At 44.2% G+C, this 56,815-nt stretch carries 58 protein-coding genes, 1 tRNA gene, 1 pseudogene and 1 other annotated feature (1 of these 61 cut by a window edge); of the genes and pseudogenes, 37 read left to right on the forward strand and 23 right to left on the reverse strand.

Annotated elements, in window-relative coordinates:
- The coding region (locus AC1DM9_RS31225) for an IS3 family transposase (RefSeq protein ID WP_441878013.1) at positions 1-104 on the forward strand (104 nt) is incomplete at its 5' end.
- A gap of 79 nt (positions 105-183) precedes the next feature.
- On the opposite strand, the gene AC1DM9_RS31230 is transcribed toward AC1DM9_RS31225, so the two are convergent.
- Positions 184-1,146: an S-layer homology domain-containing protein gene (locus AC1DM9_RS31230; protein ID WP_477510096.1), complete on the reverse strand. Its 963-nt coding sequence runs from the start codon at positions 1,144-1,146 to the stop codon at positions 184-186.
- Between the two features lie 200 nt (positions 1,147-1,346).
- Between AC1DM9_RS31230 and AC1DM9_RS31235 the strand changes: the two genes are divergently transcribed.
- The 6 genes from AC1DM9_RS31235 (at position 1,347) to AC1DM9_RS31260 (ending at position 4,995) form a co-directional block, all read left to right on the forward strand.
- A tRNA-Val gene (locus AC1DM9_RS31235) sits at positions 1,347-1,422 on the forward strand.
- A 299-nt stretch (positions 1,423-1,721) separates the two neighbouring features.
- Positions 1,722-2,264 carry an NAD(P)H-dependent oxidoreductase gene (locus tag AC1DM9_RS31240; protein ID WP_477583925.1) on the forward strand — a complete coding sequence of 181 codons (543 nt, stop codon included), beginning with the start codon at positions 1,722-1,724 and terminating at the stop codon, positions 2,262-2,264.
- Between the two features lie 286 nt (positions 2,265-2,550).
- Positions 2,551-3,018 (forward strand): hypothetical protein, encoded by a 468-nt coding sequence (locus tag AC1DM9_RS31245; RefSeq protein ID WP_477583927.1) that lies wholly within the window; start codon positions 2,551-2,553, stop codon positions 3,016-3,018.
- Between the two features lie 42 nt (positions 3,019-3,060).
- Positions 3,061-3,321: a sugar phosphate isomerase/epimerase family protein gene (locus AC1DM9_RS31250; RefSeq protein ID WP_477583929.1), complete on the forward strand. Its 261-nt coding sequence runs from the start codon at positions 3,061-3,063 to the stop codon at positions 3,319-3,321.
- 150 nt (positions 3,322-3,471) lie between these two features.
- The gene (locus AC1DM9_RS31255; RefSeq protein WP_477583931.1) at positions 3,472-4,527 is read left to right on the forward strand and encodes an ROK family protein; all 1,056 of its coding nucleotides are present in this window, start codon (positions 3,472-3,474) and stop codon (positions 4,525-4,527) included.
- 90 nt (positions 4,528-4,617) lie between these two features.
- On the forward strand, positions 4,618-4,995 hold the full coding sequence (locus AC1DM9_RS31260; protein WP_477583933.1) for a response regulator: 378 nt from the start codon (positions 4,618-4,620) through the stop codon (positions 4,993-4,995).
- Between the two features lie 236 nt (positions 4,996-5,231).
- Here the strand turns inward: AC1DM9_RS31260 and AC1DM9_RS31265 are convergent, their stop codons facing one another.
- Genes AC1DM9_RS31265 through AC1DM9_RS31275 form a run of 3 tightly spaced genes read right to left on the reverse strand, consistent with a single transcriptional unit; the run spans position 5,232 to position 7,602 of the window.
- Positions 5,232-5,954 carry a sugar phosphate isomerase/epimerase family protein gene (locus tag AC1DM9_RS31265; RefSeq protein ID WP_477583935.1) on the reverse strand — a complete coding sequence of 241 codons (723 nt, stop codon included), beginning with the start codon at positions 5,952-5,954 and terminating at the stop codon, positions 5,232-5,234.
- Between the two features lie 7 nt (positions 5,955-5,961).
- Positions 5,962-6,342, reverse strand: a complete 381-nt coding sequence (locus AC1DM9_RS31270) for a VOC family protein (protein ID WP_441883083.1) — start codon at positions 6,340-6,342, stop codon at positions 5,962-5,964.
- Between the two features lie 57 nt (positions 6,343-6,399).
- Positions 6,400-7,602, reverse strand: coding sequence for an MFS transporter (locus AC1DM9_RS31275; protein ID WP_477583937.1), 1,203 nt, complete (start codon positions 7,600-7,602; stop codon positions 6,400-6,402).
- 236 nt (positions 7,603-7,838) lie between these two features.
- Between AC1DM9_RS31275 and AC1DM9_RS31280 the strand changes: the two are divergent.
- Positions 7,839-8,022 (forward strand): annotated as a pseudogene (locus AC1DM9_RS31280) (IS256 family transposase); the annotation flags it as partial.
- Between the two features lie 95 nt (positions 8,023-8,117).
- On the opposite strand, the gene AC1DM9_RS31285 reads toward AC1DM9_RS31280, so the two are convergent.
- Positions 8,118-8,492 carry a winged helix-turn-helix transcriptional regulator gene (locus AC1DM9_RS31285; RefSeq protein WP_430060871.1) on the reverse strand — a complete coding sequence of 125 codons (375 nt, stop codon included), beginning with the start codon at positions 8,490-8,492 and terminating at the stop codon, positions 8,118-8,120.
- A gap of 375 nt (positions 8,493-8,867) precedes the next feature.
- On the opposite strand from AC1DM9_RS31285, the gene AC1DM9_RS31290 reads away from it, so the two are divergent.
- Complete coding sequence (locus AC1DM9_RS31290; protein WP_339208764.1) at positions 8,868-9,467, forward strand: DUF4352 domain-containing protein; 600 nt, start codon at positions 8,868-8,870, stop codon at positions 9,465-9,467.
- 361 nt (positions 9,468-9,828) lie between these two features.
- Here the strand turns inward: AC1DM9_RS31290 and AC1DM9_RS31295 are convergent, their stop codons facing one another.
- Positions 9,829-9,999 carry an aspartyl-phosphate phosphatase Spo0E family protein gene (locus AC1DM9_RS31295; protein ID WP_441883062.1) on the reverse strand — a complete coding sequence of 57 codons (171 nt, stop codon included), beginning with the start codon at positions 9,997-9,999 and terminating at the stop codon, positions 9,829-9,831.
- A 208-nt stretch (positions 10,000-10,207) separates the two neighbouring features.
- Entirely contained in the window at positions 10,208-10,381 is a 174-nt protein-coding gene (locus AC1DM9_RS31300) for a YjfB family protein (RefSeq protein ID WP_076268202.1), read from the reverse strand.
- A gap of 190 nt (positions 10,382-10,571) precedes the next feature.
- On the opposite strand from AC1DM9_RS31300, the gene AC1DM9_RS31305 reads away from it, so the two are divergent.
- Both AC1DM9_RS31305 and AC1DM9_RS31310 read left to right on the forward strand, forming a co-directional pair.
- Complete coding sequence (locus AC1DM9_RS31305; protein ID WP_441883064.1) at positions 10,572-10,739, forward strand: hypothetical protein; 168 nt, start codon at positions 10,572-10,574, stop codon at positions 10,737-10,739.
- A gap of 136 nt (positions 10,740-10,875) precedes the next feature.
- Complete coding sequence (locus tag AC1DM9_RS31310) at positions 10,876-11,127, forward strand: DUF3892 domain-containing protein (protein WP_441885984.1); 252 nt, start codon at positions 10,876-10,878, stop codon at positions 11,125-11,127.
- Positions 11,128-11,191: 64 nt separating this feature from the next.
- On the opposite strand, the gene AC1DM9_RS31315 is transcribed toward AC1DM9_RS31310, so the two are convergent.
- Positions 11,192-11,920, reverse strand: coding sequence for an MBL fold metallo-hydrolase (locus tag AC1DM9_RS31315; RefSeq protein WP_475448860.1), 729 nt, complete (start codon positions 11,918-11,920; stop codon positions 11,192-11,194).
- A 132-nt stretch (positions 11,921-12,052) separates the two neighbouring features.
- Here AC1DM9_RS31315 and AC1DM9_RS31320 point away from each other — a divergent pair, with 132 nt between their 5' ends.
- The 3 genes from AC1DM9_RS31320 to AC1DM9_RS31330 all read left to right on the forward strand — a co-directional run bounded on the left by AC1DM9_RS31320 (position 12,053) and on the right by AC1DM9_RS31330 (position 13,418).
- Positions 12,053-12,256, forward strand: coding sequence for a hypothetical protein (locus AC1DM9_RS31320; RefSeq protein WP_477550232.1), 204 nt, complete (start codon positions 12,053-12,055; stop codon positions 12,254-12,256).
- Positions 12,257-12,425: 169 nt separating this feature from the next.
- On the forward strand, positions 12,426-12,989 hold the full coding sequence (locus tag AC1DM9_RS31325) for a stalk domain-containing protein (protein WP_076268206.1): 564 nt from the start codon (positions 12,426-12,428) through the stop codon (positions 12,987-12,989).
- Between the two features lie 120 nt (positions 12,990-13,109).
- Entirely contained in the window at positions 13,110-13,418 is a 309-nt protein-coding gene (locus tag AC1DM9_RS31330; RefSeq protein ID WP_076268207.1) for a DUF1292 domain-containing protein, read from the forward strand.
- Positions 13,419-13,495: 77 nt separating this feature from the next.
- Here AC1DM9_RS31330 and AC1DM9_RS31335 read toward each other — a convergent pair whose 3' ends face one another.
- Both AC1DM9_RS31335 and AC1DM9_RS31340 read right to left on the reverse strand, forming a co-directional pair.
- Complete coding sequence (locus tag AC1DM9_RS31335; RefSeq protein WP_477583941.1) at positions 13,496-13,912, reverse strand: DUF1885 family protein; 417 nt, start codon at positions 13,910-13,912, stop codon at positions 13,496-13,498.
- Between the two features lie 132 nt (positions 13,913-14,044).
- On the reverse strand, positions 14,045-15,514 hold the full coding sequence (locus AC1DM9_RS31340) for an aminotransferase class I/II-fold pyridoxal phosphate-dependent enzyme (RefSeq protein ID WP_477550234.1): 1,470 nt from the start codon (positions 15,512-15,514) through the stop codon (positions 14,045-14,047).
- A gap of 175 nt (positions 15,515-15,689) precedes the next feature.
- Between AC1DM9_RS31340 and AC1DM9_RS31345 the strand changes: the two genes are divergently transcribed.
- On the forward strand, positions 15,690-16,883 hold the full coding sequence (locus AC1DM9_RS31345; protein WP_477583943.1) for an MFS transporter: 1,194 nt from the start codon (positions 15,690-15,692) through the stop codon (positions 16,881-16,883).
- 60 nt (positions 16,884-16,943) lie between these two features.
- Here AC1DM9_RS31345 and AC1DM9_RS31350 read toward each other — a convergent pair whose 3' ends face one another.
- Genes AC1DM9_RS31350 through AC1DM9_RS31360 form a run of 3 tightly spaced genes read right to left on the reverse strand, consistent with a single transcriptional unit; the run spans position 16,944 to position 19,443 of the window.
- Positions 16,944-17,606, reverse strand: a complete 663-nt coding sequence (locus AC1DM9_RS31350; protein ID WP_477550236.1) for a TetR/AcrR family transcriptional regulator — start codon at positions 17,604-17,606, stop codon at positions 16,944-16,946.
- Between the two features lie 56 nt (positions 17,607-17,662).
- The gene (locus AC1DM9_RS31355) at positions 17,663-18,682 is read right to left on the reverse strand and encodes an ABC transporter permease (RefSeq protein WP_477583945.1); all 1,020 of its coding nucleotides are present in this window, start codon (positions 18,680-18,682) and stop codon (positions 17,663-17,665) included.
- Positions 18,679-19,443 (reverse strand): ABC transporter ATP-binding protein, encoded by a 765-nt coding sequence (locus AC1DM9_RS31360; protein WP_477583948.1) that lies wholly within the window; start codon positions 19,441-19,443, stop codon positions 18,679-18,681. Before AC1DM9_RS31360 ends, AC1DM9_RS31355 begins: the two co-directional genes overlap by 4 nt.
- Before the next feature lie 254 nt (positions 19,444-19,697).
- Here AC1DM9_RS31360 and AC1DM9_RS31365 point away from each other — a divergent pair, with 254 nt between their 5' ends.
- Positions 19,698-22,727: an efflux RND transporter permease subunit gene (locus AC1DM9_RS31365; RefSeq protein WP_477583950.1), complete on the forward strand. Its 3,030-nt coding sequence runs from the start codon at positions 19,698-19,700 to the stop codon at positions 22,725-22,727.
- A gap of 82 nt (positions 22,728-22,809) precedes the next feature.
- Here the strand turns inward: AC1DM9_RS31365 and AC1DM9_RS31370 are convergent, their stop codons facing one another.
- Genes AC1DM9_RS31370 through AC1DM9_RS31385 form a run of 4 tightly spaced genes read right to left on the reverse strand, consistent with a single transcriptional unit; the run spans position 22,810 to position 25,471 of the window.
- Positions 22,810-23,457 (reverse strand): DUF1054 domain-containing protein, encoded by a 648-nt coding sequence (locus tag AC1DM9_RS31370; RefSeq protein WP_477510128.1) that lies wholly within the window; start codon positions 23,455-23,457, stop codon positions 22,810-22,812.
- Positions 23,458-23,483: 26 nt separating this feature from the next.
- Positions 23,484-24,125 (reverse strand): response regulator transcription factor, encoded by a 642-nt coding sequence (locus AC1DM9_RS31375; RefSeq protein ID WP_477583984.1) that lies wholly within the window; start codon positions 24,123-24,125, stop codon positions 23,484-23,486.
- Positions 24,126-24,166: 41 nt separating this feature from the next.
- The gene (locus tag AC1DM9_RS31380) at positions 24,167-25,297 is read right to left on the reverse strand and encodes a sensor histidine kinase (RefSeq protein WP_477583952.1); all 1,131 of its coding nucleotides are present in this window, start codon (positions 25,295-25,297) and stop codon (positions 24,167-24,169) included.
- A 33-nt stretch (positions 25,298-25,330) separates the two neighbouring features.
- Positions 25,331-25,471 carry a hypothetical protein gene (locus AC1DM9_RS31385; protein ID WP_477583954.1) on the reverse strand — a complete coding sequence of 47 codons (141 nt, stop codon included), beginning with the start codon at positions 25,469-25,471 and terminating at the stop codon, positions 25,331-25,333.
- Positions 25,472-25,517: 46 nt separating this feature from the next.
- On the opposite strand from AC1DM9_RS31385, the gene AC1DM9_RS31390 reads away from it, so the two are divergent.
- The 6 genes from AC1DM9_RS31390 to gndA all read left to right on the forward strand — a co-directional run bounded on the left by AC1DM9_RS31390 (position 25,518) and on the right by gndA (position 33,392).
- Positions 25,518-26,462 carry an ABC transporter ATP-binding protein gene (locus AC1DM9_RS31390; protein WP_477528533.1) on the forward strand — a complete coding sequence of 315 codons (945 nt, stop codon included), beginning with the start codon at positions 25,518-25,520 and terminating at the stop codon, positions 26,460-26,462.
- Between the two features lie 12 nt (positions 26,463-26,474).
- The gene (locus AC1DM9_RS31395; RefSeq protein WP_477583957.1) at positions 26,475-27,638 is read left to right on the forward strand and encodes an ABC transporter permease; all 1,164 of its coding nucleotides are present in this window, start codon (positions 26,475-26,477) and stop codon (positions 27,636-27,638) included.
- Positions 27,631-28,785 (forward strand): ABC transporter permease, encoded by a 1,155-nt coding sequence (locus tag AC1DM9_RS31400; RefSeq protein WP_477583959.1) that lies wholly within the window; start codon positions 27,631-27,633, stop codon positions 28,783-28,785. Before AC1DM9_RS31395 ends, AC1DM9_RS31400 begins: the two co-directional genes overlap by 8 nt.
- A gap of 365 nt (positions 28,786-29,150) precedes the next feature.
- A complete protein-coding gene (locus tag AC1DM9_RS31405) occupies positions 29,151-30,854 on the forward strand; it encodes a proline--tRNA ligase (RefSeq protein ID WP_441886022.1) in 1,704 nt (567 codons plus the stop codon).
- A 244-nt stretch (positions 30,855-31,098) separates the two neighbouring features.
- Positions 31,099-31,695 (forward strand): hypothetical protein, encoded by a 597-nt coding sequence (locus AC1DM9_RS31410; protein ID WP_477583961.1) that lies wholly within the window; start codon positions 31,099-31,101, stop codon positions 31,693-31,695.
- Positions 31,696-31,979: 284 nt separating this feature from the next.
- On the forward strand, positions 31,980-33,392 hold the full coding sequence (gndA, locus tag AC1DM9_RS31415; protein WP_430060898.1) for an NADP-dependent phosphogluconate dehydrogenase: 1,413 nt from the start codon (positions 31,980-31,982) through the stop codon (positions 33,390-33,392).
- Positions 33,393-33,404: 12 nt separating this feature from the next.
- On the opposite strand, the gene AC1DM9_RS31420 is transcribed toward gndA, so the two are convergent.
- The gene (locus AC1DM9_RS31420) at positions 33,405-33,728 is read right to left on the reverse strand and encodes a hypothetical protein (protein WP_076268224.1); all 324 of its coding nucleotides are present in this window, start codon (positions 33,726-33,728) and stop codon (positions 33,405-33,407) included.
- A 160-nt stretch (positions 33,729-33,888) separates the two neighbouring features.
- Here AC1DM9_RS31420 and AC1DM9_RS31425 point away from each other — a divergent pair, with 160 nt between their 5' ends.
- The 6 genes from AC1DM9_RS31425 to ptsP all read left to right on the forward strand — a co-directional run bounded on the left by AC1DM9_RS31425 (position 33,889) and on the right by ptsP (position 40,949).
- Positions 33,889-34,398: a shikimate kinase gene (locus AC1DM9_RS31425; RefSeq protein WP_477583963.1), complete on the forward strand. Its 510-nt coding sequence runs from the start codon at positions 33,889-33,891 to the stop codon at positions 34,396-34,398.
- A 77-nt stretch (positions 34,399-34,475) separates the two neighbouring features.
- On the forward strand, positions 34,476-35,771 hold the full coding sequence (gene aroA, locus AC1DM9_RS31430; RefSeq protein ID WP_339208794.1) for a 3-phosphoshikimate 1-carboxyvinyltransferase: 1,296 nt from the start codon (positions 34,476-34,478) through the stop codon (positions 35,769-35,771).
- A gap of 54 nt (positions 35,772-35,825) precedes the next feature.
- Positions 35,826-36,260 (forward strand): CoA-binding protein, encoded by a 435-nt coding sequence (locus AC1DM9_RS31435; RefSeq protein ID WP_076268227.1) that lies wholly within the window; start codon positions 35,826-35,828, stop codon positions 36,258-36,260.
- 137 nt (positions 36,261-36,397) lie between these two features.
- Positions 36,398-37,039, forward strand: coding sequence for a hypothetical protein (locus AC1DM9_RS31440; protein ID WP_477583966.1), 642 nt, complete (start codon positions 36,398-36,400; stop codon positions 37,037-37,039).
- A 284-nt stretch (positions 37,040-37,323) separates the two neighbouring features.
- Positions 37,324-39,210: a glucose PTS transporter subunit IIA gene (locus tag AC1DM9_RS31445; RefSeq protein WP_477583968.1), complete on the forward strand. Its 1,887-nt coding sequence runs from the start codon at positions 37,324-37,326 to the stop codon at positions 39,208-39,210.
- Positions 39,207-40,949 (forward strand): phosphoenolpyruvate--protein phosphotransferase, encoded by a 1,743-nt coding sequence (gene ptsP, locus AC1DM9_RS31450; RefSeq protein WP_076268230.1) that lies wholly within the window; start codon positions 39,207-39,209, stop codon positions 40,947-40,949. The genes AC1DM9_RS31445 and ptsP overlap by 4 nt, the downstream gene beginning before the upstream one ends.
- Here ptsP and AC1DM9_RS31455 read toward each other — a convergent pair.
- A complete protein-coding gene (locus tag AC1DM9_RS31455) occupies positions 40,946-41,476 on the reverse strand; it encodes a type 1 glutamine amidotransferase domain-containing protein (protein WP_477583970.1) in 531 nt (176 codons plus the stop codon). The two genes, ptsP and AC1DM9_RS31455, sit on opposite strands and share 4 nt — an antisense overlap.
- Positions 41,477-41,528: 52 nt before the next feature.
- Here AC1DM9_RS31455 and AC1DM9_RS31460 point away from each other — a divergent pair, with 52 nt between their 5' ends.
- The 4 genes from AC1DM9_RS31460 (at position 41,529) to AC1DM9_RS31475 (ending at position 44,387) form a co-directional block, all read left to right on the forward strand.
- Entirely contained in the window at positions 41,529-41,966 is a 438-nt protein-coding gene (locus AC1DM9_RS31460; protein WP_339208802.1) for a VanZ family protein, read from the forward strand.
- Between the two features lie 188 nt (positions 41,967-42,154).
- The gene (locus AC1DM9_RS31465) at positions 42,155-42,538 is read left to right on the forward strand and encodes a hypothetical protein (protein ID WP_305953885.1); all 384 of its coding nucleotides are present in this window, start codon (positions 42,155-42,157) and stop codon (positions 42,536-42,538) included.
- Positions 42,539-42,678: 140 nt separating this feature from the next.
- Positions 42,679-43,683, forward strand: a complete 1,005-nt coding sequence (ccpA, locus tag AC1DM9_RS31470) for a catabolite control protein A (protein WP_076268234.1) — start codon at positions 42,679-42,681, stop codon at positions 43,681-43,683.
- Positions 43,684-43,688: 5 nt separating this feature from the next.
- The gene (locus AC1DM9_RS31475; protein ID WP_076268235.1) at positions 43,689-44,387 is read left to right on the forward strand and encodes a 5'-methylthioadenosine/adenosylhomocysteine nucleosidase; all 699 of its coding nucleotides are present in this window, start codon (positions 43,689-43,691) and stop codon (positions 44,385-44,387) included.
- A gap of 79 nt (positions 44,388-44,466) precedes the next feature.
- On the opposite strand, the gene AC1DM9_RS31480 is transcribed toward AC1DM9_RS31475, so the two are convergent.
- Positions 44,467-45,642, reverse strand: a complete 1,176-nt coding sequence (locus AC1DM9_RS31480) for an acetoin utilization protein AcuC (protein ID WP_441886033.1) — start codon at positions 45,640-45,642, stop codon at positions 44,467-44,469.
- Between the two features lie 87 nt (positions 45,643-45,729).
- Positions 45,730-46,365, reverse strand: coding sequence for a GNAT family N-acetyltransferase (locus AC1DM9_RS31485; protein WP_339208805.1), 636 nt, complete (start codon positions 46,363-46,365; stop codon positions 45,730-45,732).
- A gap of 242 nt (positions 46,366-46,607) precedes the next feature.
- On the opposite strand from AC1DM9_RS31485, the gene acsA reads away from it, so the two are divergent.
- Positions 46,608-48,332, forward strand: coding sequence for an acetate--CoA ligase (gene acsA / locus AC1DM9_RS31490; protein WP_076268238.1), 1,725 nt, complete (start codon positions 46,608-46,610; stop codon positions 48,330-48,332).
- Positions 48,333-48,408: 76 nt separating this feature from the next.
- Here the strand turns inward: acsA and AC1DM9_RS31495 are convergent, their stop codons facing one another.
- The gene (locus AC1DM9_RS31495) at positions 48,409-48,792 is read right to left on the reverse strand and encodes a VOC family protein (RefSeq protein WP_477512360.1); all 384 of its coding nucleotides are present in this window, start codon (positions 48,790-48,792) and stop codon (positions 48,409-48,411) included.
- A 224-nt stretch (positions 48,793-49,016) separates the two neighbouring features.
- Between AC1DM9_RS31495 and AC1DM9_RS31500 the strand changes: the two genes are divergently transcribed.
- Positions 49,017-49,976: an aldo/keto reductase gene (locus AC1DM9_RS31500; protein WP_477512359.1), complete on the forward strand. Its 960-nt coding sequence runs from the start codon at positions 49,017-49,019 to the stop codon at positions 49,974-49,976.
- A gap of 100 nt (positions 49,977-50,076) precedes the next feature.
- On the opposite strand, the gene AC1DM9_RS31505 is transcribed toward AC1DM9_RS31500, so the two are convergent.
- On the reverse strand, positions 50,077-53,151 hold the full coding sequence (locus tag AC1DM9_RS31505; RefSeq protein ID WP_477583975.1) for a transglycosylase domain-containing protein: 3,075 nt from the start codon (positions 53,149-53,151) through the stop codon (positions 50,077-50,079).
- A 121-nt stretch (positions 53,152-53,272) separates the two neighbouring features.
- Positions 53,273-53,576: a binding site (T-box leader), on the forward strand.
- Positions 53,577-53,633: 57 nt separating this feature from the next.
- Here AC1DM9_RS31505 and tyrS point away from each other — a divergent pair.
- The 3 genes from tyrS to AC1DM9_RS31520 all read left to right on the forward strand — a co-directional run.
- Complete coding sequence (gene tyrS, locus AC1DM9_RS31510; RefSeq protein ID WP_477550387.1) at positions 53,634-54,887, forward strand: tyrosine--tRNA ligase; 1,254 nt, start codon at positions 53,634-53,636, stop codon at positions 54,885-54,887.
- Positions 54,888-55,018: 131 nt separating this feature from the next.
- A complete protein-coding gene (locus AC1DM9_RS31515; protein WP_477512358.1) occupies positions 55,019-55,549 on the forward strand; it encodes an NfeD family membrane protein in 531 nt (176 codons plus the stop codon).
- 26 nt (positions 55,550-55,575) lie between these two features.
- On the forward strand, positions 55,576-56,815 hold the 5' portion of the coding sequence (locus AC1DM9_RS31520; protein ID WP_477512357.1) for a flotillin family protein. 281 nt of this gene lie beyond the right edge of the window; the window shows 1,240 of its 1,521 coding nt (coding positions 1-1,240); it begins with the start codon at positions 55,576-55,578; its stop codon lies beyond the right edge, outside the window.

Below are 56,815 nucleotides of genomic sequence, written 5' to 3' on the forward strand. Positions count from 1 at the left end.
GAGAACAGACCGTTCGAGACTACATCACTTACTATAACGCAATTCGTATTCAAACGAAACTAAAGAACCAGTCGCCGATTGATTACAGGCGACTGGCCGTTTAAACTTGAAGGTGTTTTGATCCCTGTCTCACAAATGGGGGTCAGTCCCGTTAATAAGACAGGTAGAGAAGTCTTTTTTGTGTTAATTGATGATGATCGCTTTGCCTGTTGACGATTCACTTGATCCCGTAGATTGCGAGGATTGGGTGAGTACTGGCTTTAGCTTAGCATCAATATAAGTGGAGGCGGATACATCTGTAATAACTTGAGGATACATTTTATCAGGATCAGGCATGACCAATTCTACATTGATGAAAGCTTGATCTCCTTCGAAAGCAATAGAGGTAATACGGAAACCATAACCGGGATGTCCTACTTGAGTGCTTACGGTTACTTTATTGATTTGCGGGTTTACCGCCTCAATCGAAAGCTTCAGGTCGAGGCTCGGTTGCTCAGGCTTAGTTGGAATCGGAGCCGTCTCCTTTACAAATGTAATGGCGTCATATAGCCAGCCTGCTGCTTCACCGCGCAAAATAGCTTTTTTAGGATAAAACTTGTTCGCACTATCCAATGTGACGATTTTGCTTATGAGAAGCTTTTGAATGCTGTCCATGTAGGTTTTGTTCACATCAGCCGCATCTTCCAACTGCATGAAAATTTCAATAAAGGCGTAATCGCCTTTCGTCATCATAGCTTTAAACAAATGATGAGCAAATTGCTCGCGGGTCATGATGTCGTTAGCTTTGACCGTTTTTGGAATTTCTAGACCATTAATACTCGCGATGATAAAAGCTTGCGAATACCAAGCGTTATCTTTTATGTTTGTAAAATAGTCGCTTGCTTTAGGTTCTTTAATGAAGCGGATATGGTTGATATTAATATCTAGCCCTTTAACGATCAAAGAAACGCCTTCGGCATAAGTGAGCTTGCCTTTAGGATTAAACTTGTCATGTTTATCTCCGCTTATTATGCCCATCTTCTTAAGCTCGTTAATTTTATGCTCGTTTACGTCATTTTTAACGTCCTTGAAAGCCCATACGGATTGTCCAAGAGTGAAGAGCATCATTGCAACCAGTGTCATTGTCAGTATCAATCGTCTTTTCATACGGTCACCTCTTCTTTTTTTTGCTGCAGCACTTACTTGACGTCGTTAAAAGACAAATTGTTGCAATTATTATACAATCATTATGACCGATTCCACTTTTGTGGAGACATCGTGATGAGAGTGGAGAGTCAGAAAAATCTGTAAAGAAATATGTTGACTTGGCGCCTTGCACCTGATATATTATTAATTGTCGCTAACATGATCTGGTAGCTCAGCTGGGAGAGCACTATCTTGACAGGGTAGGGGTCACAGGTTCGAACCCTGTTCAGATCACCATAACTTAAACTTCGGAAGCCTTGATAATCAAGGCTTTTTTTGTTTTTATACTCAAAACTGCGAGATCTTAACCCTCAGATTCTCCTCAACATTCTCTCCTTGACTACATTAAGCATTCCATTTCCCATTCAAATCAGTATAGATTTTTTAAAAGATTTGATTAACATTTTGGGACTAACTGTTCGGTACAGTACTTACCTTATGGTAAGTAGGTGAACTAAAAGTGCATACTTCCGCAATACGGCGATGCGATCTATACTCAAGTTCAGAAACAAATACCGCTCAAGGAGGGCAATACATTGAAAACACTTGTTATCATTACACATCCAAACATGGAAGCATCCATCGTCAATAAACGCTGGGCGGAAGAGCTTCGTAAATATCCCGACAAATATACGGTTCACGATTTGCACAGAGCCTATCCCGATGGAAAAATCGACGTGGAAAAGGAACAACAGTTGATTGAAGCGCATAGCAATTTAGTTTTGCAGTTCCCTGTTTACTGGTTCAGTTCTCCACCGCTGCTTAAACAATGGCTTGACGAGGTGCTAACTTACGGGTGGGCATACGGGTCAAAGGGCGATAAATTAAGAAATCGAAAAACCGCTCTAGCTGTAACCGCCGGTGGAAGGGAAAAAGACTTTACCGAAGAAGGGAAACTACGTTACGGACTTGACCAACTCCTATCTCCCTTTGACACGACATTTTTGTATTGCGGCGCCGATTATCGTTCCTTCTATGCCTTCTATGGCGCAGAATACGAGACGGAAGGAAATCCAGATTACTTAAGGAAATTAGATATTAGCGCGCAGGGTTATGTTGATTTTATTGATAGTCTTTAATTAGTGAAGAACTAAAAAGAGGTAGTCCCATAAGTTGAAATTTAGGATCCTCGGGATACATCGGATATTCATTGAAGATGAATGTCTAAATGAGAAAAGGAGTTAAGCAGCTTGTCTGTGCTTAACTCCTTTTCTTTTTGCATCTATTGCTGCTTTTTTCAACAAGTTATGGGCTAGTGAGGAGTTAATACATTAGACATTGACTCCTTATGAAGACAGGGGTATAGTTAAATCATATTTATTAAATTCATTTTAATAACCAATTAATAAACTTGGAGGGAGAATTATGACATCACTTGGCTTTCAAGCTTCCAGTCTTAGACCTTATCTTACGTCAGAAAATGAAGTACAACATACATTCCGTAAACTGCAAAATATGGGGTATTGCGATGTACAGCTGCAATGGATCGATCCTGCCGTATCTCTGGCATTCACAGCAAAAGCTTTGCGAGAAACTGGGCTGAATTGTATCGCAACGCAAGAAGATTTTACAGTGGTGCAAAATAATCTGGATTACTATATCACGATGAATAGGCTGTGGGAAAGTAAGTCTTTATGTGTCAGTACCATCCCGCACGAGTTAATGACACCGGAAGGCATCGTGGAATTTTGCGACGCGATGGACCAAATGGCTAGGATGCTGGGTGAACATAGTATCGCACTCAACTTCCATCCGCTCTGGTTCAACTATGAGTACATAAATGGCATTCGTGCCATAGATATCGTTATGGAACAGCTGCCTGAAGTGGGCTAAACCTTATGTGTGTATCACGCTGTTCGGGCAGGTGAGGACCCTGTGGCTTTAATGGAACGGTATCAAGGGCGAGTAGACATATGCCATTTTAAAGATTCTGCACTCTCAACCGAAGGGAAAGAATATTTGGTTCCACTTGGCCAAGGTCGGATTGATTGGTTGCCCATATTTGAGGCTTGTCATCGAACCGGTGTGAAATGGGGACTGGTCGAGCAAGAAAACTGGCAGAAGGATGCCTTTGATTGTGTAAAAGAGAGCTTGGATTATCTAACGAAATCGGGTATTACATCAGCTAATGTTTAGAAAAACAACAGGTGCAGGAAATGTTATACTAAAAGATATTCTACCTGACTCGGTTCCCGCAGGAGATTTCTGCATAGTGATTCAGAAAAATACAGAAACAGATAGCATGATTCAAAGTCAGGAATTTATGGCGGATTGCAACATTATAAAATGAAAATCAGAGTTAATAAGCCGGGGGTTTTTATGGGAATAAATATGCTGGATATGAAAGAGAGCAATTCACAAACAGTTCTTTGGAGCCTTTGTTCATCCAAAACTTCCACCATTAAACAATTGGCTCAAACGACAGGCTTAAGCTTTGTTACCGTTGGGAACATACTGAATGGATTTGTAGAAAGCGGAGAAGTCAAACTCGGTAAAATGTATTCAGCGACGGGAGGAAGGCCGTCTCAAGCGTATAGCTTTAATGCAGAATTTGCGCATGTGCTGGGGCTATCGGCGCGGGTACGCAACGGGAAAAATATTATCAGTGCTTGTATCGGGAATCTTTACGGGGAACGCGTATGGGACGCAGAGGAGCCGTTTGATACCATTCATCTTTCTAGTTTTGATCAGATGATCGATGAGGCCCTGAGAAACTATTCGACTATAAGTCTTGTTGCTTTTTCTCTGCCGGGTGTGGAGCGTAATGGTATTATTTTGGAAAACGACTTTACATCTTTAAAAGGGACTTCCTTTACAGAATATTTTCAGAATAAGTATAAGATACCGGTCATTGTTGAGAATGATGTCAATGCAGCAGCTTTTGGCTTTAGCCAACATACAGAAAAAGTATCCTCTATTGTCGGCATTTATTTCCCTCGTACGTTTGGTCCAGGTGCAGGCGTTGTAATTGATGGCAGCATTCATAAAGGGGTCGTTGGTTATGCTGGTGAAGTCAATCTGCTTCCGATCGATGTTGACTGGATAACGATTAACTATGATGACCCCAAAGAGCTAGGTGCTGCCATTTCTAAATTAATCAGTATTTTTTGTGGGACAATCAAYCCCGCATATGTTGTTCTTTACGGTGATTTTTTTTCCGAAGCTTTAAAAGAAGCGATTGAGCAAGCGATACCATCAGAGGGTTTGAGAAAAATATTCCCTGTTGTTAATTATGAAAGTGATTTAGATTCCGACATCCTTCATGGTTTGATTGCTCAGGCGATAGCAGCATATCAGTCTGGTCTGCTCGGAAATTATCGACAAGACAACGAATATATCTAAGATAAATTTATTAAAGTAGACTTCTATGGTGAAAAGGTTCTGATGAACCCGCGTTTACTTGAATCTTTTCAACGATAGGGGAGTAAGGTCATGAATATTCTGATTATTGATGATGATTTCATAATAAAAGGTGATGTTAAACGCACCCTAATGAAGAGTTTTCCAGATTTCAACGTATATGAAGCTTCTTCTACCAAAGAGGCTCTTGTAATTATGGAAGAGGATCATATGGATATCATACTCACAGATATTATCATGCCGGGGATGGATGGAATGACGTTTATTGAGAGCTATCGTAATAGATTTTTAGATACTCAATGGATTGTAATGACGGGGCTCAGCGGACACATTTACTTTCGCAAAGCAATGCAACTAGGAGTTAAAGATTATTTATTAAAACCATTCTCGAAATCAGAGCTATCTGAAACGATAAACAAACTTATTAATTCAAGTGAGTCGTCCAGTTAGAATTAATAATTGATAATTTGGGTGAAGTAGATAGTGCGTAGCGATTCCTGGCCCAACCAAGTAACAGGAAACGTCTTCGCTGTGTAGTGTTTTTCCATCTAATCAAAAAAAGACAACGACGAGAGTCGTTGTCTTTCAATTGAAATAAGGTAGATTAAAATCGCAAAGCTTTTTAAGACAAAGGAGCTGCTCTTGGCTTAGCTGTTTGTCCCATACTCATTGAAATAAAACCTCATTTAGGTAAGATAGTTTCTTTTTAACCATGCATAGCTTTTTTCAATGCTTTGCAGCGGAGGGCTCTGACAAAAATCCTGTTCCACAATCAGCCACTCGACTCCGGCTTGCTCAGCTGCTTGTATTACGGCTGGCAGATCTACTACGCCCTCGCCAAGCTCTAATGTAACCATCTGTCTTTGGTCGTCTAAGCTATAATCTTTTAGATGAAGCAAGGGGAGACGGCCGGCATATTTGTCGATGTACTGAAGAGGATCTTTGCCTGCAAATTGCACCCAGCATACGTCCATCTCCACCTGAACAGCTTGCGGAGTTGTCTCTGCAAACATGGCTTCAAAAGGATTGTTATCGCCTACTACGCCCTCGAACTCAAATTCATGGTTGTGATAACCAAAAATGAGTCCCTGTTTTTGAACTTCCTTCCCGATTTGTTCAAGCTCTACAAATAAGGTACGCCATTCGTCTGCATTTTTCGGTCGGTCTTCAGGGAATAGATAAGGACAGACCATGTATTGAGCGCCGATAGCTTTCAAGTAATCAATCTCTTTTTGCAGATCAGCACGAAGCGCGTGCAGAGAAAGATGGCTGCTAAATCCTTTCAAGCCGAGTTCATCCAATAGCGCCTTCAGATCATCGGCAGGAAGACCGCCATATCCTGCAATTTCAACCCCCTCATAACCCAACTCGGCCACTTTCTTCAGCATTACTTTGAAATCGGTCGCCATCTCTCGTTTAAATCGTGATTTCTAACCGATTCATTTCTGGATCAAGCACAACACTTTCGTAATACCCATCACCGGTTGTTCGCGGTCCATCCAAAACCTGAAAGCCCTCCTTCTTTAAGCGATCCGTCAATTCATTCACCTTTTCCTCAGAACCGACTGAAAAAGCAAAATGGGTTATGCCGTAATAATCGGCAGTTTCCAACTCCGCAAGCTCGGGTTTTTGCATCAATTCCAAACGCGCACCTGATTCAAAGGTCAAAAAATACGAGTGGAATTGTTTTTTTTCATTCACATATTTTTTATTTACGATGCCGTTGAAAAATTTCTCATAGAACGATTTCATCATATCAAGGTCCTTGGTCCAGATTGCGACATGTTCAATTCGCATCATTCATCCGCCTTTCTACATTTAAAGCTGGAGCATTCGGCCTGCTACTTCAAACACTTAGGTCTCCAAAGAAGTGTTTTTGTGAACGCCAGCTTTCCTTTTATAAGCCCGCGTTAGCATTTCCCTACAAATCAGCAATCCTACGCCGCAGGTGAGGAGCACATAAGGCATTAAGGAGAAGGAGACGTACGCAAAAAGTTGTCCAAGCAATGGTGCAACCAACGTAGTACCGGTATAGGCAAATGCCATTTGCATGCCCATAGCCGCCTGTGCGTTATGCTGCCCAAAATAAATGGGCGTTTGATGCAGCATGGATGGATAGATCGGCGCAAGCCCTGTCCCAACAATAATGAATGAGATTAATGTGAAAATCGTCGGAAGCGGCAACAGCATGATAAAAAATCCGAAAATCATAAGAATGGTTCCAAGGCGAATCAGCGCCTCATTGCTCAACTTAATAGAGATAAAGCCGCTTAACATCCGTCCGGCCGTGATTCCCAAGAAAAATAAGGATACCCAACCTGCAGCGCTTTCAGGCGAAATGCTTTCGTTTTTCACCAAATAACTTGATCCCCATAGCATCATGGAAGCTTCCGTTGAAGAAACCAGGAAGAACGATAACATCCCAAAGATAGCACCTTTTGTTTTCAGCGAAGCGAGCAGTCCTGGCTTCTCTTTGGATTGCAGATCTTCGTTAGCCGGCTTCGTTGACGGGCCTTCAAATTTCCTCCACATTGGAAGAGAAAACAGCAGTAACATAACTAATGAAAACTGTACCATCGATATAGTAAAATAACCGCTTCTCCACGTATTTCCCCACAATACGAGCGTAGACAACAAAATAGGGCCTAGCATAGCTCCAACACCCCAAAAACCGTGCAGCCAGTTCATATGCTTGGCTTCATAATGCTCGGCCACAAACCTATTCAGTCCGGCATCAACGGCTCCGCCCCCAAGACCAAGCGGAATCGCACAAGCCAATAACCAAATGAAGGAAGGCGAAAGCGAAAAACCAAGTAGTGCAGCGGCAGTCATGGCGACACTGATAATCGTTACCTTGCCTGTGCCAATGACCCGAATCAACTTGTATGAGAGCAAGCTTGAAATAATGGTGCCTATGGAAATAATACTGGATGCAATTCCCGCATTTCCGATGGGAACACCCAAATCCGTATTCATGATGGGCCAGGATGAACCAAGCAGGGAGTCGGGCAATCCAAGGCTGATAAAGGCCAAATAAATTAAAATAAGAAAAACCATGTCCATTCTCCGTTGTGTTAAATTATTTTGTGGTCCTGCGAATATATTTTCATAATTCTCCTTTATTATTTTTTGAATAATTATTTTAATGATTTTAATAAGTTACGAAATAAATATATCTCATGTTTGTATGAGAGTCAATACTTGAATATTGGACACGGGATGAATACTTTACCGATTCAAATTGTTTTTTGGCAAGCTCCTAATGGTGCCAAGACATCCTTCTTGTCTGCGTGGCGGAACTGGATCGATTTGTGGAAGAATGGGGAACGTAAAGCCTGTTGCTAGTGAAGTCGTGGGGACAGAAATGGGGAGGAGCTCTCGACCATCTTTGTCTATCTGCTGGAGCTGCGCAAGCTCGTCTACACGAACAAATTGATCGAGGGATACCAGCGGGAGCTGTTAAAAGTCGCTAAAGGTTATATTTATTAGTTGACAGTCTCTTGAAAATTGAAAAGAGGTGTCACAGAGCCATTTTCATAGCTTTTGGGACAACCTCTTTTCTTCGTGCGCATTTATATCGAAAGCGGAATTGTCGCCGCCTGCGCGGCAGGTATGCCGTTTTTTTCTCCCCATTGGCACATGATATCCAGTACCGGAATAATCGTTTGCCCCAACTCGGTCAAGGAATACTCAACTTTGGGAGGGATTTGTGGGAATTCCTCGCGGCTGACAATGCCGTCTGTCTCCAACTCTTTTAACATCACGCTTAATGTTTTAAAGGATATAGTGCCGATTCTCCGTTGCAGCTCATTGAACCGCATGACCTTGTTTTCGGAGAGCCAGTACAGTATGGTCATTTTATATTTGCCGCCAATAACAGACAATGTATAGCCGAAGCCAGTGTCTTTGGGTTGAATGCCAGACGGTACACAGTTTTCAACCTGCATGGGCTGTTATCCTCCTTTTGAGATATTTGACGAAAAAGGCAGGTGCTGCCGCGTCTCTATGCTAAGAATTCGCTTTCTCTGTAATTGACAATTCGCTGAAAAGTCAACCTGGGAGCAATAAACTTACTATACCATTTCGAAACGATTAGTTCAAAACACTCTGGCAGTAAAAAGGTGCTTGATATAGCAAATGAGAAACTTCAACAACTACCATTTTATGGATATTAAATGGAGCAATTATTAAAAGTATTTTTTAGCAATCTTTTATAGGTATCAATTACTTGAAAAAGAATTGACGAAGTATGACAAATATTTCTAAGACAAGCCTTGGAATTTGTGGTAATATGTAGAAAATTGTTGAAGGGGGAGAGTTTGATGAAAAAAGTTCAAATCTTTACATTACTCGCACTCATATTGCTTGTTTTATCAGCATGCGGGGGATCACAAACAAATAATGCAGCCAAATCTTCGAATAACAATCAAGCAAGTACGGTGGATAGCAAGGAGACTGAGGCTACTGAAACACCCAAAGAAACGGAAACTCCGCCTACGGAGGAACCGAAAGAAGCATCCTTCAAGCCAGGTGATAAATTCAAATTAGGCACTTGGGAAATTACCCTTGAATCATTTGAGTTTAATCAAAAAGTGAGTAGTGATATGTTTTCCTCAAGCGCTGATGAAGGCAATAAATTTATTGTATTAAATTATAATGTTACCAATAATGGCAAAGAGGCAAATGATTTTACTGCAATGATAAATGGTATTCGAATGAAAGCTATTTTTAAAGGTGAGTATGAATATGATTACACTGTAACTATGATCGATGGAGACTTGAGTCAAAATAGTATTAAACCATTAGCGAGCAAAAAAGGTTTTGTTGTAATCGAAGTTCCAGACTCGGTAGCTAGTTCCAATGAAAGTCTTGTAATTAAGCTTGAAGATGATGGGGAAAAAGCTCAAATCGTTTTAAAATAGTAGAAACAAGCACCCATTATTGTGGGTGTTTTTTTATCCCGAAAAAGCTAACTTTAATCGCGGCTGTTGATTGTTCCATTTTTTTAAGAGAGAGCTGCGCCGAGCATCGCAAGGTAAAGTAGTTAATTATAGTAAGCAGGAGGGAAAATCAAAACAGGGAAATCGATTGGCGTTGTTGCAGTTAGGATCGTGAGCCTTATGAGGTGAAGAGGAGAATGCTGCGAAATCTTGATAAGGTAGGTGCACGTTCAGAACCCTTGCATAGCAAGGGTCCTTTTTATTTTATGTCCACAATTAAACCTCCAAAACCTAATTTCATATTCTTTCATGCAATATAAGAAAACCTCTTCATGCGAAAGGGCTAATTTGAATGATTGGCTAAGCATCCGGAATATTGATTTAAGAGAAAGTCCAGTTCTTGGCTAATTTTGAGAACAGCTTGATCTGTAAAATTATTGCACGCGCCAAATATCTCGACCATTTCAGCTCTTACTTCTTCAATTCTTTGTTGATAAAAGCAAATGTTCATCATAATCCCTCCAACTTTTCATTTGTTAAATTAAGGATAAACGAAGGTTGTTAGAATTTTTTAACAATGAGATTAGGATAATGTTAGTTTTCTGAACAATCTCAAAGAAGCAGGCCTTCGTATTAGATTAACTAAACATATCGGTTTCATTTGAAACAGTTTCAAGATGGAAAACCCCCAAGTAGCGATTTATGCCTTTGGGGGGTTCAGTTTAAACTTGTATATCGATGCTTTGGCCTAAATGAGGTTGTGCTTGTTTCATCATTTGAACCATATCCTGCGCTTGCTGTGTAGCTTGTTCCTTTGCTAAAGACATGACACGGATGCTCGCTGCAAGTGCTAAGCTGTTCTGATTCATCGCAATTGATGCTGCTGCTATATCCATAAAACACCTCCTTATTCCATTATCGGCAAAAACGATCAACTTCTTTACAATAAATCGTTGCTCGCTGGAACTGCTCTGATATGCTGCTTAAAGCTATTTCATGCGACCTAATTGTGGATTTAATTTAAACAATACTAAAGGCACGATTAACAGCATACGATGATATAAAGCGCGCAGGAGGCGGTTGCTGTTGGCAGCAGAGTATGCCTATTTAGCCATTTGGCTATTGGGGATGTTTGGAATTATCGGCATTGTTATTGGTTCTGTAGCAAATTTCGCAATACATGATTCCTTGTCGCATGACGAGCAGTTTGTTTGGCGAAGGAAAATTCCAGCTGACGCAATCAAAAGAAAATAAAAACAAAAATCCAGCGTTCGCTCCTCATGCGATAGCGCTGGATTTTTTTTGTAAGCGATGGTGCATAATTATTGCACACGCAAGGCATGATAGTAATTGGCTGTACATTCTTATAAGTTGAGAGGGGCTAACAAAGATGAGTCACGAGGTTGACGGACAAGATACTAGGGAGCAAATTGTTGCCGTTCAAAAGGATGGAGACGGTGATCTTACCGCATTCAAAACGAATAGCGGCCGAGTGCTTGACTATGCAACGGCACTTCAAGAGGTACAAGCAGGTCATATTGCAGGGGTAAATGCCTTTAAAGGAAAAGATGGCGACATCTATATCCGAGGCGACGCAGATGGAGATCCAACAAACAATTTGGATCAGCTGCCAATGTTCTAAATGAAATGTTAACAACATTAATAAAAGGCGCCGCACTTCTTAGATGTCGGCGCCTTTTTTGTATTTAGTTGATCTCATAGCTTTCATGCTGCCTAACGATTCGCATATGGCCGGTTAAACCTTCATATTGCTCTATGGTGTCCCCGTAATGCATAAGCCATATTTTACTTTGAATAGATTCAGGAAGGCTTAGAAGCTCCTCCAGGCTTGCGTGAACAACAGCTGGCGCTTCAAGCTGGCAATCATGGTAAATAGTCGTTACGCCATCATCAACTAATTGCTGAAGCAGTTCTGGATCAAATCGCATGTCGGCAGAGTAGAAGAAGCTGTTGTTAAAAATAAAGGAATAGCTTGGCTTATTAGGAATATGCTTCGTTTGCAACAGCTTAACAGTCAAACCAGGATGAATCTCAAATTCGTTATTTGGCTGAATCGGATGGACCTCGAAAAAATCCTCAAGCTTGGTTAAAGGATCTTGCGTTAAACCTCCGCGAAGCGTTTGCTCCCAGAGCGGTTCAACTAACGACTCTGCTATGTATAGGACAGGTTTTCGATTATATTTAAACATCATTTGAAAAGCGTATTCTTCTAATCCACCTACATGGTCCCCATGAATGTGACTGATGAGAACAGCATCCAGGTCAGAGAAGGCAAGTCCTTGTTGATGTAAAGCCTTCGGTAAAGTGATTCCGCAGTCTACGAGCAATCGGAAGCCATTCACTTCAATAATAGCGTTATTATTATCGTATTTTTTGGCAAAGGCACTGCCTGTCCCAATCATTTTTATTTTCATGAATCACACCTCCTCAGCTTTCTATATTGTTTAATGTACCAAATTTAAAATATATCTGACAAATAAAGATGCACATTCGCCCGTGTCTACATACAATGCTAAAGCGATACGTACAGTGGAGGCGAACAAGTGATGAGCAAAGGAAAAGGCAAAGTTGTAAAGAAGAAACAGCCGGCAAGCGATCGGAAACAGTATAATTATAAACTTGTACTTTCGGATACCTGTGCAGTATGTAAAACACCGTGTACAAGAGGGATGACATACCTTGCAAGAATGAAAAATCCTGGTACAGTCGGCAAAGGTGTTCCTTGCATTTTAACAAGAACGTATGGGTAATTATTATTTCCACTTTAATATTTCCCAGGCAAGCGCAGGTTTCAACAGCATTTGACAATAATGGTTAAGTTGTAGTATGGGATTAAAAATGTTTCATAAATCGCGCAACTTTGCTCGGGTTGACGAGTATAACCTTTCATCCAGGCTATCGGATGGAGGGCTTACAACTATGAAAATCAGAAAAATCGTTATTCTGCTTCTGCTGCTATCTCTTTGGGGTGGATCGATGATGTTCGCAGACTCGGCTATACAGAAGGTTCGCGTTCTCATTAACGGAGATGATCAGGATGACGGTGGAATAATGACCGATGGCAAAACTTATTTGCCGCTTCGTCAATTAGCCACATCTATGCAGGCCATTGTGGAATGGGACAATCAAACGAAAAAAGCGACCGTTTATAAGCCTAACGTGCATATGTTTCTGTTCCAAAATAATGCGGTATTCGGAAACGTAGCAAAAGGCTATCAAGCGAAGTTTAAAGTGTTTGCCCAGATCGATAACTTGATGACGGATATTGTAGCCGTCAAGGTTTCCATTTTCGATCCGAATGGTAAAGAGAAAGTGATTCAAACGGAAAGTGTCAAAACATCAAAAGATAATTTCTGGTTCGCTACAGAAGATATCTCATATAAATTCGAATCTAGCGGGAAATATCCGATTCGTTTTTACCTTAAGCTTAAGGGCTCAGATGAGTGGACTGTTGTTTCAGAAAAACTAATTTCTTCTTTGTAGTAATCAAATGGTCTACCTAAGGCGCTCCTTTTCTTCATAGGGGCGTCTTCGTTTGACCGTTGATAGAGTGTCATGTTAATATACGATAGTCTGTAAACATTATTGAAATGGGGTAATAACATGAGCGAACATCAGCATGGCGATGATTGCGGCTGTGGTGAAGACCACGAGCATGAAGAGCATGTCTTTATCGTGACTGACGACGAGGGCCAGGAACGTGAAATGGTCATGGTTTATACGTTTGAATCCGAAAGCCAAGTTTACGCTGTATTGCTGGATCGCAACGATCCAGAAGCAGACGGCGTTATCTTCCGTATTGAAGAAGAAAACGATGAGTCCTTCCTAGTTGGCATCGAAGATGATGCGGAATGGGATCGCGTAACAGCGATTTACGAAGAAATTGCTCGTACGGAAAGCGAAGAGAACTAGTTCTCTTAAGCTTTAACGAGCTAGTACTAAAAAAACGATCTGCGAGTTTCGCTTGCGGATCGTTTTTTTTTATTAACTTATTTGCGTGGATTAAAATAAATCGTTCTTCCATTAAACATTGTCAGCTCCGCTTTCAACTGCTTAGCTATATATTTGCATAGTTCATTTGCTTTCGATTTGTCTCCGTGCGTAGCTTCCTCTGGTAACACGACTTGAACGCAAGGGACGTTTTGGCCTGCTGCGCTTGCCGTTTCGCCGGGTCCAAAGATGATATGTTTATAAAGGTGGTTAATACCCTTTAAATAAAACCAACGATCATCATCCTTCGATTCGATCGTGTAAGGAAATGCGGCTTGGGCATAGTCCCAATCCAATTGAGAGCCGATAAGGCTTGTTTGCTCCCGGTAACCTATAAGCTCGTTCTTAATTTCTTGCAGCGTCAGTTTCTCCACGGATGATCCTTGCACAAATTTGATATAAGCGCTTTGACTCATCGCATCTCACCTCTGCCAACATCATAGCATGCTCGAAATAGGTTGACAATAAGTGGTATTCCGTAAAAATAATTAGAAAAAAACCGACCTCAGGATTTCTATAAGATTCCTGAAGATCGGTTTTATTATTTATTATGAAATGGCTGTTTCTTCAACGATTACTTTAACGAACTCGATGCTGCGATCTTCCGGCCCCTTGACAGGCAATCCGACTTGGACATGATCCACGATATAATCGATATTTTTTTGGGTAATGACTTCGCCTGGCAGCAGAATCGGGATGCCTGGCGGGTATACATAAATGAATTCAGCAATGATTCGGCCAGCTGATTCTTTGAACGGAAGAACTTCTGTCTCACCGTAAAAAGCATCACGAGGCGTTAAGGACAGCTGTGGAATATCTGGAATTTTGACCACTAATTCACGTGCTTCAGCGCCTTCATGGAAATGTTCAGACAATCCACGCAGGGCAGTTAACAATTTAGAAATGGAATCAGAGGTATCTCCAGGCGTAACTAAGCAAAGAATGTTATACATATCGCTCATTTCAATTTCCACATTATAGTTGTCGCGCAGCCAGTTCTCCGTTTCATATCCTGTGATGCCAAGGTGGCGAACATGAACGGAAACTTTAGTTGGATCGAAATCATAAGTAGCCTCATCGCCGAGAATTTCTTCTCCGAAGCAATATAGACCTGGGATTTCATTAATTTGTTTGCGTGCGGATTGAGCAAGCTCAATCGCGCGCTCAGCGATAGCATGTCCGTTCAAAGCAAGGTTGCGTCTAGACGTATCAAGCGAGCCTAACAAAATATACGAAGTCGACGTTGTGGTAAGCATGCTGATAACGGTTTGAATACGATGCGGGTTAACTCTTCCTTTGCGCACATTAAGAACCGAGCTTTGCGTCATAGAACCGCCGAGCTTATGAACACTTGTCGCAGCCATATCCGCGCCTGCTTGCATCGCTGACATTGGCAGCTTCTCATGGAAATGAATGAGTACGCCATGTGCTTCATCCACGAGAACAGGGATATCAAAGCTATGAACGAGATCAACGATCTCCTTAAGATTGGCGCAAATACCGAAATAGGTAGGGTTGATGACAAGCACGGCCTTTGCATCCGGGTGGCGCTCAAGCGCTTTACGGACGGAGCGGGTCGTTATGCCATGATCAATACCTAGGTTATTGTCACGGGCTGGCGAGATGAAAACTGGTCTGGCACCTGCAAAAATAATAGCAGCCATAATGGATTTGTGAACATTACGAGGCACGATGATTTTGTCCCCCGGGGCACATACGGTCAAAATCATCGTCATAATTGCGCCGCTTGTTCCTTGTACAGAGAAATAAGTATAGTCTGCTCCGAAAGCGTCAGCAGCTAGCTTCTGCGCTTCCTCAATAACGCCGGTTGGCTGATGCAGGTCATCAAGCGGTGCTATATTGATTAAATCGATCGACAACGCGTTATCGCCGATAAATTCGCGAAATTCGGAATCGCTGCCTAATCCCTTTTTATGTCCGGGAATATGAAACTGAACGGGATCCTGCTCCGCATGCTTACGAAGCGCGGTGAAGAGCGGGGTTTTATTGTGATCCATCGCTTTCATCCCTGCCTTTCTTTAAAGTTTACAAACAAAGTTGAGTATAGCAAATACAGGGGGGAATGCAAGCTTCATTTTTGAGATAGGTGCATCATTTTCATTTTGTTCTTCAATTGTTCATACATGTGTGATAAATGGATATGGTAACATAGGTTGGTGGAGGGGTTGTATTATGAAAGATAAACGAATGCTAATTGTAATGGCTACTTTAATGACAACATTTATAGGGTTCGGCATTATCATCCCGGTTATGCCAGAAATTATTCAAGCCGCAGATCCGAGCAAAGCGGAACTCCATACAGGTTGGATGCTTGCTGTATATTCTGCAGTTTCTTTTTTCTTATCACCATTTTGGGGAAGCTTGTCCGACCGTATCGGCAGACGGCCGATTATTTTAATAGGTATTCTTGGCTTTGCCGCAAGTTTCTTGTTATTTGGTTTATCGTCAGAAAACTTAACGCTCATGTACCTCTCAAGGGTGCTGGGAGGCTTGTTCTCGGGGGCGGTTGCTTCCGTTATTGTAGCGTATGTCGCTGATATTACATCGCCTGAGGAAAGAACGAAGGGGATGGGACTCGTTGGGATGTCCATCGGTCTAGGCTTTACGATAGGGCCTGGCGTTGGCGGTTTGTTAAGCGTGATCTCACTGGAAACGCCATTTTATGCAGCATCAGCGTTAGCACTGTTAACGTTCATCTTGGCTGCATCAAAGCTCAAGGAATCACTAACACCTGAGCAGCGGAGCAGCCAATCAGAGAAGCGTGTATCACGCTGGGCTGCATTTACAGGACCGCTTAAATATTTGTATGTGTTAGCCTTTTTTGTAACATTCACTCTCGCTGGAATGGAAGCGACCCTGCAGTTTTTTGGCATGCGGCGTTTTGATGTGACTCCATTTCAGGTCGGAATCTTATTTTTTGTTTGCGGCTTTGTGGGAGCACTCGTTCAAGGCGGAGTTGTGCGACGGAGAATTAAGACAGGCGAGGAGCCGAAATATATTGCGATCGGACTTGTCATCTCGGCACTTGGTTTTTTTATGCTTCTAGGTGCACATTCCCTATGGTGGGCTACGTTGTCACTTGCTGTATTCGGAATCGGCAATGCCTTAATTAGGCCATGTGTCACCTCGCTCATCACTCAGAAGACGACTGTTGGCAAAGGGGTAGCATCCGGTCTAAGCTCTTCGATGGACAGTTTGGGGCGTATTGCCGGCCCGCTGCTCGGTTCATTTTTCTTCACGATAGAAATGGGACTGCCATACTTGCTCGGCGGCATACTATGTTTAGCTGCACTGCTGCTATTGTTTCGTTTCCGTCAAATGGATAAAACTAGCGCCTCGGAAACAGAAGTTAACGCTGCAAAATAAAATGAAAACAAGCCGGTTCCTCATCTTGCGATGGGTGACCGGCTTGTTTTCTTTTGGAGCTTAAGGGGCTAGCCCTTTTATAATAAAAGTAATTGTCGCCTCTTTCTCTAACTCATCATCCCAGTGAATGCCATCTGTTTTTCCGATGAACGTACGGCTAAGGACATAACCGATTAAGGACGAGGCGATTAATCGAATGACAGTTAATGGGGCCGAATTAACGATTACGCCTTGCTGCTGAAATTGCGTAATACTAATACTGAATTTTTGTACCACTTTTGAGAGGATGAACTTCTGGAATTGGTCCAGCAGTTCGGGATGAAAGGGAATCTCTTGAACAAAAATTTTCAACACCTGAACATGACGCTCAACAAATGCAATGCGATTTTCTATAATTGCGCGCAGCATAAGATCTAATGTGTCAAAGCGGCTCTCGAGAACCTTATAGAAATCGCGAAGTACAAAAGGAGCGATTAACTTTGCCATAACAGGCGCAACAATCGAGAAAAGCAAATCCTTTTTGGTTTTATAATGACGAAAAATAGTTCCTTCTGCCACACCGGCTCGCTGGGCGATTTCACTTGTAGAAGAGGCGGCAAAGCCCTTCTCAGCAAAGATTTCGGAGGCAGCCTGCACGATTTTCAATTGTTTTTCCGTCATTTTTTCTTCTTCGTTATCTAGTTGCAATAGCTTTTGCAGCCATTGATCGACTGGTTCTGACATGCAAGACACTCCTTCGCGTTAACCCATTCCTTTGATTATACCAGTTGTTCTATTGTCTACATACGGCGGTGCTTCTTTAGAGCCAGCACATTCAATACTGCAAACAATAAGGAAAATCCCGCCAACACATATACATTTACCTGAAAATCACTCCAGCGCTCGCCGCGTATCATTATTCCCTGCATAGCATCTGCGCCATAGTAAAGAGGCATTAGGTAACTTAGCTTTTGCAGCCAGGGGTTCATGGCATCAAGGTTAAACAACCCGGAGAAGAAGGCTTGCGGCACGATGACAATAGGAATGAACTGTATGATCTGAAATTCACTGCTTGCAAAAGAAGACAACAGTGTTCCTAGTGTTAACGCTGTTAATGATAATAATAAATTAATGATCAGCATATATAAAATGCTGCCCTCCATATACATTCCAAGAACTTGAACGGAATACCAGGCGATCAAGCAGGCTTGAATCAGGGTGAAAATACCGAAACCGGCTAAATAACCGACTACGATTTCGCTTCGCCTAATTGGCGTAGCTAATAAGCGCTCCAAAGTACCGCTCGTTCGCTCGCGCAGGAAGGAGACACCTGCAAGTAAGAAAACAAAGAAAAACGAGAAGAAGCCTATTAAGACAGGCCCAAAGGAGTCGAATGGAGCCATGTCAGGACCGCCGTGCAAGTAAGAAATAGCTGGGGCGGCTTTATTTAAGCCTTGTTGCATCACGCTTTGAATAAGTAATATTACCGCTCGATTGATGGAGGGATCGCTGCCCTCAAGCGTTAGTTTAGGCATGCCGCCGCTCGCTTCCAATATCGCGTCGAGCTTGCCGTCTTGTAAAGCAGCTTGAGCAGCAGCACTTTCATCATAAAGTGTGATTTCAGCATCAAGCTGCTCAAACTTTTCTGTTAAAGCTGCAGGCACATTAACCATTCCGATTGCTGGGGAGACAGCTTGCCCATCAAAAACTAATTTCATTAAAGTTAAAATGAGCAGGGGAGCAAGAAATAACAAGGCAAGCGTTCGTTTATCACGCAAAAATTGATTAATAATTCGAATGGCGAGCGCACGTATTCTCATAGTTCCGCCCCTTTGCTTCGACCAAGCGCAATGAACGCCTCTTCGAGTGTGGTGCAGCCTGCTTGCTGCTTAAGTGCTTCAGGCGTATCGATGGCTGTAAGTTTACCGCTTCGTATGAGCCCTAACCGATCACATTTCTCGGCCTCGTCCATGACATGGGTTGTTATAATAATGGTCACGCCTTGTTTGCTCAGTGCAGATAGCTCTTTCCAAATCGACTGGCGTAAAACAGGATCAATGCCAACGGTTGGTTCATCGAGTACGAGAAGCTCAGGCTCATGCAATAGCGCAATTGCGAGCGAAAGACGGCGTTTCATACCGCCAGAATAAGCAACCGTTTGCTTATGAAGATGATCGGTTAGCGCAACAAGCTTGGAGACCGTTTGAATCCGATCTTGCAGTATGGCTCCCTTTAATCCAAACATAGCCCCAAAAAACGCTAAGTTTTGCTTGCCAGTCAATTCACTATACAAAGCGTCTGATTGAGCCATATATCCAAAGGCTTGCAGCATTTTCAATTGCGGCATGGGCTCGCCAAGCATTCGGACCGTTCCGGCATTTGCCCTGTCTATTCCAGTCATGACCTTGATCAACGTTGTTTTCCCCGAGCCCGATGGGCCTAATAAACCAAATAGTTCACCTCGCGGAATAGAAAGTGTAATGCCATCAAGAACGGTACGATCCCCAAATGAACGGTTAATGTCTTGCAGTTCTACGGCGAAGGTTGTTTCAGCTAATAGTGCTGGACTGTTAGTCATCATCGATCACACTCCACTTTCTCAAATGAGTAATCACTCCACCCAATTATATACAGAGAATGCCTAAAATAAAAGTGAGTACTTACTCATTTTTATTCCAGGCTGTCCACATCCTCAGTCTCTGGTCGTAGATGAATCAAGACTAAAGCCGAGAACCAATAACCTTCTCTGGACGTTTTTGGTAATCATACTTTCCCTCTATGATTAGAAAAGACAAAAAAAAGAAATCCGTAATCGGAGAAGGAGTCGGAAACAAAATGAGTAAATTGACGGAATGGTCGTTCCGAAATAAGGCGGCTATTATACTGATCGTCATTATGGCTTTAGTGATGGGGGTAATCAGCTATTTGAGGCTGCCGATGGAGTTTCTGCCTGCTGCAGATAATCCACAGGTCATGGTCACGGCAATAGGGCCGGGGAATGACGCGAAGACGATGGAGCAGATGGTCACAAATCCTTTGGAAGAAGCTGTAACGCTCGTTAAAGGAAAAACGGATATGTTCTCTACATCAGGTGATGGTTATGCTCAAATCAGCTTGAATTTCAATTCGAAGACGAATATGAAGGAAGCGAAGACGGAAGTCGAGCAATTGGTCGCTCAGGTACAGCTTCCGGCAAATGTAATGAAGCCTTTCGTCTTGCAATTGAATACTTCAATGATTCCAATCTCATGGGTGACGTTGACCTTTGATGAAGGATTATCTGAGCAGCAAAAAGACGCAAAGCTGAAAGAAGTAACGGCGGAGCTTAAAAAGACCGAGGGTGCGGGCGAGGTTAGCATTAGCGGCAAATCGTCGCCATCGGTTCATGTCGTACCAGATACGGAGAAGCTTGCACAGGCAGGAATTACGGTACAAGCGTTAATGGGCGTGCTTCAAGGCAGGGGAGCGTCGGTTTCACTAGGGGAACGCACGTTGGATGGCGCAGATGGCAATATTAACGTGTACGATCAAGTATCTGATGTGGAAACACTGCGCAAGCTTCCTGTTGCAGCAGGTGTGAAGCTTGGGGATGTTGCAGCGGTTGAGYTCGCCAAAGACCAAGAAAGCATAAGCCGTATGAACGGCAAAGATGCGATTATGTTCACGGTGTCTAAATCTGCTGATGCGAATGCTGTGAATGTAGGCAAAGCAATCAAAGAAACGATTGATCGTTTAAATGCAGATGTGGAAGGAATCGATGCTTCCATCATTTTGAGCACATCTGATTCGGTCGTATCTTCTGTTAATAGTATGCTGCGAGAGGTTTTGCTTGGCGCATTGTTCGCAACCATCGTCATTTTATTGTTCATGCGCAACTTTAAAGCAACGCTCGTGACGATTGTTTCGATTCCGTTGTCGCTTGGCATAACGCTGTATCTGCTCCAGCTCTCTGGTGTATCACTTAATATTATTACACTTGGAGGCGTAGCGGTCGCGGTTGGAAGGCTGGTCGATGATAGTATCGTCGTTATTGAAAATATTTATAGAAGGCTGCAAAAGGAGTCCTTCTCTATTAAGCTAATTACGGATGCAACGAAGGAAGTGGCTTCGGCCATTACCTCGTCAACGCTCGTTACAGTCGCAGTATTTTTGCCAATGGGCCTTCTGCGTGGTTCATTGCAAGCATTTCTTCTGCCATTCGCGCTGACAGTCGCTTACTCATTGCTCGCTTCTCTACTTGTAGCGCTGACAGTTGTACCTCTTTTAAGTGCAATATTGCTTCGCGGCACAAAGGAGAAGGAGCATGCTGGTTCTCCAAAATTCGCTTCCTTCATTCGTTGGAATCTTGCTCATAAATTAGTGCCGTTAATCATTGCGGTATTGCTGTTTGCAGGATCGATCGGTGCTTATATGTTCATGCCAAAAGGAGCGCTTGATTCCTCGAGCGCGGGGAATTTAAATGTAGCACTGCAATATCCGAGTGATACGCCGGCGGATCAAGTACTCGAAGCAGGGAAGAAATTCGAATCCTATCTAACTGCAAATCCAGATATTGAATGGGTCATGATGATGCTTGGCAATAGTGCAGATGCGGCTAAGTATGGCTCGGTGACTTCGCCAACGCTCATTACTTATATGGTAGATTTGAAGGAAGGCGTTGACGCAGAGCTCTTGATGGATAATATCAAGACTCAGAAGGACAATTATAAGGACGCAACCTTGACGGTTGATGCGGCCGATCTAATTATGGGCGGCGGATCATCGCAAATTTACATCGATATCTCTGGTGAAAACTTGGAGCAGCTCTCTACAACCGCAGACCAGTTGATCGCAGCGATTAAACCTATCGACGGTGTGCTCAAGGTTGAGAGCAATCAAGAGGAGAAAAAGTCGGTTTATTCCTTCCATGTTGATCCTACCCTTGCCAAAGGCCAAGAGGTAGCCATGCAGCTGCAAAGCATGCTTAATCCATTGCCGATAGGTTCGATCCAGCAAGAAGGCAGTGAAATTCCGGTTATTATGCTGCCTGTTGTAAACCCAGATTCAAAGGCAGAACTAGAGAAATTAACCGTAATGACAGAGTCTGGTCCAACACCGATGTCTAAGGTAGCGGAGTTGGTTCGTACCGAGGAGCCATCCTTGTACTATCATAAAGAAGGCAAAACGTATATCCGTGTCACAGCAAGCGCCGAACCAAAAGAACTATCGGTCGTCGGCGATGAAATATCAAAAGCAACAAAGGATCTCAAGCTTCCTGATGGCGTCAGCCTTGCAGTAGGCGGAGCGTCGGCTGACCAATCGAGCGACTTTGCAGATTTGGGCTTAACGGCGCTTATCTCCATCGGTATTGTTTATCTGATCATGGTGTTGACGTTCAAGACGCTTCGTGCTCCGCTGGCGATTATGATCTCTTTGCCGCTTGCAGCAATCGGCGCAGTAACAGGCTTGCTCGTATCAGGCGTAACGCCAGATTTCACAGCCATGTTCGGAGCGCTGATGCTAATCGGAATTGTCGTCACGAATGCTATCGTATTAATTGATCGTGTGAAGCAAAACGAGCTGACGATGCCGATTCGTGAAGCGTTGATTGAAGCGGCTACGACACGGATGCGTCCAATCGTAATGACTGCGGTGGCGACAGTGTCCGCGATGCTGCCACTCGTATTCGGTTCGCATGAATCGGGCAGCATCGTCTCCCAAAGCTTAGCGATCGTCGTTATTGGTGGGCTAGTTGCGGCTACGCTGCTCACGCTAATTATCGTTCCTTGTGTCTATGAGCTGTTATTTTTCCGTACTTCACGCAAGCAACGTCGCAATATGGCTTCCTCCGCACATGCGGAAGCGGCTGCATCACAGCAAGTGTAACTAAACGATAAAAGGCAGTACTTTTAGGTCAGAATGGACCTAAAGGTACTGCCTTTTTTTTGAATAGATATTAAATCCATTCTTATACATTAGCCATATGATATAACGGCATTAGCGTTTTATAAGTGGAGGAAGTAAGCTCAAGCAGTGCATCGCCGTCTTTGAGAATCGGATCGCTCGCTTGCACATGACGGCCGATAAGCAGTTCAGCTTTCTGAACATCACGGAAACGAACGAGCGCATCGTTCCAATCTTGTTTTGACATCGTACTGACAGCGGTGGACTCTTTTTTCATATGATCAAGTGAAAGTACAAAATCCTTAGGTACATTTGCAATGACCTCATCAATTTGGTTCAGGAAGGCCGTTGCGATATTGGATTTATGCGGAACCTCGTAAATGAGTGCAAACCACATAAATAGATGATCATCAAACAATCCAAGCTGAAAATGCGGATGTGCCTTGTAGCCGCGTTTGCTAGCGCAAATGGCGAGCCAAGTATCCTTTGGCGGATTCACTTTACGACGAGCATGCCTAGCAACATGCAAGTACATTTCATTGCCGGCATGAACAGCTGCATCGACGCTAAGCTGCTCGCCGATCGCTCGGAATTTCGGCTGAATCTGATTTTGAATAGCAGCCATACGCTCCTCAAGTCCTTGAAGCGCAAAAACATCGAAATCGGCTTGTGTAAAGCCAACAAGCGGGGTAGAAGTAATCTGTGTTGTCATTAAATTAATCTCCTTCAATCAAACAATTATTGGTGCAATAATTTCAAATAAAAGATGGCGATTTGCGTTCGGTCTCGAAGCTCGAGTTTATTAAGTATTTCAGTGATATAATTTTTAATTGTACCTTCGCTTAAGAAAAGGGTAGCGGCAATTTCCTTGTTTGATTGACCGTCCGCAATCAGACGGACAATTTGAACCTCAGCTTGCGTAAGGCCGGAAATCATTATTGATTTGGCTGAATCGGCTCGTGGCGTCTCCAGCATCCCAGCCAATTTACGGGCGATGTCGGGATGGATCAGCACGGAACCTTCATGAACAGTTTTTATGCCGCTTATAATACGGCTTGGCGGTACATTTTTGAGCAAATAGCCGTTGGCTCCGTTTCGGATGGCTTGCGCGATGTACTCGTCATCATCAAATGTCGTCAAAATAAGCACGGCAGGTGGAGGATCAAGTGCGCGAAGCAGCTTCGTTCCTTCCACACCATCGCAGAGCGGCATCCGAATATCCATTAGCACGACATCGATGGGGTGTTGGCGGGCAAATTGTTCGGCCTCCAGACCGTTTGCACAAACGCCAGCGACATGCAATTCGTTATCCAATCCTAAAATAACATTCATGCTCTCTCGAATAAAAGGATCATCATCCACTATCAGCACTTCAATCATTTGCTCAAATCTCTCCATTTCTAAAAAGAGCATTATCGTCGTTAACCGCCAAGCAGCGGAAGTGTTGTCGTTATTGAGAACTGATCGGCCTTCTGCCAGTCCATTTGGCCCCCAATTAAGGCAATCCGCTCTCTCATCCCCTTCATGCCAAGACCAGCTTCGATAGGCTCGTCGGGCAAGCTGCCGTTATTGGATACGGTCAGCGCTACGTACGCAGTTAAAAAATTTAAAGTAACCGCAACAGACGTCGCTTTTCCATGCCGAACAGCATTCGTAATCGCTTCTTGGGCATTTTTGAATAAAATGAGCTCGATGCTCGGGTAAAGCGGTCTGGGATGGCCCGTTACACGGAAGCTTACGGATATGCCTAATGCCGAAGCGGATTCTTCAACCAGACGGTCGAGGGCATATTGCCTAACGTCCTTTTCCGCATCTGATGCAAGTCTTCGTACCGTTCTGCGCATTAGCTCCATGCTGTCCTGCAGCTGATCACGCATTTGCTCAACCGTGCTGCGAGCTCTTGCGGTATCTGCATCGAATAAATGCAAAGCCGCTTCGGACATCATTTTGACGCGAATGAGGCGGTGTCCCAAATCATCATGAATATCTTTGGCGATGCGGTTTCGCTCTTCAATCTGGGCTTGATACTCAACCTGCAAAGCGTAATCCTGCATTCTGCGCCTGGCTGAGTCAAGCTCTGCATGGCTGGCAGCCAGTGCTCCGTATAAATCTTCTATTTGATGATGTTTGTCCTCAAACTCGTTGGAAGCATAGAGGACGGCTGCAGTAGTTATCCATAGTACCGCTACAGCAAAAATGATTTCGGGTTCTCTGCCATACATACCTGTCAATAAAGCAGCTAAGCCAGCGATGGTCCAAGCTGTGCTGACCATGCGAGTCGGCCTTTGTTGAAATGAGGCAATAAGGGTGGAGAAAAGCAATAGAAACAGTACTCCGCCGTACGAATAGGAAAACCATGAAAAAGCGATTAACTCCAGCACCAGCAATAGAATTCGATATTTAGGATACATGGAGCCAGCTTTCGTTAGGAGCAGAGCAAGGAGTACAGAGGCGGTGTAATGAGCATATAAACCTGCTTCGACATGCACGATACTAATAATAGAAGGAATCGCTACTAACAAGGAACGAATTTGATTCAATTGTTTCTTCATATCCGAGCAGCTCCTGCAGCTGAATTTGATTTATTATAGCACATTGTTTAATGAGCGAACGAGACTGAAATCGCTTTTCATCCAACCTTCATGCGGATAGAAGCCATTATACAAAGAGATGACTTTAGTCACCTTCATAAGATGACTTTTTAGACCTGTTTCGTTGCCTTTCATGACGTACAATTGGTTTATCAGAAACGAACTGAAAGGATGAATAAATATGAATCTAGTTACATTTCGCGAGGTTGTCAAAAAATACGACACAACGATAACGGTTAATCATCTTAGCTTCAATATTGATCAGGGTGAAATTTTTGGTTTACTTGGTCCAAATGGAGCGGGAAAAAGTACAACGATTCATATGTTGGCTGGTTTGCTGAAGCCAAGCGGCGGAGATATTTTGGTCGAAGGTTTTTCAATTCGCAAGCATCCGCTTGAAGTAAAGAAACGGATTGGTTTAGTGCCGCAGGAGCTGGCTATTTATGAGACGTTGACCGCTCGCGAAAATGTTACTTTTTTTGCAAAGCTTTACGGTCTCAGAGGTTCGCTGCTTAGCGATCGTGTTGATGAGGCGCTGCAATTCGTAGGGTTGCTGGACAAAGCGAAGGATAAACCTAGCACATTCTCAGGTGGAATGAAGCGGAGACTGAACATTGCTTGCGCCATCATGCACCGTCCAAAGCTGATCATTATGGATGAGCCAACGGTTGGAATCGACCCTCAGTCACGCAACCATATCTTGGAGTCCGTAAGGGAATTAAATAAGTTAGGCTCTACCGTCATTTACACCAGCCATTACATGGAAGAAGTAGAAGCGATTTGCACAAGAATCGGCATTCTTGATAAAGGCAAGCTTATTGCATGCGGGACGAAGGATGAATTAAAACGTCAGGTTGGCCAAGAAGAGAAGCTGATTTTTGAAATTGATAAAAAATCGGCGACGGCAATGACAGAGATGGCTGAGCATCCAGGCGTGCTTCAGCTTGCAGAACGAGATAATAGCTTGACGCTTGAAGTGACGGTGAAGGAATCTCTGTCTATATTACAGGATTTATTGTTTATCCTTCAGAAGCATGGCATTAATATTCGCAAGCTGACGCGGGAAGAGCCGAATCTTGAATCGCTATTCCTGCAAATGACCGGACGCACATTACGTGACGAATAGGAGATGATGGTGATGCCAGCATGGTGGACAGCTGCTTATTATGAGCTTATAAAATATACACGGATGCGTTCCGTTCTTATTATTTTGATCGGTTTGCCCTTATTGTTGATTTTGCTGCTTGGCAGCGCATTTGACACAGAAATAAAGCCGGCTAAAATTGCCCTATATAATGCGGATCAGGGGGAAATGCGAGCTAGCATTGATGCTTTCTGGAGCAATGAAGCAATAAAACCATATGTGAAGGTTCTAGATGCAAATTCAGAGAAGGAGGTAAAGGACTGGATACGCGAGGGTATTGCTGATTATGGCGTATCGATTCCGAAAAACTTCTCCAGTGAGCTAAGCGCAGGGGAAACGGCGAATTGGTCAACGTTTGAAGGGCGCTATGAAGAAAAAAATATTGCTGCTTCTGCTTTTATCAATAAATATATGGCTGCTGTAAATTTGCAAGCCGCAGCTTTGCAAATCCTTGGACCAGAGCTAAGTGCGGGTGCTGCTCAAAGTCAAGCGCCAGCAGGACAATCACGCATTGAGACGAAAAATTTGAGCTCAGGAGATAATCAAGCCTTTGGCAAAGAATCAGCGATGCAATACTATTCTGTGGCCTACTTAATTATGTTTTTGCTCTATGGCGGCATGACGGCGACGATCGCGCTGCTCAATCAGAGGGAAGCGGGAACTTTGCAGCGTATGTACGCAATTCCAGGCTCATTTAGAGCCATTGTGTTTGGCATTATTTTAGGAGGAGTCATGCTTGCAGCGCTGCAAGCGGCAGTGATTATCGCATTTACATCTTTTGTGTATGGTGTCGATTGGGGAAATAACTTTGGAGCTATTGCGCTGACTTGTCTGCTTACGACTGTTGCTGGGGCTGCACTTGCTATTTCGATCTCATCCTTCGTACGATCCAAAAAAACGACACAAACGCTGTTCAGCATCATTGTATTCAGCATGACCTTTATTAGCGGCGGAATGATTACAGGCATTGAGAAGATGGTAGGAGGTCTCGAAAAGTGGACGCTCAATCATTGGGCTAATGAAACGCTTCGTGCCATCATGAACGGTGAAGCTTCAGCAACGATTTGGAATGCAATCGGTATTCTTGGAGCAATCGCTTTAGGCATAACAATAATCGCAGTCATTAGACTGCCAAAGGTGGTGAGAAAGCATGCCTAGTTTGCAAATTGCTGCACATCTCGTACGACGCACCATGGGTTCCCGTCGCGGATTGATTATGAATGTTCTTGTCCCAGCGATCATTTTATCTATAATGGCAGGGTTGTTCGCTAGTACGAATAGAGATAAGGCTATTATTATCGTGAATAATGCTGACTCAGGAATATTAGGCGAATATTTGGCATCCTCATTACAGAAAGAGCCATTGTATGAGATTCATTCGGAGCCGGCGATGAATGAACAGCAATTAAAGGATCGAGTCCTAGAGGGCAAAGCGGATGCTGCGATCTATATTCCTTCGGATTTCTCAGCAAAAATGATGGAGGGAGGCCCTTCATCAGCTCAGCTTTACCGAATGAATACGCAGCTTTGGAACGCTTCGCTTGAAGCTACACTTCAGACAGAAGCTCAGAAGCTGTCTTCCTCTGCCGCTCTTGTAAGAGGGACTGACTCTGAATCTCCAGTGGACTTATCTAAGCTGACCGCTTTGCTAGAAGCGCAAGCCTCACCTAAAGCTGTCCTTGTAAATACGGAAATGGAGCTTGGCAAAATTGTATCCGATCCAACGATGATCGGTCTAATCCTTATGTTTGTTATGCTGCTTGTCAGCCAGTCTATCGGTTTCATTATGGAAGATCGAGAGCAGCGCACAATGGCAAGGATGTACACAGCGCCGCTTCGCTCGCTGGATATTGCTTTTGGAAATTTTTTGGGCAGCATGCTTGTGGGCACGATTCAGCTTGTCATTGTTCTAGGCTTAACTTATTTCGTATTTGACTATTCACCTGGTATTTCGTTTGGATGGATGCTGCTCGTATTAGAATTCTTTTTGCTTGCGATTGTTGGCCTTGCTTCGGCGGTAGCGGGTCTAGTACGCAATAGTACGCAGCTGTCTCAAATCAACAACATTATCATCGCTCCGTCCTGCATGATCAGCGGTTGTTTCTTTCCACTTTCCATGCTACCTGATTTTATGCAAAAGCTTGCTAATTTCTTTCCGCAAAAATGGGCGCTTACAGCAATTGATCGTTTAGGCGGCGGGGGCAGCTTTAGTGACGTCTTGCTTCCGCTTCTTATCCTGCTTTTATTCGCTGCTGTGCTGATTGCCTTTGGTTCGGCCGTGCTCAAGCCAAATCGAACAAGCTAAAATGCTAAGCAGCAAGCGCCCTGAAAATTGGCTTGACTTCATCATCGTTGTATTGTAAATTTGTCAAAAGTTAATGACATCGCAACAGCGTCGACCAAGACTATGTTAATCAGCAAACGTTTCTATCAGAGAGGAAGCCCGAAGGCTGGAAGGCTTCTAAGAACGATTGATTAATCCCTATCTTGCGAGCTGCAGCAGGAAGCGTATACTTCTTCCGCTGCCGGAATATTCATTCCGTTATCTATTGAGAGTCGTCCAGATCATTTGGCGGCTATTTGAGGGTGGTACCACGAACGCATTCGTCCCTTACGAATGCGTTTTTTTGTTTTTATGGCTTAAATCTAATCATCGGAGGGTTACCTATCATGAGACAAAGTAAGCTTTTAATGCCTACCTTGCGCGAGGCGCCGTCAGAAGCGGAAGCAGCCAGCCATCAATTAATGCTGCGTGCAGGTCTTATTAGACAGCTTGCCGCAGGTATTTATACGTATTTGCCGCTTGGCAGGCGCGTGCTCAGAAAACTCGAGCAAATCGTAAGAGAAGAAATGGATCAAGCCGGAGCTCAAGAGGTATTAATGCCCGCTATGCAGCCGGCAGAGCTGTGGCAGCAATCGGGTCGATATGATGTGTATGGACCTGAGCTTATGAGGCTGCGTGACCGCCATGATCGCGAGTTTACGCTTGGACCAACGCATGAAGAAGTGATTACAGCTCTGGTGCGCAGCGAGGTAAGCTCATATCGGCAGCTGCCAATGACATTGTATCAGATTCAAACTAAATTCCGTGACGAGAAGCGTCCACGTTATGGCTTGCTCCGCGGCAGAGAGTTTTTAATGAAAGATGCTTATTCCTTTGATGAGGATTGGGATGGGCTTCATCGCAGCTATACGAGCATGTACGAGGCTTATAATCGCATCTTCACACGCTGTGGCCTAAATTACCGCCCGGTTGAAGCTGATGCAGGTTCAATTGGCGGAGAAGGCGGAACACATGAATTTATGGCGTTGGCTGATATTGGTGAAGACACGATTGCTGTGTGCAATTCATGCGACTATGCGGCGAATTTGGAAAAAGCTGAATACAAGCTGTCGGAACAACCAACGGATACACAGCAGAATAATGATGCTGCGTTAGTGCGACATCATACACCGGAGATCAAGAAGATTGACCAGCTTGTCGAGGCTTTTGGCCTTGGAGCAGATACTTTTATGAAAACACTGATTTATGTTGCTGACGGTGCTCCGGTTGCTGTTGTTGTTCGGGGAGACCATGAGGTAAATGAAATAAAAGTGAAAAATGCGCTTGCTGTAGCACATCTGGAGCTTGCGGATCAAGCTACGACAGAGCGGGTAACTGGCGCACCTACCGGCTTTGCCGGGCCGATCGGCTTGCAAATTCCCGTTTATGCTGACCATGCTGTCCTTGCGATGAAATCAGGAGTAGCAGGAGCGAATGAGCAGGATTATCATATCGGAAATGTTATCCCAAGCATTCATTTGACGGATGTGCAGGCAGGTGATTATCGAAATGCAGCAATAGGAGACGGGTGCCCGCGTTGCGAGACAGGCAGCTTGGTATTTTACCGCGGCATTGAGGTTGGCCATGTGTTCAAGCTGGGAACAAAATATAGTGAAGCGCTAAATGCAAAGTTTTTAAATGCATCGGGCTCAGAACAGCCGTTAATAATGGGCTGTTACGGTATCGGAGTTTCACGTTTGCTTTCTGCGGTACTTGAACAGCACTCCGATAGCAATGGCATCATTTGGCCTAAATCGATAGCACCCTATCACGTTCATGTGGTTCCTGTATCAGCGAAGGATCAGGTTCAAATGGATTTGGCCGCGCATATTGCAGCAAGATTACTTGAGGCTGGGGTAGAGACGCTGCTCGATGATCGTGACGAGCGCCCAGGCGTCAAATTCAAGGATTCCGATCTTATCGGCATACCACTGCGCATTGTAGTAGGGAAACATGCTGCTGATGGAATCGTAGAGCTTAAGCAAAGGAACGAATTAGAAGCGCAAAAGCTAGAATTAGAAGAAGCTATCGCTTTTGCTTTGCGCAACTAAAGTTGAAAACATATGCATGAAATGGGTTTGGAAAATCCATGGAGGCCTATGGAATATAAGATCAAAAGGGTGCGAGACCGCTTCATATGAAGACGCTCGCGCCCTTTTTTTAGATAAGTCGGCTATAAGCGTAAAATTAGTCAATAATCCAAGTTGCCATAACATAAGATGGAGTATAAGATAAAAGTAAGAACAAATTATCAGAACATTTCGTCAACTATTCTGAGGTAAGGGAGGGATTGCCGTGAACAAAAGCCATGAAGTCGAATATTGCAATTTGGAGCTGCGATTTGACCGGCGGCAAATCCAAAATCTCATCCGCGATCTTATTCAGGAAGGGTACTCCTTGTACTGGAGTGAGACGGAGGGGCAGTTTCTTGTATCCATTCGAACTGGCCGCAAGCTCGTTAAGCTTCAGTTCCAGCGAATGAAGAACCGTTACAAAATTGTCGGGGACTACATTATTAAAGATGAGAAGCTGTCAGAATTAATTGAAAAGCTGATTAATGACACACGTGGACATGCGATTGTGAAGCGCATTAAAGATCGTCAAGTCGTCATTGAGAGTATTATGTTCGGTGAGATTATACGACTCGTGGAGGTGTCCGGTATGGAACATCGGATTATTTATCAGAAGAAGCCTTTCGTTACAATAGAAGAAATGATTAGAGCATTTCAATCAAAGCGTGCTGAGGAAAGAGCGGTTGTACTGCGTTATGAGCTGGATTATGAGCTATCGATGCTGTTTGACGCGCTAGAGAGCAAGGATGAGGAATCGGTTACTGAGTCTAAAGAGCGGCTGAATACTCTTCGCTCGGAAATGTTGCAATTGGAACTCTGATGATAGATGCTGGCCCCCATTTGAAAACATAAAAACGATCAAAAGCTGCCTTCTAACAGCATTTGATCGTTTTTATGTTGTTCATTTACCATTAAAAAAGACTCCTTTTATTATAAAAATGACTAAGCTTTTCGGTATATATAAGATAAACTTTTTAGTTCTCTCAATATAATTGATGCGACTATTGCGACATTTTTCCTTGCAGACAGTTTTCTTCTTGCCGCAAAAAGAGTAAAATGAATCTATTGTGACCCAAAATAGATGATGAAGGATGGAAGAACCAGATGTCAAAACAGCAAATTGGTGTAATTGGATTAGCCGTAATGGGTAAAAACCTTGCCCTTAACATTGAAAGCAGAGGCTTCACGGTATCGGTGTTCAACCGTTCCCGCGAGAAGACTGATGATCTTGTTCAAGAAGCAGTTGGGAAAAATCTTGTTCCTACTTATACAATCGAGGAATTTGTTCAATCATTGGAAGTTCCCCGCAAAATTTTGATTATGGTACAAGCAGGTGCAGGAACAGACGCAACAATTGATTCGCTCGTTCCACATTTGGCTGAAGGCGATATCATCATCGATGGCGGCAACGCTTATTTCCCTGATACTGTTCGTCGCAGCAAAGATCTTGAAGCTAAAGGCTTCCGTTTTATCGGAACTGGCGTTTCTGGCGGCGAAGAGGGAGCACTAAAAGGACCTTCTATCATGCCCGGTGGACAAAAATCCGCTTACGAGCTGGTTGAACCCATTCTTACTGCTATTTCAGCTAAAGTTGGAGACGATGCTTGCTGCACATATATCGGACCAGATGGCGCCGGTCATTATGTGAAAATGGTACATAACGGAATCGAATACGGCGATATGCAGCTGATTTGCGAAGCTTATGATCTGCTTAAAAACGTACTTGATGTTAGTGCTGAAGAGCTGCACGAAATTTTCTCCGAATGGAATAAAGGCGAGCTTGACAGCTACCTAATCGAAATTACTAGAGATATCTTCTCCAAATACGATCCTGAGACAGGCAAGCCAATGGTAGATGTTATCTTGGATTCCGCTGGTCAAAAAGGTACTGGAAAATGGACAAGCCAAAGCTCGCTAGATCTTGGCGTACCGCTTTCTATCATTACAGAATCCGTATTTACTCGTTTCTTGTCAGCTATGAAGGAAGAGCGCGTTGCGGCTAGCAAAGTACTTAACGGACCTGCAAAAACACCTTTCCAAGGTGACAGAGCAGCATTTATCGAATCTGTTCGCAAAGCATTGTTCGCAAGTAAAATTTGCTCGTACGCTCAAGGATTTGCTCAAATGCGTGCAGCTTCTGAAGAATTTAACTGGGATCTTAACTACGGCGAAATCGCTATGATCTTCCGCGGCGGCTGCATTATCCGTGCTCGCTTCCTGCAAAACATCAAAGACGCTTACGACCGTGATCCTAACCTGCGCAACCTTTTGCTTGATTCTTATTTCCAAAACATCGTTGAGTCGTACCAAGGGGCTTGGCGTGAAGTGATCTCCGCTGCAGTTTCGAACGGAGTGCCGGTTCCTGCATTCTCAAGTGCAATTGCTTACTTCGACAGCTACCGTACGGAGCGTTTACCTGCAAACCTGCTTCAAGCGCAGCGTGACTACTTCGGTGCTCACACGTTCAAACGTGTGGACAAAGAAGGAAGCTTCCACTTTAACTGGATGCAATCTTAATTAGATCAGCCATTAGTTCCTCGTCTCGCGAGGATTGTCCTTATTTAAGCCATAAGCTGCTTGACGCAAACAGTCGCGCAGCCGATCGGCCTCTTGATTGGAATAATGTCTGCGATGGATGAGCGACATGGCCGCTTCGGCAAAGAAATGAAAATTTTGCAATAAGCGTGGCTGCGTAAGATCCTTTAAGGCTGGATCTTCGTCAGCCACCTTTTTTTTAATAAATTCAAGCATCCAGACCACATCCTCCCGGCAAAGGGGATGGTCAGGATCGAGAATACGATTGAAGCGTTTTTGAGTTGGACTTTGATCAGGCAACTGAAGATCACTGTTCATCGCTAATGTCACTCCTATTCTCGAATAAACATCTTTATCATCCATACGGCATATATAACTTTTTTATACCCTAGTATTACAAAAAAATGATATGATATTGTAGAAAAATTGGTTTAACAAGAACGAAAAGGGTGAAACGGTTACGATGGGAAGGCAACAATTGAGTAAATTAGTGCTTATCGGGTTTATGGGAACCGGCAAATCAACCGTCAGCAAGCTGCTTTCCGAGAAGGTGGGCTGCACGCGCATCGACGGCGATGAAGAAATCGAAAGGCTGGAAAACAAGCGGGTTTCTGATATTTTCGCATCGGATGGCGAAGCAGGTTTCCGGATCATTGAAACCAAAGTGCTGGGAACGATTTTGGAGCGCGAGGATACCTGTGTGGTTGCAACAGGCGGCGGCGCAGTGCTAAGTCCCATTAATCGTGAGCTAATGCTTAAAAACGGTTTTGTCGTCRCTTTAAAGGCGAGCCCAGATCAAATCATCGCTCGGGTTAAGACGGACACAGAGCGGCCTTTGCTTCAAGGTGATGCAGAGGAGCGGGTTAATCTGCTGCTTAAACAGCGTGAGCATGCTTACGATTTTGCTCATTTTACGATCGATACGACAAATATGAGTGTGGAAGAGGTTGTTGCTGCAATACTCGAGCAATGGTCGCTTCATAAATAACGGAGATCATCATCACCTCAATCAGCCGATCAGCTGTAGATGTGTATATATTATTGTAAAGGGAGATCATACGAACTATGGACGTTTTAGTGACACCAACGCCAAGACTTGAAGGTGAACTTCAAGCGCTTTCTTCAAAAAATTATACCACTCGCTACCTTCTGGTAGCCGCTCTAGCTGAAGGAACAAGTACGATTTATTTCCCAGCCCACAGTGAAGACAGCGATGCAATGCGCCGCTGCATTCGGGATTTGGGAGCAACGGTAGAGGAAGACGAGGAGAAAATCGTTATTACCGGTTTTGGCCGCAATCCTAAGCCAGTTGAGCAGCTGGATGTAGGTAACGCAGGTGCGGTTTTGCGGTTTTTGATGGCCATCGCGGCACTTTGCCCAGACGTAACCTTTATTAATCGTTATCCAGATTCTCTAGGTAAACGACCTCATAGCGACCTCATTGAATCTTTGACAGCGATGGGCGTTTCTATTGAGCATAATGAAGGCAAGCTGCCTATTCGAATTCAAGGCGGCGCTCCAAAGGGTGGCAAAATTCAAGTTTCAGGCAACATAAGCTCGCAATTTTTGAGTGCGCTGCTGTTTTTGACGCCTCTTCTCGAAGAGGACAGTGAAATTGAAGTGCTGCATGATTTGAAGTCAAAAGTAGTAGTTGGCCAAACACTAGAAGTATTGGAGCAAGCGGGTATTGTTATCCATGCAGATGAGGACTATATGCGGTTCCGCATTCCAGGCGGTCAAAGCTATGAAGCAAAAACTTATTCTGTGCAAGGCGACTATCCGGGGTCTGCAGCCATTCTAGCAGCTGCGGCTGTAACGGAATCGGATGTGATCGTACACCGTTTGGAAGAGAAGAGCAAGCAAGGCGAACGCGCTGTCGTTGATGTGTTGAAAATGATGGAAGTTCCGCTTACGCATGAGAATGGCATTGTCCACGTGAAGGGCAATGGCAAGCTCAAAGCAGTCGAGTTCGATGGCGATCATGCAACGGATGCTGTACTTGCAATGGTTGCAGCGGCTGTTTTTGCTGAAGGCACATCTAGATTTTATAATGTAGAAAATTTGCGCTACAAAGAGTGTGACCGCATTACCGATTATTTGAATGAATTAAGAAAAGCTGGAGCCAATGTCGAAGAACGCCAAGCAGAGATTATCGTGCATGGACGTCCTGAAGGTGTAGAGGGCGGTGTCGAAATCAATGCGCATTACGACCACCGTGTCATCATGGCATTATCGGTCGTTGGATTGCGTGCGAAACAGCCTATTCGAATTCGTGATGCACATCATGTAGCGAAGTCCTATCCAATATTCTTCGATCATTTGCAAGCTTTAGGCGCTAAGGTTGAATGGATTGAAGGCTAATTATTCGTTGACGTTTAGAAGCTTGTTCACAAAATAATGAATCGAGGTATGATCATGGCATTTGAGAATCCAACTCGCGAGCATATTAAGGGTATTTTGGAGAATAGCACGACGGTAGCTGTTGTAGGCTTGTCAGACAATCCAGAGCGCGTATCCTATATGGTATCTGAAGCGATGCAAGCGAAGGGTTATACGATTATTCCTGTTAATCCTAACGCCGATTCAATCTTGGGACAAAAAAGTTATGCGTCTCTAAAAGATATTCCCGTGCCAGTAGATATCGTAAATGTTTTCCGCAGAAGCGAGCATACGCCGCCTGTAGCTGAAGAGGCGGTTGCCATCGGCGCAAAAACCTTCTGGCTGCAGCTTGGCATTGCAAACGAGGAAGCGGCTGCGATTGCTGCAGCAGGCGGTCTAGAGGTTATAATGGATCGTTGTATCAAGGTGGAGGATTCCATCTTGCTTCCGAACGGGAAACCCAAAAGATAACAGTTATAAAAAACAGGTCACTCCTACACAATAAGAAAGCTTCAAGAGCGATTGCGTACTTGTTTTTCGCATGTAGAAAGCGAAACAAGCGGCATTCACTTGAAGACAATACGATTGTAATTCAAGGAGGACACGACGTGAATCAGTTTTCGCAACAACCGGGTAATTACCAAGGCCAACAGAGCTACCTTAACCAAAATGCACATTTTGAGCCATCTGGCCATGTGCAATCGCACTACCAAGGGCAGCTAAGCCAACCGACTTTTGGCAGAGAAACGCACTCGATTGTTGCTAACTCGCCAGGCGGTTACCAATCGTCTAATGCTTATAGCCAAGGAGCGCAAACACAACATTATGCTCCTAACAACTATTCGAATATGACGCATCCGGTGGGAACGAACAATTCATTCATGTCGCATCAACCGGTTCACAGCTACGCGCAATCGCCAGCAACGACGTTTGGCAACGTAGGTCCGGTTATCGCACATGTAGGTTATCAAGCTGGTTCTGAGCATAACCAACAACATTCCTACTACCAGCCATCCTCGAATAATGGGGCGCAGTATGCTCAGCATGCAGCATCCAATTATGGAGGTTACGGCCAATCGCAATTCCAAAATGGATATGGCGGTATGACACAAACTCACTCAAACACGTCGCTTCACCCTGTATATGAAGCAACGAATGCTTATCAAAACGCAGGGCCTGTCATTTCTCATGTAGGCTGGCAGTCGACGAGTGCAGTCAATTCTTCTCCTTATTCAGGCGGTAATCGATAACACATTTTTAATACAATTAGAAAAGAATCATCAACATCGGCGGGCCCTTACAGGCTCGCCGTTTTACTTTGACAAAAACGCAGCAAACGCTTAACATCGATATAGATGTGTTGAATAATGCTTACGGAGTTAGTTTTGTTTTGCAAAACTTGAAGCTTATGCTTACGAAGTAGTTTTGCTTCGCAAAACTTAGCAAATGCTTACGAAGTCAGTTTTGCTTCGCAAAACTTAAGATAATGCTTACGAAGTCAGTTTTGCTTCGCAAAACTTGAAGGAGGTGCAAGATGGTTTTCATTGGGAGCCTGCAGCAGCTTGGTAGAGCATTCATGCTGCCGATGATTGTTCTGCCAGGTGCGGCTATATTTTTGAGTTTAAGCAAGCTGCCATGGGATTACTTTGGCCTGCCAGGAATGGAAGGCTATTTATTAGCTGCAAGCGAAACGATTTTTACATATTTACCATATATTTTTGCGCTTGGCATCTCACTTGGCTTAACGGGTAATGCTCTCGCAGCAGGGATGGCTGCTCTTGTAGGTATGACTATTTATAGCGGTATTACAGGGTCGGCAGAGGTGCCGATTGAGCCAACCGTGCTCATTGGTACACTTATAGGAATTATTTCAGGCGTGAGCCATGAGAGGTTTAAAAGCTTAAAATTACCGGAATACATACAATTTTTTGGCGGTCCGCGGTTTGTACCGTTATTTGTAAGTGTTGTTAGTTTGTTGTTCTCAATAGCAATGATCAATATTGCGCCTTATTTACAAAGCATGATGATAAATCTGGGTGAAATTGTTGAATCGGGTGGCGGTTTCGGCGTATTTTTATACGGATTTGTACACCGGATTTTGGTTGTATTCGGTTTGCATCATTTGGTCAGCCATGTATTCTGGTTTCAAATTGGCAGCTTTGAAACAGCTTCAGGACAGATGGTGTATGGCGATCTTCCGCGTTTCTTCGCTGGCGATCCTACTGCCGGCTCTTTTATGGCTGGACTTTATCCGACGATGATGTTCGCCTTGCCAGCCATCGCATTCGCGATTATTCACGAAGCGCGCGAGGATTTAAAGCCGAAAATTCGGAAAACGTTTATGTACGCAGCGCTTGCGTCATTTCTAACTGGCGTTACTGAGCCGGTAGAGTTCGCATTTTTGTTTGTTGCTCCTTATTTATACGTCGTCCATGCGATATTGTCAGGCATTATCATGTGGGTTACTTATGAGCTTGGCATTAAGCACGGATTCTCCTTCTCAGCAGGAGCCATAGATTATGTTATCAACGAGCATTTGGCAACGCGAGGTTGGCTAATCATACCGATCGGCATCGTTGTTGGCTTCGTTTATTACTTTTTGTTTCGCTGGGCGATACGAAGATTTCGGATTCCGACACCAGGTCGTGAGGAAGGCTCACAGCTTGATGAATGGGCAGGCGATATCCCTTATCGTGCACCGCTTATTTTGCAAGCCATTGGCGGTAAACAAAATATAGAAAAGATGGAGTCCTGTATTACAAGACTGCGGCTTAAAGTTTCCAACGATAAGCTGCTCGACATAAATGCGCTTCGGAATCTGGGCGCTGCAGGCGTTATCAAATTAGGCGGCGGACATGTTCAAGTCGTATTTGGCACGTATTCCGAACTTATTCGTGAAGAGATGATCAAGACCATTCATCGTGATCAAGCACAAGTTTTGTTCCATTCGCCGATGCAAGGCCGCATGATTCCTCTTGATGAGGTGCCTGATCCGATATTTGCGGGCAAACTCGTCGGACAAGGCGTCGCATTTATACCGGAGAAAGGAGAGCTTGTATCGCCGGTCAAGGGCAAGGTGATGCATATTTATCCGACGATGCATGCGATCGGCATTCTTACTCCTGAGGGGTTGGAAGTTCTGCTTCATATAGGCATTGATACTTCGCGTCTGGCTGGCAAAGCGTATTTTAATGCGCTCGTTAAAGAAGGGGACGAAATTACGCCAGGCATGATGCTTATAAAATTTGATTTGCAGCGAGTTCGAAAGGAGAGCAAATCTCTTGCTACTCCTATGGTCATAACAAATTCTGATCTTGTTCACTCATGGCGATTTGCACCTTTCAAAGCGGTGAAAAAGGGGCAGTCCTCGGTATTGTCTGTTGTACTTAAAGAGAGAAACGGTGGAGGGGAAACACAATGATTCAAGGAATAGGGGCGTCAGCAGGCATAGCGATAGGGAGATCGTTTGTGCTTCCGAATTGGGAATGGGAGTTACCGGAGCAAAAAATCGATGTAGCTGATTTTGCCCGCGAGTTCGAACGTGTATACGAAGGCATTCGTACCTCTAAGTCTGAAATTGAACAGATTAAAGATGATCTGCGAGATGTAGTCGGTTCAGAGGAAACACATATATTCGATGCTCATATAGCCATTTTGGACGATCCTGTCTTTATGAATGAAATCCAAGGTATTATCCAACGCCAGTACAAAGCGGCTGAGGTTGCTGTTAAGGAAGCTATTGATCATTTTGTTACGATGTTTGATCTGCTTGACGATGAGTACATGAAAGAACGGGCGCTAGATATTAAGGATGTGGGCAATCGATTGCTGAAGCATCTGCTGGGAGCGCCAGAAATTACACTGCCTTCAGATACGCAGCCATTTATATTGATTGCTAAAGAGTTGTCTCCTTCTCAGCTAGCACATATTAATCCGCAGCATGTGCTCGGCATTGTGACCCTTGCTGGCAGCAAAACTTCACATTCAGCTATTATGGCTAGAGCGCTCGGCGTACCACTTGTTGTTGGTGTAGAGACGAGGTTAGTTGAGCCTATTCAAACAGGGCAAACGCTAGTTATTGACGGCAATGACGGCACTGTGTTTATCGATCCTGTTCAACAAGTGATTGACTATTACACAGAGCTGCACTCTCATCAATCGGAAGCGAAAAAAAGGCTGCATGGCATTGCAGGACATCGCCCGGTAACGCCTGATGGCAAAAGGCTGGAGCTTGCAGCCAATATTAGCTCCTACAAAGAGCTGGAAATTGCGATGTCGAGCGGGGCGCATGGGGTTGGTCTGTTCCGTACAGAATTTTTGTACATGGATCGAAATCGGTTTCCAAAGGAAGAAGAACAGTTTGAGGTATATCGAAGCGTAGCCGAACGACTTGAGGGTGAGCCGCTCGTCATCCGAACGCTGGACGTCGGCGGTGATAAGCAGCTCGATTATTTTGACCTGCCAGAGGAAGACAATCCTTTTCTAGGTTACAGAGCCATTCGGATATCGCTGGATCGTAAAGATTTGTTCAAAACGCAGCTTCGTGCTATTTTGCGGGCAAGTCATTACGGTCAAGTAAAGCTTATGTATCCGCTTATTTCATCTGTCGATGAAGTGCGTGCTGCAAATGCAGTATTAAACGAAGCGAAGCTTGAGCTTGAAGCAGCGGGGTATCCCTATGATAAAGGGATGAAGATCGGAATTATGATTGAAGTTCCTGCTGCAGTTATGATCGCTGATTTACTCGCGGAAGAGGTTGATTTCTTTAGTATCGGAACGAATGACTTGGTACAGTTTACGTTAGCTGTGGATCGTATGAATGAGGAAATCGCACACTTGTATGAGCCTTACCATCCAGCGCTCATTCGAATGCTGCGCATGACGGTGGAAGCGGCAAAGCGGAGTGGGATTACGGTTGGCGTGTGCGGCGAGCTTGCAGGCGATCTAAGAGCGCTGCCGATTTGGCTAAGCCTTGATGTAGATGAGCTGAGCATGTCATCGCATTCGATTTTGCCCATCAAGGAAAGGCTGCTCTTCACTTCACAAGAAGAAAGCCATGAGGTATTTCAGCAGCTGCATCATTGCCGTACAAGTACAGAAATATTGGAGCAGCTAACTGGTTTTATGGAGCGCTTGGACAAAAAAACAGCGAATGGTTAACCCATTCGCTGTACAAGTGCATCTACAAATGCTTTTGCATAAGGAGGAAGATCGGGCGGACGGCGTGCGGAAATGAGATTTCCATCAACAACGACAGCTTCATCGAACCATATCGCTCCTGCATTTTCCATGTCATCTCGAATGCCAGGTGTTGAAGTGACTTTACGCCCCTCCAATATTTTCGCCGAAATGAGTACCCAGCCGGCATGACAGATTTGGCCGATCGGTTTGTCAGCGGCGTTCAGTTCTTGTACGAGCTGGAGAACTTTAGGATAGCGGCGAAGCTTATCAGGTGCCCAGCCGCCTGGGACCAATAAACCGATAATGTCTTCGCTATTTACTTCATCAAATGACAAATCAGCTACAGCAGGCACGCCGTATTTTCCGATATGTGTTTTACCTTTTTCAGGCCCAGCATATAAAACGGTCGCACCAGCTTCGCGCGCACGATATACGGGATACCATAGCTCCAAATCCTCAAATTCGTCGTCTAGCAAGCAGATGACGGTTTTATTTTGTAACGGCATATTTTTCCCTCCATCTAGTAAAGATCTCTATTATTGTAACGAAGGAGAAACAATGAAGCAAACGGAGAGTTATTCTAAACCATTTTCATACGTTAGGCTGCTGCGCTTTTTGCCGGCTATTGCATGGATGGCTGTTATATTTGCGCTATCTTCGAGAACAGGTGATGAGATAAATACCTTTCTCCCTTTCTTTCAAAAGTTTTTCCCTTTTATGGAAGGTTTTAATTGGGGCCATTTTGTTTCCTACTTCATACTTGCACTTACGATAGACTACGGCATTGGCAAGAGGGGCGACCGATTTTGGATGAAGGTCGTTATTGTACTTATTTGTGGTTTATATGGAATTACAGATGAATATCATCAGTCTTTTGTTGGCGGCAGAATGCCGGACGTTATGGATGTGCGGAATGATCTTATCGGAGCAGCGATTTGGACGATTGTTGCAGCTGTGCCGCCAGTAAGGAAAATGTGGAGAAAAGTTGCGCCATAACTAGCATTTTGTGGTCAATTTTGAGTGTGATTTTAGTAGTAAAAATTACAAGGTTGTGCATGCAGGAATTTGTGCGAAAATAGTCGAATCATTTATACATTATTACTCTGAAAGCTATGGTTGTTACGATAGCTGCTACTATGAAGGAGTGGACCACTTTGCATAAGAGTTGTCATTGTGGCGACATCATGAAGATGAAACTGCGCACAGTTATTTACTCAGGGAAGGTTGAGATCGATAACGTTCCTATATATTCTTGCACAACCTGCAATCGCAGTGAAGTATTTCCGGAAGTAAAACCTGATTTATCAGGTTTAATAGCACAATTGGGGGCTCAACCAGACAAGCAGACATTCCTTTTTAATGAATGCAACGAGTGGGCTAGCATTCTGGTAGAGGCAAAGGCAGACAAACAGCAGACGGATCGCATCGGATTCGAGAGATTGGTTGAGCAGAGAATCAATAAGCTACTTGATTTGTATTTGCTTGCTCAAACGCTAAACGATGAAGCATGGATTTTGGATTTGAAAAAGAGACTTGAGCAAATAAGCCGTCGAACGTTGCTTACATAAAAGCTCAGATTATTGATTTTACAAGACGTGCAGATGAGTGAAACATGCGTCAACATTGCGAAAAGAAATATTTTGTCGTATGATAACGTTAATATGCGTCGTGCGTAATTATAAAATCTGAGCTAATGGAGAGAAACACTGTGACGGTAACCATTTATGATGTAGCAAGAGAAGCAGGAGTATCAATGGCTACGGTTTCTCGGGTTGTGAACAATAATCCCAATGTGAAACCAGCAACACGCAAAAAAGTATATGAAGCAATAGAGCGCCTAGGATATCGTCCAAATGCCGTAGCAAGGGGCTTGGCAAGTAAGAAAACAACGACGGTGGGCGTAGTTATTCCTGATATTTCAAATGCTATTTTTGCTGAAGTAGCACGTGGAATTGAAGATATCGCGAATATGTATCATTACAATATTATTTTGTGTAATGCGGATAAGAAAAAAGACAAAGAAATCCGTGTTATCAATACACTTCTTGAGAAGCAAGTAGACGGCTTGCTATTTATGGGCGGGGCAGTGACGGAAGAGCATTTGCAAGCATTTAAGACGGCTAATGTTCCGATTGTACTTTGTGCAACTTCCGATGAGAGCGGACAAATTCCGTCTGTTGACATCAACCACGAGGATGCTGCGTTCGATGCTGTACAAAACTTGTATGAGCAAGGACATAGAAGAATTGCAATGATCAGCGGAACACTGCAAGATCCATCCATTGGTTATGCAAGATTCCAAGGCTATAAGCGTGCTCTTGAAGCAGCAGGTATTGCTTATGATGATGCTTTAGTTCGTACGGGCAACTACCGTTATGAATCAGGCGCAGAAGCGATGAAATATTTCATTGAGCTGGACGAGCGTCCGACAGCTGTGTTCTCCGCAACGGATGAAATGGCGATTGGCGCAATTCACAGCATTCAGGATTCCGGCTTAAGAGTACCGGATGATATATCTGTCATTAGTGTTGATAACAGCCGCATGGCATCCATGGTTCGTCCACAGCTTACAGCTGTAGCACAGCCAATGTATGATATTGGCGCGGTATCGATGCGTTTGCTGACAAAGCTGATGAAGAAAGAAAATGTAGATCAATCCAAAGTTGTGCTGCCGCATGAGATTATCGTGCGTCAATCGGTTGGAGGAATATAAAAGAAATGTCGTTTAATAAAATTGGAATTATTGGCGCTATGGCTGAAGAAATTGAATTGCTGCATGAGCATGTAAACGTAGTGTCTGAGGTTACTAAAGCAGGTATTACATATTATGAAGGCACACTTCATGGCAAAACGATCATTTATTGCAAATCAGGTGTAGGGAAAGTAAATGCTGCGGTTTGCACGCAAATTTTACTTGATCTTGGTGCTGATTGCGTTCTGTTCACCGGCGTTGCCGGTGCAGTTGATCCGCAGCTTAACATTGGAGATATCGTCGTTTCGACGAGTTGTGTCCAGCATGATATGGACTGTACACCACTAGGTTTTGCTCTTGGAACGATTCCTTTTCATCCAAGATCAGAATTTCCTGCAGACGAGAGATTAATTGAGCTGGCTTCTGCAGCTAGCAATCGTTTATTCTCAGGACGCAGCATACAGGGCAAAGTGCTGTCGGGCGATCAATTCATTGCAAGCCGCGAGTCGGTTAAGCTGCTTCACGAGAAGCTGCAAGGCGCATGCGCGGAGATGGAAGGCGCCTCAGTCGCTCAAGTATGCGATATGAATAATACACCATTTGTCATTATTCGTTCGATGTCTGACAAAGCGGATGGATCGGCTCATGTGAACTTTCCAGAGTTTACGGTAATCGCCTCCAACAATTCTTATCAAATTATTGATGATATCATGCAAAATATTTAAACGAAATACAAAGAACCAGCTCTGATGCCAACATCGGAACTGGTTCTTTTTTTTGTGCGAGCATGACGCTGTAATCGGATTACAGATCTTGAATAACGATCTGCTGCATCATTCTGTTTTTGTTCGTAATTTCGATTCGTCTAGGCATAGGCTCAATATCTTCGGGATCGTCCATCCAATGAGTAGGAAGCTTGTGAGGGCTAATGGATTCCCAATGACTCAACCAGCGGTCTGGAAGCCTAGCTTCTTCACCAGCTGCAATCGCATGTGCAATAGGGTGATCAATCATTGTAAGCCATACTAAAGACCAAGCTCGTGGAACGACGCGGAAAATATCATAACCGCCGCCGCCTAATGCAATCCAGCGGCCATCGGTATAGGTATGGGCTAATTCATGTATGATAGCAGGGATTTGGGCATATATACGCATGCTGCAATGAATGTGAGAGAGCGGGTCAAAGGCATGAGCATCGCAGCCGTGCTGACTAATAATGACATCGGGTTTGAAGGCCGAAATGATTTTGCGCAACGTAATATTAAAGCTCTCCAGCCAGGATTCATCCTCAGTGTACGGTTCTAACGGCACGTTAAAGCAAGCGCCAAAACCATGATCTGTCCCTTTTTCGTGCACGTAGCCTGTACCTGGAAACAAAAATTTTCCCGTTTCATGGATTGAATAGGTGCATACGTCTGGATCGTCATAGAAAACCCACTGAACACCGTCCCCGTGATGGACATCCGTATCAATATAAAGCACTTTTGCCCCATACGTTTGACGGATATGCTTAATAGCGACTGCTGCATCATTATAAACACAGAAGCCTGAGGCGCGGTCAGGGAAGGCGTGATGCAATCCTCCGGCAAGATGGTAGGCATGCTTGGCTTGACCCGTCATAACAAGCTCAGCGGCCGTCACAGAGCCTCTGACGATGGACATAGCTGCCTTGTGCATGCCAGGGAAATAAGGAGTGTCTTCTGTATGTAGTCCAAACTGCTGTGCAAGTACGCTGTCATCATCGATTTCGGCTTCACTCAATTGTTTAACAGCGTCCAAATAGTCGGTTCTATGGACGAGTGACAACAGCTCATCCTCGGAATACACTGCAGGAGGCTGAATATCCTCATCATACAAAGCATCAACTTCTTTGAGCAGATCGATCGTTAGAGCAAGCCGCAGCGGATCGAAAGGATGCTCCTCACCGAATTTATATCCGCTAGTATCCGAATGATAGATGAAAATAGAGTCAGAAGCCATTCCTATCCTCCTTAAGGTTTGTGGAGCAAACCAGCATCGTAAGCGTAACTTAGGTTTGCGCAGCAAACCGGCATCGTAAGCAAAACCTTAATACATAAAGCGTTGCCGAAAACGTACCGTGTCAAAATGTTCTACCGAGCTTAGCGGGACCTCTGTGCCGATACGCACCATAAGACAATTCGCGGGATGGGAGCAAATTTCGGGGTCATCTGTGGCGTACCAAATCATTCCGACGGATTGCATCAATTTTTCCATCATTTTTCGATAATCCCACACATTCAGCTTCGTGCCCTCAAGATCCCAATGCCAATAATACTCTGTCGTAAATACAATCATATTTTCTAATTGCTCCTCGGCGAAGGCGAGCTGAATCATTCGTTTTCCTAAGCCAAGGCCGCGATAATCATCCGCAACCTCGATTGCGCCGAGCTCGATTAAATCCGTCATTCCGCCTTCTGACCAGCGCTCAAGCTCGTCCGCATAGTGGAAGGTAACGTATCCAACGATAACCGAGCCTTCACGCGCTAAAATAATTCTTCCTTCTTCTAGGCCGGCAATTTCAACTAGCGCAACATGCTGCTCGTTTGGTCTGCGGAATGCATCCAGCGATTTGTGCATCGTCATGTTGGCTAACTGATCGGGCGGTACTGGTCCTTCCAAAATAAGTTCACGACTTGCGTCCAAAACGAGCTGCTCTCGCTGCAAACGCTTTCGATGTTCCAAGGCTGCCCCCCCTTTGCTGTTAAATTGCTGCTTAAACACAATCCTCTATTACTCTTTATAACAAACATTTTACTAAATGAAAAGCGTAGTCGAATAGAAAAAGGTTATGTTATAATAAGTTTGGCGGTTTAAGATCATGGGATGCGCGAGTTGTTGTCGGCTTGTTTGCCTCAAGTTACGACTTCGTTTTGAAAGCGTATTCTTACAAAGTAGAAACACAGATTTGATGGGAGAGTGATAGTATGATCAACTTACATCAAGAACGAATTCCAGCGACTGCGCAAAATTCGAACTTACCGAATTATGAAGAAGCGATTAATTCCTTTGAATGGAGTCAAATCGAAAGTCAATTTAGCTGGTACACAACTGGAAAAGTAAATATGGCGTATGAGGCCATTGACCGTCATGTCGAGCAAGGAAAAGGCGATAAAATCGCCCTTTACTATAGCGATAGTGAGCGGGATGAATCCTACACCTTCGAACAACTGAGCAAACAATCCAATCGTTTTGCAAACGTCTTGCGCAAGCTTGGCATTTCCAAAGGCGAGCGTGTCTTCATCTTTATGCCGAGAACGCCTGAGCTTTATTTTAGCGCGCTTGGTGCTTTGAAGGTCGGCGCGGTTGTTGGTCCGCTATTCGAAGCATTCATGGAGACAGCGGTAAAGGACAGACTTTTGGATAGCGAAGCTACAGCTATTATTACAACACCTGCTCTTCTCAAAAGAATTAAGAGAGATGAGCTGCCGAATTTAAAGCATGTAATCGTATTCGGCAAGGATTTAGCGAAGGAAGAGAACATTGTTGATTTTGCAGAAGAGATGGCTGCAGCGTCCGACGAGGCTGAGATTGAATGGCTGGAGCGCGAGGATGGTCTCATTTTGCATTATACTTCCGGCTCAACCGGCAAACCAAAAGGTGTCTACCATGTACAAAATGCGATGATTCAGCATATGTATACGGGTCAAATAGTACTTGATTTGAAAGAAAACGATATATATTGGTGCACTGCAGATCCAGGCTGGGTTACTGGCACTTCTTATGGCATCTTTGCACCGTGGCTTAACGGCGCTACAAACGTCATACGAGGCGGACGCTTTAGTCCAAGCGATTGGTATAGCGTCATTCAGAAATACGGCGTTACGGTATGGTATAGCGCGCCTACGGCATTCCGTATGTTAATGGGTGCAGGTGACGAAATATCACAGCAGTTTGATCTTACAAGCCTGCGGCATGTTCTAAGCGTAGGCGAACCGCTTAACCCAGAGGTCGTAAGATGGGGAATGAAGGTTTACGGCCAACGCATTCATGATACATGGTGGATGACGGAGACAGGCGGCCAATTGATTTGCAACTATCCAAGTATGGATATTAAACCAGGATCGATGGGCAAGCCGTTGCCAGGCGTGAAAGCTGCTATTATCGATGATAGCGGCAATGAGGTGCCTCCATATCGGATGGGCAATTTAGCCATACATGTGCCTTGGCCATCCATGATGCGCAAGGTATGGAATAATCCTTCTAAGTATGAGGAATATTTTTATCTTAAAGGCTGGTATATCTCTGGAGATTCCGCCTATATGGACGAAGATGGCTACTTCTGGTTCCAAGGCCGTATCGATGATGTAATCAATACAGCAGGCGAGAGAGTAGGCCCGTTTGAGGTTGAGAGCAAGCTGGTTGAGCATCCGGCTGTAGCAGAAGCGGGGGTTATCGGCAAACCAGATCCGATGCGTGGAGAAATCATTAAAGCTTTTATTGCGCTCCGCGAAGGCTATGTGGCCTCGGATGAACTGAAGCTTGAGATTTCACAATTCGTAAAAGTAGGCTTATCCGCCCATGCGGCACCAAGAGAAATTGAGTTTAAGGATAAGCTTCCCAAAACACGAAGCGGCAAAATTATGCGTCGAGTGCTGAAAGCGTGGGAACTGAACCTGCCAACGGGCGATTTGTCCACAATTGAAGACTAATTAAAACATAAAAAAGAGGATGGCTCCTGATCAGATCAGGGGCCATCCTCTTTTTCGTGTTTTATTCGAGCATTCATTACCGCTGAAATAACTCGATTCGCTCACCGTCAGGTCCGCTTACAAAAAAGTACTGGTATCCGTTCGGAAGTACAGTGATGCCCTCATCGATAAAGGTTACTTCAAGCTGCTTTAAACGTTCAAATTCCGCATGGACATCCGTTACTGTCACTGCAAAATGATGCACCTTGCCTTCACTTGGAAGGTTGTCATTATAGCCTTGAATTAATTCTAATTCGGTTTCATCGGAACCGCCAAAGCCAAGAAAGGCAAGCTCAATAATTCCATTCGTATGAGGCGTTCTTCCTTTAAGCTCAAAGCCAATAATTTCAGTATAAAAAGAAATAGAAGCATTAATATCTTTTACCATAACGCCAACATGATCAATACGTCTTTTAGTCATTGTTTTTATTTCCTTCCTAATCGGGAATATGGAATTTTATCGCAATAATGAATGCTTTTTATCATAAGGAGATGGAAAACAGTTGTCAAGTCATAATTGTCGAGCGGTAGTTAAGCAGCTGGTTCATTTTGAAAAAAATGGGTTGACTTTCATGCAGACACAATTATAATTATGTTAGTTCCGAGTAATCAGGTAGGAATAATTAAGTAAAGGAGGTTCGCTTGTTGGATAAGAGAAAATTAGGCAATAGCGAGCTTTATCCATCCGTTATCGGGTTCGGAGCTTGGGCTGCTGGGAAAGCAGGCTGGGGAGAAGTCGATGATAACGAGATTGAGGCTGTCATTCGTCGTGCGTATGAACAGGGGATCACCTTCTATGACACCGCTCCATCCTATGGGCTGGGACATTCCGAGAAAGTGCTTGGTAAAGTGCTGCAGCCCGTAAGGGAGCATGTCATTATCGCAACAAAAGCTGGCCTCATCTGGAACGATCAAGGGCAGTTTAGTATAAATGTATCCAAAGCAAATATAATTCGTGAGGTAGAGGAGAGCCTGCGGCGATTAAATACGGACTATATTGATTTGTATCAAGTACATTTTCCCGATCCCAGCGGCAAAACACCGATTGAAGAGACGTTTGAAACGTTAAATCAACTCGTCGTTGAAGGAAAAATCAGAAATATCGGCGTTTCAAACTTTAACGTTCAGCAATTAGTTGCAGCACAATCCGTTAGCAATATTGTATCTTTGCAGCTGCCCTATAACTTGTTCCAGCGCGATGTTGAACATGCAGCGTTACCCTATGCGAAGCAGCAAAAAATCGGTTTTATTCCTTATAGTCCGCTAGCTCAGGGGTTGTTGACGGGGAAATTTAATTATTTGACAAGGCTGCCCAAAACGGATGTTCGCGCGCAGCTTAATCCTTTATTTTCGGATAAACAATTTATAAAAAACATTGTCATCATCGAAACCTTTACTGGAATTGCTAGAGCCATCGAGAAACCATTAAGCCAGGTAGCTATCAACTGGTTATTGTATAAGCAGGAAATAACGAGCGTGATCGCTGGTGCGAAGACGGTTAAGCAGCTGGAGGAAAATACGGCTGCAACCAAATGGCGTCTATCCAGAGAAGATTATGAGCAAATAAGCCGTTTGTTTGAAACGGATTCATCTTATGTCATTTGATAAACATAGAATGCTGCTCTTATATTCATTTTCTAAATAGTAAATTCCCAAAAGAAAAGGCAGTAGCCCCGTGAGAGGCTGCTGCCTATTTCATTTACCTCTAGCTGATCGTTTGCTTGGAGGATGGTGATGACTCGCCTTTCGCGTTTTCAGAGGTTATATAGAAGGAACCTGTGATAAGCGGCGCAACATACTCAAAGCTTGTTTCCAAGGTCGATCCGATCTTGGAATATTGACCATCGTTGTTTGCACTGTAGTAAATATTATATTGCGTTACTTGGTCTGACACACTGTTAGCCGCCCAAGTTAATCGTACGCTTAGATCTGTTTTCGCAGCCTGCAAGCCAGTAGGTGTGGAAGGTGCTGTTGTTGTGCCAGAACCATTTCCACTTCCATTTCCGCTTGAGTTGTCTCCACCTGTTGTCGGTGGAGGGGTACTCGGTGTGCTGCCATATTGTACTATTTGACTAGGTGCTGACTCTTTGCCGACTACATCAACTGCTGTTACGTAATAAGTGTAGTTTTGAGCATTGGATGCATAAACCTTCATACGTTTGTCTGCACCGACAACAATGGATTCCCCTTGCTTCTCATAAGGCCCTTGATTAACCGAACGGTACACGCGATATCCAACGACATCAGCAGCAGTACTATCATTAAATGTCAATATAAGCACGCCATCCGACGATTGCAGCTTAACGCTTGCCGGAGGCGGTGGAGCTGCTCCATCATCAACGCGAGGGTCTGGTTTAGACGGCGCGTTGTTTTCTGCATCCGCAGGAAGGTAAATATCAAGTGGACGACGACTGCTAGCCGGAAGTTTCTGCTGTGCTGCCTTAATTTCATCCATAAGAACATCCAGCGGTTTTTTACGCTTAATAACGATTTGTTCCTTAATCATATCGCTAGGAGTAGCTGGGTTCGGAACATAGTTAACGCCATTGAAGGAAATATAAGCCATCTTCACGAGCGCGTCATCTGTTTTCTTAGGTATATCCTTCTTGTTAAACCAGTCAGTAACAAGCATGCCTGCTTGCTTCGTTAATTGACTTGGAAGCAAGCCGCTAGCGCTTGACACCGTAGCTTTGACAATGCCGGATGGACGTTCAAATTCTTTGGTTACAAAAACTTCCGGCTTCTTCTCAGCCATCTTATTCATAATGAGTGCCCAGATGGAACGAGCACGCGTTTTGCCGACCTCTGATAGGGAGTTGACCTGTTCCTCATAACCGGCCCACACGCCTAGCGTGATATCTGGCGAGAAGCCCATAAACCACACGTCACCGTAGCTTTGTGTAGAGCCTGTTTTACCGGCAATAGGAATTTCACCGTACTTATCGAATTGTGATTTCAATTTGTTAGCAGAACCGCTCTTGCTTGAAATAACAGTCGACAGCATATCTGTCATCAAGAAGGCACTCTGCTCCGAGAACACTCGTTTTGGTTCCTGCTTGTGTTCATATACAATTTTTCCGTTTGCATCTGTAATTTTTTGAATCATATAAGCATCATTGAAAACGCCTTTGTTCGGAATCGAGCCGTATGCATTCGTAAGCTCTTCAACCGATACGCCGATGCTTAGACCGCCAATTACACCGGTTTGTGCATAAGCATCTTGCGGCTGCAGCGTTGTAATGCCTAGCTTTTTAACGAACTCCCACGCATTTTCAATTTTGACTTCCTCATTGAAAATTTTCAGAGCAGGCAAGTTCAAGGAACGGTTTAATGCCTCACGCGCCGTTACTAGACCCGCAAACTTACGGTTTACGTTCATTGGGATATGGAAACCCTTCTGGCCATCTTTCAGGACAATTGGAGCATCGTCAATTATGCTCGCGGGCTGAATGATCCCCATTTCAATAGCTGGAAGGTAAGCCGCCAATGTTTTCATCGTTGAGCCTGGCTGCCTCGTCATCTGAGTGGCATAGTTTAATTGCTCCTCATAGAAGTCTCGGCCTTCAAGCATTCCCACGATAGCGCCAGTTTTGTGATCGAGCATGATCGCTGCAATCTGCTCCAGCCCTTTTTTCTCGCTGTATGGCGTGAAGTTCTCGTCATTGGTGCCAATCTCACGCATGAGCTGGTAGACATCCTTGTCGATGGTTGTATAGACATGGTAGCCGCCGCGCAGCAAATGATCACGAGCTTCCTCAATAAGCGGAGCATTTTCTTTTTTGCGAAGGTCTGCTTTCGTTAAAGTAGAATCCTGCGCCATGAGCATAATTTCCGCTGCTTGACGTTCTGCTTCAAGCATGAGATAAGGATAGGTTGTATAGGCTTTTTCTTTTGGCTTAGCCAGCGTTTTCCTAATATCGAATTTGGAAGCTTCGTCGTACTCTTGCTGAGAAATCCGCCCAGTCTCGAACATTCGCTTCAAAACTGTTTTTTGACGTCCTAGCGCGAGTTCAAAGCCCGCCTCATTGAATTGACCTTTACCTGTGAACGCTGTATAGGCAGAAGGCCTTTGCGGTAGACCTGCCAAATAGGCAGACTGCGCGATATTCAGCTGGTTTAGATCCGAAATATCAAATATCCCTTTGGCAGCTGCTTTAATGCCGAACAAATTGTAGCCGCTGGATCCATTTCCGAACGGAACCTTATTCAAATAAGCTGCTAAAATTTCTTCTTTCGTTAAATAACGTTCCATGCGCAGCGATAAAAATATTTCTTTAATTTTACGGCTATCTGTTTTGTCCAAACTTAGAAATACACGTCGCGCAAGCTGCTGAGTAAGCGTACTTCCGCCCGTTTGCGTATCTTCATTTAGAAGCTTTTGCTTTACTGCACGTCCAAGGCCGTTAATGTCTACGCCGTGATGCTCCAAAAAGTTATTGTCCTCAATGCCAAGTACGGCAGTAATAACCTGCGGCGGTAAATCATCATATGTAATAATCATTCGGTCCTCTGACGTTCTTAGCTGTCCGACAAGTGAATCATCATTGAAGTAAACAAATCCAGTGATGGCATTTTCGCCGATTTTCTCTACAATAACAGATCGAGGTCTTACGGTTTCGTCTTTCACAAGCGCGGCCACATAACCAGTTACTGCTCCACCGGCAAGCAATCCGATGAAAATTCCGAAATATACCATCCATTTAGCTGTTATAAAAGTTACGATTCCAAATGTACGCCATTTGCTTCTTTTGTTTGGCGCAGGTTGACGATCTTCTTGCATTTCTATGACTCCTCCTCCAAATAGCACACCTATTATAACATAAATCGCTAAAGTAACGCATTCTTTCCTTGCATTGACTTCACAGCATGGCTATGGTATAAATTCAATAATGTTTTATCTAATCAATGCTTTGAAGGGCATGAGTAGACAGCGAATCGTACTTTCAGAGAGCCGGTGGGTGGTGGAAACCGGTATGCGCCGCTTGTTGAATTACCGCCTGGAGCTAAGTGAAGGAACCGTATACTGACAATCCTCTGCACATTTTGGCAAAAAAGCCTGTGGGCAGTCGAATCAGCCGTAGTAGTTCACTTCGGAGCCCGTCTCCGTTATCAACAACGAAGTGAGAGTACCTCTTTTTTATGTGAAAAAAGGCAGGAGTACTCTAACGAGGGTGGTACCGCGAGCTAATCCTTCTCGTCCCTTGGGGCTGGAAGGATTTTTTATGTCTATATAGACGCATACAAAGGAGGAAAAGTTCTATGGTGAAGTGGGAAAGTTTAAGTGGCGAGCAGAAAAGTGAGGTCGAACGTCAGCTGGCTGTCATTCGCCGCGGTGTTGTGGAGATTGTACCTGAGGATGATTTGAAAAATAAAATAGCGAATGCTGTCGCAACAGGAAAGCCATTAAATGTAAAGCTAGGACTTGATCCTTCAGCGCCAGACATTCATATCGGCCATACGGTTGTTCTTCACAAGCTTCGTCAATTTCAGGAACTCGGTCATCAGATACAGCTGATTATCGGTGATTTTACAGGCAGAATTGGTGATCCAACGGGCAAATCGGAAACGAGGAAGCAATTGACGGAAGAAGATGTGAAGCGGAATGCGGAAACATACCAAAAACAAATTTACAAAATATTAGATCCACAGCAAACAAAGCTCTACTACAACTCGGAATGGCTTGCACCGCTTAACTTTGCGGATGTTGTAAATCTAGCAGGGAAAGTAACGGTTGCACGCATGATGGAGCGTGATGATTTCACAAAGCGGTACACGAGCGGCTTGCCGATCAGCATTCATGAGTTTTTCTACCCGCTGATGCAGGGATACGATTCCATAGCTCTTGATTCCGATGTGGAGCTAGGAGGCACGGATCAGACATTTAACCTATTAATGGGCAGAACCTTGCAGAAGGAATACAATAAACCGGGTCAAATCGTAATTACGACTCCTTTGATCGAAGGGTTGGACGGCGTAAATAAAATGAGCAAAAGCTTGGGCAATTACATCGGTATAGATGAAGAGCCAAACCAAATCTACGGCAAATCGATGTCGATTCCCGATGAGCTTATGCTCAAATATTACGAGCTTGCTACCGATTTAAGCAACGAGGAGCTTGCGGCATTGAAAGCTGGACTGGCAGATGGATCTGTACATCCACGTGATGCGAAGATGCAGCTTGCAGCGACATTTGTACGAATGTACCATGGCGAAGAGGCAGCGAAAGCGTCAGAAAATCATTTTATTACCGTATTTCAACAACGTGCGCTACCTGATGATATCGAAGAGGTATCGATTGCTGCGGAACAATTGGAAGATGGCCAAATTCGCATCGTGAAGCTGCTCACTATGCTTGAATTGCTGCCAACGAGCAGTGAAGCGAGAAGAAGTGTTCAGCAAGGAGCTGTTCGTCTAAATGAAGAGAAGATAACTGATATTAATACGGATATTTCTCCTAAGGATGGCGACGTGCTTCAAGTTGGAAAACGTAAATTTATAAAAATTAAATTAACATAATTGGAATAATAGAGCTTGTTGAAATGATAAAATTCAACAAGTTCTATTTTTTTAGAAACAAAAGAGCGTTTTCAACGTATTAAATAACGGAAGCATTAACAGGTTATGGATACTAAGGGAGGAGGAGAGAGTTGGAGACGCTATTTATGTCTTGTCTAGTCGGAGGAATCCTTTATGCGCTCGTAAGTATTATTTTTGGGGATTTGATCGGGCAAGCACTCGATGGAGCACTCGATTTTTTATCCTTAGATGGTCATTCATGGCTGTCGCCGACTGCGCTAGTAGGCGGGATAACCACTTTTGGCGGAGCAGGGATCCTACTCGGACGCTACACTGCCTTTAGTTCAACAGCCATCGTGGTGATTGCCTTATTCATCGCACTTACAGCTGCAGTAGCTGTTTTCTTTCTCTACATTAAGCCGATGGAGCAAAGCGAGAATTCGATCGCTTTTTCGCTTAATGATTTGTCGGGTAAGCTCGGGGAGGTGCTGGTCCCCATTTCTGCGAAGGGCTATGGTGAAGTGATGGTTAAGGTGGGAGCTGGATTTACGAATCAAATTGCAGCTAGCTTTGAAGGCGTTGAAATTACAAGCGGCTCCAAGGTTGTCGTTGTTGAGGTAAGGGACAGCACTTTGTATGTATCGGAAGTAAATCTATCTTAATTAAAGCAGCATAAGGGGGAAATTCAATGGAAGATATTTATGTTATACCAGCTATTGTAGTTGGCGTTTTTGTTATATTAGGTCTTGCCTTCTGGGCGCGCTACAAAACAGTTAGTCCAGACGAAGCGATGCTCGTAACGGGATCATTTCTAGGCTCCCGAAATGCGAGCACGGATGAATCTGGGCGTAAAGTGAAAATCATTAGAGGCGGAGGCGCGTTTATTCTGCCGATATTCCAGAAGGCTGAGTTTCTATCGCTATTGTCCCATAAGCTGGATGTATCGACGCCGGAGGTATACACAGAGCAAGGCGTACCAGTCATGGCAGACGGTGTAGCGATCATTAAAATTGGCGGTGCGGTTGAAGATGTGGCGACGGCGGCAGAGCAGTTTCTAGGCAAGCCTACCGAAGCGCTCAAGGGTGAAGCGCAGGAAGTATTGGAAGGACATTTGCGCGCAATTCTTGGCTCAATGACAGTTGAAGAGGTATATCGCAACCGCGATAAATTTGCGCAAGAGGTGCAAGGGGTTGCAGCTAAGGATTTGAAGAAGATGGGTCTTCAAATCGTTTCCTTCACGATCAAGGATTTGCGCGATAAACATGGATATTTGGACGCGCTAGGTAAACCGCGAATTGCTGCAGTCAAAAGAGATGCTGAGATTGCGGAAGCTGAAGCGATTCGGGATGCTAGAATTCAGAAAGCACTCGCTGCTGAGGCCGGTCAAAAGGCTGAGCTAGTGCGCGATACCAACATTGCGGAAGCAGAGAAAGAAAAGGAAATGAAGGTCGCGACATTTAAACGTGATCAAGATACAGCAAGAGCAGAAGCGGATCAGGCTTATTCGATTCATGAAGCACGTGCTAAGCAAAACGTAGTCGAAGAGCAAATGAAGGTTGAACTCGTACGTAAAGAACGTGAGATCGATCTGGAAGGAAAAGAAATATTGCGTCGTGAGAAGCAGTATGATGCAGAAGTGAAGAAAAAAGCCGATGCAGACCGTTACGCAGTTGTACAAGCGGCGGAAGCGAACAAGGCGAAGCTTCTTAATGAAGCTGATGCTCTGCAATACCGTATTGAAGCGGAAGCCAAGGCACATGCTACCCAGAAACGTTTGGATGGTTTAGCTGTTGCAGAAGCAGAGAGAGCGAAAGGTACAGCGGAGGCAGACGTTATTCGTCTTCGCGGTTTAGCAGAAGCGGAAGCGAAAGAAAAGCTAGCTGAAGCTTTTGAGAAATTTGGAGAAGCTGCAATCCTTGATATTATCG

The organism is Paenibacillus sp. 01T431 (assembly GCF_056398625.1).

Coding starts and splice junctions, on each gene's coding strand:
- AC1DM9_RS31230 (WP_477510096.1), bottom strand. CDS start 1,146: ATGAAAAGACGATTGATACTGACAATGACACTGGTTGCAATGATGCTC.
- AC1DM9_RS31245 (WP_477583927.1), top strand. CDS start 2,551: ATGACATCACTTGGCTTTCAAGCTTCCAGTCTTAGACCTTATCTTACG.
- AC1DM9_RS31260 (WP_477583933.1), top strand. CDS start 4,618: ATGAATATTCTGATTATTGATGATGATTTCATAATAAAAGGTGATGTT.
- AC1DM9_RS31265 (WP_477583935.1), bottom strand. CDS start 5,954: ATGGCGACCGATTTCAAAGTAATGCTGAAGAAAGTGGCCGAGTTGGGT.
- AC1DM9_RS31270 (WP_441883083.1), bottom strand. CDS start 6,342: ATGCGAATTGAACATGTCGCAATCTGGACCAAGGACCTTGATATGATG.
- AC1DM9_RS31275 (WP_477583937.1), bottom strand. CDS start 7,602: ATGGTTTTTCTTATTTTAATTTATTTGGCCTTTATCAGCCTTGGATTG.
- AC1DM9_RS31285 (WP_430060871.1), bottom strand. CDS start 8,492: ATGCAGGTTGAAAACTGTGTACCGTCTGGCATTCAACCCAAAGACACT.
- AC1DM9_RS31290 (WP_339208764.1), top strand. CDS start 8,868: ATGAAAAAAGTTCAAATCTTTACATTACTCGCACTCATATTGCTTGTT.
- AC1DM9_RS31295 (WP_441883062.1), bottom strand. CDS start 9,999: ATGATGAACATTTGCTTTTATCAACAAAGAATTGAAGAAGTAAGAGCT.
- AC1DM9_RS31300 (WP_076268202.1), bottom strand. CDS start 10,381: ATGGATATAGCAGCAGCATCAATTGCGATGAATCAGAACAGCTTAGCA.
- AC1DM9_RS31310 (WP_441885984.1), top strand. CDS start 10,876: ATGAGTCACGAGGTTGACGGACAAGATACTAGGGAGCAAATTGTTGCC.
- AC1DM9_RS31315 (WP_475448860.1), bottom strand. CDS start 11,920: ATGAAAATAAAAATGATTGGGACAGGCAGTGCCTTTGCCAAAAAATAC.
- AC1DM9_RS31320 (WP_477550232.1), top strand. CDS start 12,053: ATGAGCAAAGGAAAAGGCAAAGTTGTAAAGAAGAAACAGCCGGCAAGC.
- AC1DM9_RS31325 (WP_076268206.1), top strand. CDS start 12,426: ATGAAAATCAGAAAAATCGTTATTCTGCTTCTGCTGCTATCTCTTTGG.
- AC1DM9_RS31330 (WP_076268207.1), top strand. CDS start 13,110: ATGAGCGAACATCAGCATGGCGATGATTGCGGCTGTGGTGAAGACCAC.
- AC1DM9_RS31335 (WP_477583941.1), bottom strand. CDS start 13,912: ATGAGTCAAAGCGCTTATATCAAATTTGTGCAAGGATCATCCGTGGAG.
- AC1DM9_RS31340 (WP_477550234.1), bottom strand. CDS start 15,514: ATGGATCACAATAAAACCCCGCTCTTCACCGCGCTTCGTAAGCATGCG.
- AC1DM9_RS31345 (WP_477583943.1), top strand. CDS start 15,690: ATGAAAGATAAACGAATGCTAATTGTAATGGCTACTTTAATGACAACA.
- AC1DM9_RS31350 (WP_477550236.1), bottom strand. CDS start 17,606: ATGTCAGAACCAGTCGATCAATGGCTGCAAAAGCTATTGCAACTAGAT.
- AC1DM9_RS31355 (WP_477583945.1), bottom strand. CDS start 18,682: ATGAGAATACGTGCGCTCGCCATTCGAATTATTAATCAATTTTTGCGT.
- AC1DM9_RS31360 (WP_477583948.1), bottom strand. CDS start 19,443: ATGATGACTAACAGTCCAGCACTATTAGCTGAAACAACCTTCGCCGTA.
- AC1DM9_RS31370 (WP_477510128.1), bottom strand. CDS start 23,457: ATGACAACACAGATTACTTCTACCCCGCTTGTTGGCTTTACACAAGCC.
- AC1DM9_RS31375 (WP_477583984.1), bottom strand. CDS start 24,125: ATGATTGAAGTGCTGATAGTGGATGATGATCCTTTTATTCGAGAGAGC.
- AC1DM9_RS31380 (WP_477583952.1), bottom strand. CDS start 25,297: ATGAAGAAACAATTGAATCAAATTCGTTCCTTGTTAGTAGCGATTCCT.
- AC1DM9_RS31385 (WP_477583954.1), bottom strand. CDS start 25,471: ATGAAAGGCAACGAAACAGGTCTAAAAAGTCATCTTATGAAGGTGACT.
- AC1DM9_RS31390 (WP_477528533.1), top strand. CDS start 25,518: ATGAATCTAGTTACATTTCGCGAGGTTGTCAAAAAATACGACACAACG.
- AC1DM9_RS31395 (WP_477583957.1), top strand. CDS start 26,475: ATGCCAGCATGGTGGACAGCTGCTTATTATGAGCTTATAAAATATACA.
- AC1DM9_RS31400 (WP_477583959.1), top strand. CDS start 27,631: ATGCCTAGTTTGCAAATTGCTGCACATCTCGTACGACGCACCATGGGT.
- AC1DM9_RS31405 (WP_441886022.1), top strand. CDS start 29,151: ATGAGACAAAGTAAGCTTTTAATGCCTACCTTGCGCGAGGCGCCGTCA.
- gndA (WP_430060898.1), top strand. CDS start 31,980: ATGTCAAAACAGCAAATTGGTGTAATTGGATTAGCCGTAATGGGTAAA.
- AC1DM9_RS31420 (WP_076268224.1), bottom strand. CDS start 33,728: ATGAACAGTGATCTTCAGTTGCCTGATCAAAGTCCAACTCAAAAACGC.
- aroA (WP_339208794.1), top strand. CDS start 34,476: ATGGACGTTTTAGTGACACCAACGCCAAGACTTGAAGGTGAACTTCAA.
- AC1DM9_RS31435 (WP_076268227.1), top strand. CDS start 35,826: ATGGCATTTGAGAATCCAACTCGCGAGCATATTAAGGGTATTTTGGAG.
- AC1DM9_RS31445 (WP_477583968.1), top strand. CDS start 37,324: ATGGTTTTCATTGGGAGCCTGCAGCAGCTTGGTAGAGCATTCATGCTG.
- ptsP (WP_076268230.1), top strand. CDS start 39,207: ATGATTCAAGGAATAGGGGCGTCAGCAGGCATAGCGATAGGGAGATCG.
- AC1DM9_RS31455 (WP_477583970.1), bottom strand. CDS start 41,476: ATGCCGTTACAAAATAAAACCGTCATCTGCTTGCTAGACGACGAATTT.
- AC1DM9_RS31460 (WP_339208802.1), top strand. CDS start 41,529: ATGAAGCAAACGGAGAGTTATTCTAAACCATTTTCATACGTTAGGCTG.
- AC1DM9_RS31465 (WP_305953885.1), top strand. CDS start 42,155: ATGAAGATGAAACTGCGCACAGTTATTTACTCAGGGAAGGTTGAGATC.
- AC1DM9_RS31475 (WP_076268235.1), top strand. CDS start 43,689: ATGTCGTTTAATAAAATTGGAATTATTGGCGCTATGGCTGAAGAAATT.
- AC1DM9_RS31480 (WP_441886033.1), bottom strand. CDS start 45,642: ATGGCTTCTGACTCTATTTTCATCTATCATTCGGATACTAGCGGATAT.
- acsA (WP_076268238.1), top strand. CDS start 46,608: ATGATCAACTTACATCAAGAACGAATTCCAGCGACTGCGCAAAATTCG.
- AC1DM9_RS31495 (WP_477512360.1), bottom strand. CDS start 48,792: ATGACTAAAAGACGTATTGATCATGTTGGCGTTATGGTAAAAGATATT.
- AC1DM9_RS31505 (WP_477583975.1), bottom strand. CDS start 53,151: ATGCAAGAAGATCGTCAACCTGCGCCAAACAAAAGAAGCAAATGGCGT.